This is a genomic window from Pseudomonas ulcerans, from assembly GCF_036324125.1.
Taxonomy (GTDB): domain Bacteria; phylum Pseudomonadota; class Gammaproteobacteria; order Pseudomonadales; family Pseudomonadaceae; genus Aquipseudomonas; species Aquipseudomonas ulcerans.
The window spans coordinates 114016-170376 of sequence record NZ_JAZDQN010000003.1 but is presented as its reverse complement, the minus strand read 5'-3'; the positions used below and the strand labels follow the sequence as shown (position 1 = coordinate 170376).

Genomic DNA, 56361 nt, shown 5'->3' with positions numbered 1-56361 from the left:
ACTCGCGCATCTGGTCGACCACCGCCTGGGTGCGCTCGGCACTGGAGCCGGCCGGGGTCTGCACCTGGGCGAACAGCACGCCCTGGTCTTCTTCCGGGAGGAACGCGGTCGGGATGCGGGTGAACAGCCAGACCATGCCCACCACGATCAGCAGGTAGGCCAGCAGGTACGGCGCCTTGTGCCGCACGATGTTGCCCACGCCGCGCTCGTAGCTGCGCACGCTGCGGTCGAAGTTGCGGTTGAACCAGCCGAAGAAGCCACCCTTGGCAGTGTGGTGTTCGCCTTTCTTCAGAGGCTTGAGCATGGTGGCGCACAAGGCCGGGGTGAAGATCAGGGCCACCAGGACCGACAGGGCCATGGCCGAGACGATGGTGATGGAGAACTGCTTGTAGATCACACCGGTGGAGCCGCCGAAGAACGCCATCGGCAGGAGTACCGCGGACAGCACCAGGGCAATACCCACCAGGGCGCCCTGGATCTGGCCCATGGATTTCTTGGTCGCTTCCTTCGGCGAGAGGCCCTCTTCGGACATCACCCGCTCGACGTTTTCCACCACGACGATGGCGTCGTCCACCAACAGGCCGATGGCCAGGACCATGCCGAACATGGTCAGGGTGTTGATGCTGAAACCGGCCGCCGCGAGGATGCCGAAGGTACCCAGCAGTACCACCGGCACCGTCATGGTGGTGATCACCGTGGCGCGGAAGTTCTGCAGGAACAGGTACATCACCAGGAACACCAGGACGATCGCCTCGATCAGGGTGTGGATCACACCGCTGATGGATTCGGTGACCACCGGGGTGGTGTCGTAGGGGAAGACCGCCTTCATGCCAGGCGGGAAGAACGGCTCCAGGTCGGAAATGGTCTTGCGCAGCGCCTTGGCGGTATCCAGGGCGTTGGCGCCGGTGGCCAGTTTCACCGCCAGGCCGGAGGCCGGCTTGCCGTTGAACTGGGCGCTGACCGCGTAGTTTTCACCACCCAGGCCGACCTTGGCGACATCGCCCAGGCGCACCTGCGAGCCGTCGCGGTTGACCTTGAGCAGGATCTTCTCGAACTGCTCGGCGGTCTGCAGGCGGGTTTTGCCGATGATGGTTGCGTTCAGTTGCTGGCCGGGCAGGGCAGGCAGGCCGCCAAGCTGGCCGGAGGACACCTGGACGTTCTGCGCCGCGACGGCGGTCTTCACGTCCACCGGGGTCAGCTGGTACTTGTTCAGCTTGGCCGGGTCGAGCCAGATGCGCATCGCGTACTGGGCACCGAAGACCTGGAAGTCACCCACGCCAGCGGTGCGCGAGATCGGGTCCTGCATGTTGGAGACGATGTAGTTGGCCAGGTCGTCCTTGGTCATGCTGCCGTCTTCGGACACCAGGCCGATCACCAGCAGGAAGTTCTTCACCGCCTTGGTCACGCGGATACCCTGTTGCTGCACTTCTTGCGGCAGCAGCGGGGTGGCCAGGTTCAGCTTGTTCTGCACCTGGACCTGCGCGGTATCGGGGTTGGTGCCCTGCTCGAAGGTGGCGGTAATGGTCATGCTGCCGTCGGAGTTACTTTCCGACGACACATAACGCAGGTTGTCGATACCGTTGAGCTGCTGCTCGATCACCTGGACCACGGTGTCCTGCACGGTCTGCGCCGAGGCGCCCGGGTAGGTCACGGCAATGGCGATCGCCGGCGGGGCGATGCTTGGGTACTGGTTGATCGGCAACTTGAGGATCGACAACGCCCCGACCAGCATGATCACCAGGGCGATCACCCAGGCGAAGATCGGGCGATCGATAAAGAATCTCGACATGGCTTATTCCCCTTTGGCCCCTGCGCTCGCGGCACTGGCCTGGGTTGGCTGGGCAGGCTTGACGTTGGTCGCTTCGCTGACCTTCACCTCGACGCCTGGCTTGACGTACTGCAGGCCTTCGGTGATCAGGCGATCACCGGCATTCAGGCCTTCCTCGATCAGCCAGTCGCTGCCAACGGTACGGCTGGCCTTCAACTGACGCAGCTCGACCTTGTTGTCCTTGTTGACCACCATGGCGGTGGCCTGGCCCTTGAGGTCGCGGGTCACGCCTTGCTGCGGGGCGAGGATCGCGGTCTCGTTGATGCCGTTGTTCAGGCGGGCGTGGACGAACATGCCTGGCAGAAGGTTGTGTTCCGGGTTGGGGAACACGGCGCGCAGGGTGACCGAGCCGGTGGTCTCGTCGACCGACACTTCGGAGAACTCCAGGCGACCTTTCTGGGCGTAGGTGCTGCCGTCTTCCAGCTTCAGGCTGACTTCGGCGGCGTTGTCGCCGACCTTCTTCAGCGCGCCGCTTTCCAGCTCGCGACGCAGCTTCAGCAGTTCTGCGGAAGACTGCGTGACGTCGACGTAGATCGGGTCCAGTTGCTGGATGGTCGCCATCGCGGTGGACTGGCCGTTGCTGACCAGCGCGCCTTCGGTGACGGCGGAGCGACCGACACGACCGCTGATCGGGGCGAGGACCTTGGTGTAGCGCAGGTCAATCTGCGCGCTCTTCAGCGTGGCTTCAGCCTGCAAACGTTTGGCCTGCGCGTCGTCGTATTGCTGGCGGCTGACGGCCTGTTCGCTCACCAGTTGCTTGTAGCGATCGGACAGCGACTTGGTCGACTGCAGGTTGGCCTGGGCGCTGGCCAGGGTCGCCTCGTACACCGACGGGTCGATCTGGTAGAGCTGCTGGCCTTCCTTCACTTCGCTGCCTTCCTTGAACAGGCGCTTGAGAATGATGCCGTTGACCTGCGGACGTACTTCCGCCACCCGGTACGCGATGGTGCGACCCGGCAGATCGGAGACGAGGGTATAGGGCTGGGCCTGGAGGGTGACGACGCCGACCTGAGGAGCCTGCGCCACGGGCGCCGCTTCTTCCTTTTTACAGCCGCTGAGCAGTGTTGCCAGGGCGACGGCGGAAACCAGAGCGGTAACAGCTGGCTTGAATTGCATGAAGATCCTCGGGTCAGAAAGAGCTGAAGACGCTCAAGAGTAATGGAAAACGGGTTGTAGGAAATATGCGCTAGATAAGTAGGATGCTAAGGAATATACTTACATTCATGCTTGTTTGTAAACACCCGCTACCTTGTCCTCCCGAATACAGCAAGGCGCGAAACCAGAACTCCCGGAACGCGGCCAGACCCCGCCGCACCGGCTCGGAAACCGGCCGCTGGATGCAGGCGCCCGGCCCTTTGATGAGGTTGTACTGCCATGGTCCGTCGAACCAAAGAGGAAGCACAGGAAACCCGTAACCAGATTCTCGAAGCTGCGGAAAAAGCCTTTTACAAACGCGGTATCGCCCGCACCACCCTGGCGGATATTGCCGAGCTGGCCGGCGTCACCCGCGGCGCCATCTACTGGCATTTCGACAATAAGGCCGAGCTGGTGCAGGCGCTGCTCGACACCCTGCAAGAGCCGCTGGACGCCCTGGCCCGGGCCAGCGAAAGCGAGGATGAACTCGACCCGCTGGGCTGCATGCGCAAGCTGCTGGTGCAGTTGATGCACCAGATGGCCAGCGACCCGAAGACGCGGCGTATCAATGAAATCCTTCATCACAAGTGTGAATTCACCGATGAGATGTGCGAAATCCGCGTCCAGCGCCAGAACGCGGTGATCGATTGCCATGAGCGCATCAGCGTTTCCCTGGGCAATGCCGTCAAGCGTGGGCAGTTGCCGGCGGATGTGAACCCGGAGCACGCCGCGCTGGCGCTGTTCGCCTATATCGACGGGTTGATTCGCCGCTGGCTGCTCCTGCCAGACAGCTTCGACCTGCTCGGGGACGCCGAGCGCTGGGTCGATACCGGGCTGGACATGCTGCGCTTGAGCCCCTCCCTGCGCAATTGAGGTTTTGTGAGCAATTGTGAAGGCATGTAATTGCCGTTTCGTTGAGTTGTGTCAGACGCCGGCCTGGGCAAGAATCAGACCGGCGTTTTCATTATGTAGGCTAAGTGCGCTTGAATACTTAGCTGGCTAATTAAATTTTCTTCATCGAGCCCGTCCATGACTGTGCAGACCGCGACAATGAAAGGCGCTGACCAACCGTTGCGGGGGATCGCCCTGATCTGTCTGGCGGTGCTGCTGTTCGCCAGCCACGACGCGCTGTCCAAATACCTTTCCGGGTTCTACGCCATCGTCATGGTGGTGTGGGCGCGCTACGTGGTGCACACCCTGCTGATGCTGGTGGTGTTCGTGCCGCGCACCGGGCTTTCGGCGGTGGTGCGCACCCGCAGGCCGCTGCTGCAACTGGCCCGGGCGCTCTGCCTGATCGGCACCAGCCTGCTGTTCACCACCGGCCTGCGCTATATCCCCCTGGCCGAGGCCACGGCGGTGAACTTCCTCGCGCCGCTGATGGTGACCGCGCTGTCGGTGCCGCTGCTGGGGGAGAAGGTCACCCGCGGACAGTGGATGGCCGTGTCGGCAGGGTTCATCGGCGTGCTGATCGTGATTCGCCCCGGCGGTGCGCTGTTCACCCCGGCGATCCTGCTGCCGCTGGGTTCGGCCTTCTGCTTCGGCTGCTACCAGTTGCTGACGCGCAAGCTCAGCGCCACCGACAGCCCGACCACCAGCAACTTCCTCACCGGCATCTTCAACAGCCTGATCATGACTGCGCTGGTGCCGTTCTTCTGGAGCGTGCCGAGCTTCACCCACGCCCTGTTCATGATTGGCCTGGGTACCTGCGGCATGCTCGGCCACATGCTCCTGACCTCGGCCTTCAAGCACGCCGCGCCGGCCATGCTGGCGCCGTTCAGCTACGGGCAGATCCTCTTCGCCGGGATGTTCGGCTACCTGGTCTTCGACCACAGCCCGGACGCCTATGGCGTGGTCGGCATCGCCATCATCTGCCTCAGCGGCCTGGCCGTGGCCTGGGTGCAGCGGCGCCGCTGATCAGTGCCCGCGCAGTTCGCGGTTGGGCAATGCCAGGGCGGCGGCGAGGCCCAGCAGCGAGATCGCGGCACTGCCCAGCAACAGGTTGCGGAAGGTCACCGACAGCTCGGCTTGCACCTGCAGGCTCGCTTCACCGGCGCGCAGGCTGCCGAGCAAGGCTTCTCCGGCCAGGGCGTAGCCGCCGTCCTGCAGCATCGCCAGCAACAGCGCCGACATCAGCGCCACGCCCACCGCTCCGCCCAGGGAGCGGAACAGGTTGGTGGTGCTGGTGGCCACGCCGATGTCCTTGGGCTGCACGGCGCTCTGTGCCGCCACCAGCGACGTGGGGAACTGCGCGCCGCCAGCGATTCCGGTCAGCAGCATGAACAGGCCGCTGAGCAAGGTGGAAGAGGGTGGGCTCAAAGCCATGCCGACGATGGCCAGGGGCATCAGCGTGCTGCCGAAGAGGATCTGCGGCTTGAAGCGCCCGGTCAGGTTGGTCAGGCGTCCGGCGCAATAGGCGCCGATCGGCAGGCCCATTGCCAGGGGCAGCAGGTGCAGCGCGGCGCTGTCCGCCCCGGCGCCGGTGATGCTCTGGTAGCGCAGGGGCATGAGCATGGTCAGGGAGATCGCCTGGAAGCTGGTGAAGAAGATCGCGCACCAGCACAGCACGGCGACGCGGTTGCCGAACAGCTGGAGTGGCAGCAGCGGCTCCGGCGCACGGCGTTCGTAGAAGACGAAAAGCGTCAGGCCAAGGATCGCGGCGCCCAGCAGGGCCAGCACCGCATCGCTGTGCCAGGCATGGCCCTGGCCGATCAGGGTGATGGCCAGGAGCAGGGCGGTCAGTCCGAGGATCAGCAGCAGGGCGCCGGGGTAGTCGACCTTCGCCTGGCGCTGCGGCGTGGCCAGGCCGCGCAGGCTGTTGCGGGTCACCCACCAGGCCGTCAGGCCCAGGGGCAGGTTGAGCCAGAATACCCAGCGCCACGACAGGTACTCGGTCATCAGGCCGCCCAGTACTGGCCCGACCACACTGGCGGCGGCGTACATGCTGCTGAAATAGCCCTGGTAGCGCCCGCGCTCCCGCGGTGGCACCAGGTCGCCGAGGATCGCCTGGCTGACCGAGACCATGCCACCGGCACCGATACCCTGGATCACCCGCGCCAGTACCAGTTGCTCCATGTTCTGGGCTAGGGCGCAGAACACCGAGGCGAGGGTGAAGATCGCCGTGCCGCTGAGGATCATCCGGCGCCGGCCGTAGAGGTCGCCGAGCTTCCCGTAGATCGGCGTGGCCACGGTCATTGCCACCATGTAGCCGGAAATCACCCAGGCCAGCAGGCCGACATCGTTGAATTGCGCGGAGATCGCCGGCATCGACACGGCGATGATGGTCTGGTCCAGGGCACCAAGGAAGATCGCCAGCATCAGCGCGACGAGCACCGTGCGAATGGCGGGTTGCGGCGGGGTGTTGGGTAGGGTCACGGCAAGGCTCGGAATGTTTTTTTGCCGAGTTTAACTGATAGCTTGCTAAGGATCAGGTGAAGATTGTCTGTGCCGGTGCGTGGCGATCAGTGGCGCTGCCTACCTCAAGGCGCTCAACGTCGCCGTATGCGGTACGCAATGCGCCAGCGAGCAACTGGCCGCCGACCAGGGCTGGTTGCGCGTCTGTTCCACGCGCCAGGCGGCGGTGGCATAGAGCCCCATGACAGCGGCGATGGCGAAGACGATGGCGCATTTCCTGGATTTGACACCCATGATGCCGACCTCCTGCAACCCACACGTTCTGTTACCAGCGTAGTCCAGCACCGGCGCGCCTGCTCAGGTCAGCCCGCGATCCCACTCCGGCGGATCGCTGAATCGCTCGGCGAGAAAGTCCAGCATGCTGCGCAAGGTCGCCGGCATGTGCTTGCGCGAGGTGTAGACCGCATTGAGGTTCAGCGTCCGCGGTTTCGCCTGGGGCAGCAGGCGCACCAGCTCGCCCGCGCGGATCGGCCCGTGGGCCAGGTAGGTCGGCAGCATGGCGATACCGACCCCGGCCAGCGTCGCCTGCTGCAGGGTCAGCGCTTCGTTGGCGCTGATATTGCCGTGGATCGGCACCGAGACGCTTTCGCCGTCCACCTCGAAGTGCCAGAGGCTGTGGCCGAAGTAGGAGTGGGTCAGGCAGTTGTGTCCGGAAAGGTCCTGTACCACCTGCGGCGCCGGATGCTCGCGCAGGTAGCCGGGCGACGCGCAGATCACCGAGTGACAGGTGCTCAGGCGCCGGGCGATCAGGTTCGGGTCGATGTCGTTGCTGGTGCGGATCGCCAGGTCGATGCGTTCGTCCACCAGGTTAACGGTGCGGTCGAGCATCTGCAGGTCGACCTTCACCTGCGGATAACGCCGTACGTACTCGGCGATGGCGTCCACCAGCTGTGCCTGGCCGAACGAGGTGCTCACGCTGATGCGCAACTCGCCGCGCGGCGCCTGGTCCGGGGCGCTGACCGCGGCTTGCAGGTCGCCGGCCAGCTCCAGCAGTTGCCGGCAGCGCGGCAGGGTTTCCTTGCCGGCGGCGGTCAGGCTCAGCTTGCGCGTGGTGCGCTGCATCAGGCGTGCGCCGACCCAGTTCTCCAGGTCAGCCAGGTAGCGGGAAATCACCGGGCGGGAAAGGTCGAGATGATCGGCGGCGGCAGACTGGCTGCCGAGGTCGACGACGGTGACGAAGACCCGCATGGCGGTAAGACGGTCCATGGATATGTCCGGTTTCAGAAACAAACTATGTCGAAGCATCGCATTTTTTGCTGTGAATCGTGCAACTAAGCTGTGGCCATCAACTTGCACAGGATTCCCCGATGCTTCGTCTCTTCTCCCCACGCCGTCTGCTCCTGGCCTTCGTCGCCTTGCTCTGGGTCGCCCGCGCCACGGCCGCCGAGGCGCCATTGCAACTGACCGTGTACAACCCCGGCACCGACGCGCTGTTCCCGGTCACCTCGGTGATCGTCAGCGGTGCACACGATGCCGTCCTGGTCGATGCCCAGTTCGGCAAGGCCCAGGCCGAGCAGGTGGTGGCCCGGCTCAAGGCCAGCGGCAAGACCCTGACCACGATCTACATCAGCCATGGCGACCCGGACTACTACTTCGCCCTCGACACCGTGCTGCGCGCCTTCCCTGGCGTGCGGGTGGTGGCGTCGAAGCCGACCGTCGAGCACATCAAGCAGACCATGGACGCCAAGCTTGCCTACTGGGGCCCGCAGATGGGCGCCGACAAGCCGCAGCGCCTGGTGCTGCCCGAGGTCCTGGAAGGCGATCGGCTGATGCTGGAAGGGCAGGTGTTGCAGGTGGTCGGTCTCGACGGACCGCAGCCGGATCGCAGCTTCGTGTGGATTCCGTCGATCAAGGCGGTGGTGGGCGGCATCCTGGTCGCGGAAAACCAGCACGTGTGGATGGCCGACACCCAGACCGCGCAATCCCATGCCGACTGGCTGGTTGGCCTTGAGCGGATCGAGCGCCTGGAGCCGAAGATCGTAGTCCCTGGGCACTACCTGGGGCAGAGCAGCCGTTCGCTGGAAGCCGTGCGCTTCACTGGCAACTACATCCGCGCCTTCGATGAGGAAACGGCCCGTGCGGCCAATGCCGACGCCCTCATCGCGGCGATGAAGAAACGTTACCCGGGCCTGGGCGAGGAAAGCTCGCTGGAGCTGAGCGCCAAGGTCGCCAAGGGCGAAATGCAGTGGTAAGTCATTCACATCCGTCTGGAGGTTTTATGAGCAAGATCGCAATCATCGGTGCCACCGGCCGTGCTGGCGGCCAGTTGCTGGAAGAGGCCCTGCGCCGTGGCCACAGCGTGACCGCCATCGCGCGCAATCCGGCGAAGCTGGAAGGTCGTGCCGGGGTGACCCCGGTGGCACTCGACATCAAGGATGCCGCCGCGCTGCAACAGGCGCTGGCCGGGCATGACGTGGTGCTGAGCGCCGCGCATTTTTCCGGGATTCCTGCCGAGACCCTGCTGGGCCCGGCGAAGAAAGCCGGGGTAAAGCGCGTGCTGGTGGTGGGCGGAGCGGGCAGCCTGCTGCTGCCGGATGACACGCGGGTGATCGACAGCCCGGATTTCCCCGAGGCCTACAAGGCCGAGGCCAGTGCTGGCGCGGTGTACCTGGAGACCCTGCGCCAGGAGAAGGAACTGGACTGGACCTTCCTCTCGCCGTCGGCGGAGTTCGTCGAAGGGCCGCGGACCGGCAGCTACAAGCTGGGCAAGGATCACCTGCTGATCGGTGCGGACGGCAAGAGCTGGATCACCTTCGCCGACTACGCCATTGCCTTGCTGGATGAAGTGGAGCAGCCGAAGCATTCGCGGCAGCGCTTCACGGTCGGCTACTGAGTTGAATTGAGGGCCTCATCGCGGGTGAACCCGCTCCTGCCTGTTCGGTGCAAATCCCAGGATATGCATTGAACCTGTGGGAGCGGGTTTACCCGCGATAGGGCTCACCGCCGACCGGCCTGCCCCTGCAACCACTCCAGCAACTCCACCAACCCAGGCGCCGTCACCTTCCCCGGCAGCACCAGGTAATACGCCTTCCCCGTCGCCACCCTCAAGCCGAACGGCATGACCAGCCGCCCACTGGCCAGGTCCTCGCCGATCAACGCCCAGTCCCCGATCGCCACCCCGGTTCCCTGCGACGCCATGGCCATCGCCATGTCCAGGGTCTCGAAATGCTGGCGCTTGCCCTGGATCTCCAGCCCGCTGCCGGCCGCTTCCAGCCAGGTCTGCCAATCCCGTTCGTCCCGCGCGGGATGCAGCAGCATCTGCCCGCGCAGATCCGCCACCTCGCGCAACGCCAGCTTGCCCGCCAGCAACTGCGGCGAGCACACCGGGGTCAATTCCTCATCGAACAGCTTCAGTACCTGCCCGGCCTCCGGTTCGGCCCCGTAGACCACTGCCGCGTCGAAGCCCTCGCGGCGAAAATCCACGCCATGCTGGATGGTGGTGGTCAGCTCTACCGGCACATCCGGGCGCAACGCCTGCCATTCCATCAAGCGCGGCAGCAGCCAGCGCATCACGCAGGTCGGCGCCTTGAGCTGCAAGGTGCCGTGAGGGGTGCCGATCTGCTGCACGCCGTCCTCGATCAGGGCGAACACCTGCTGTACCCGCGGCAGCCATTCCTGGCCTTCGCGGGTCAGGCTCAGGCCACGGGCCTGGCGGATGAACAAGGGGTAGCCGAGGTGTTCTTCCAGCCCGGCGATCTGCCGGCTGACCGCACCCTGGGTAAGGTGCAACTGCTGCGCGGCGCGGGTGAAGTTGCAGCACTGGGCGGTGACGAGAAAGGTGTGCAGGGCGGGCAGGGGCGGGAGTCGTTTCATTGTCGTAAGCCATGATCTGGGCGCATGGCTAGTATGAGGAAGTTTGCATTGTGCCGGTAGCCACCGGGCGGTCCAATGAAGCCCTTGTTCCAACTAAAGACAACAGGCGAACGAACATGGCGACTTGCGGCGAAGTGCTGGTAAAACTCCTCGAAGACTACGGTGTGGACCATGTCTTCGGCATCCCCGGCGTGCATACCGTGGAGCTTTATCGCGGCCTGGCGTCGTCGCGCATCCGCCACGTCACCCCGCGCCACGAGCAGGGCGCCGGCTTCATGGCCGACGGTTATGCGCGCACCCGTGGCAAGCCGGGGGTGTGCTTCATCATCACCGGCCCGGGCATGACCAACATCACCACGGCCATGGGCCAGGCCTACGCCGATTCGATCCCGATGCTGGTGATTTCCAGCGTGCAGTCGCGCAATGCCCTGGGCGGTGGTCGCGGCAAGCTGCACGAACTGCCGAACCAGAGCGAACTGGTGTCCGGCGTCGCCGCGTTCTCCCACACCCTGATGAGCGCCGACGACCTGCCGCAGGTGCTGGCCCGTGCCTTTGCCGTGTTCGAAGGAGCGCGCCCGCGCCCGGTGCATATCGAGATTCCGCTGGACGTGATCGTCGAGGACGCCGATCACCTGCTCAACGTCGAGCCCGTGCCTGTCGACCGTGCCGGTGCCGCCCCCGCGCCGGTGGCCAGAATGGCCGCAATGCTCGCCGGCGCGCGCCATCCGCTGATCCTCGCCGGCGGCGGTGCGATTGCCGCCAGTGCCTCGCTGACCCGCCTCGCCGAGTACCTGCAGGCGCCCGTCGCACTGACCATCAATGCCAAGGGCATGCTGCCATCCGACCATCCGCTGCTGATCGGCTCGACCCAATCGCTGGTCGCCACCCGAGAGCTGGTGCGCGAGGCCGACGTGGTCCTGGCCATCGGCACCGAGCTGGCCGAGACCGACTACGACGTGACCTTCAAGGGTGGTTTCGAGATCCCCGGCAGCTTGCTGCGCATCGATATCGACCCGGACCAGACCGTGCGCAACTACCCGCCGAAGCTGGCGCTGGTGGCCGATGCGGCGGCGGCCAGCGACGCGCTGCTGCATGCCCTGGCCGAGTTGCCGGCACCGGTGCGTGCCGGCGACTGGGGCCCGGCACGCGCCGCGCGCCTGCGAGAAACCCTGGCCGGGCTGTGGGATGACGCCGCCCAGGCGCAGACCCTGTTCCTCAAGAGCATCCTTGAAGCCCTGCCGCAGGCGGTACTGGTGGGCGACTCGACCCAGCCGGTGTACACCGGCAACCTGACCCTCGACCTCGATCACCCGCGTCGCTGGTTCAACGCCTCCACCGGCTACGGCACCCTCGGCTACGCCCTGCCGGCGGCCATGGGCGCCTGGCTGGGCAGCGCGGAAGAGCCGGCCCGGCGCCTGCCGGTGGTGTGCCTGATCGGCGACGGCGGAATCCAGTTCACCCTGCCGGAGCTGGCCAGCGCCGTGGAAGCGCAGGTACCGCTGATCGTCCTGCTGTGGAACAACCAGGGTTACGAAGAGATCAAGCGCTACATGGTCAACCGTGCCATCGAACCGGTGGGCGTGGATATCCACACCCCGGACTTCGTCACCATCGCCAGGGGCTTTGGCTGCGTGGCCGAGGCCGTGCATGAAGTGGACGCCTTGAAGGCGGCACTGGTAGAAGCCGCCGGTCGCCAGGGCCCGACGCTGATCGAGATCGACCAGCGCCGCTGGACCGAAACCGTGCTCGCCTAGATCGCGTTGCGCAGGCGCGCCATGTCCCGCAACGGGGGCGCGCCGTACAGCCGGCTGTATTCCCGGCTGAACTGCGAAGGGCTTTCATAACCCACCCGATACCCCGCCACCGCCGCCTCCAGGCCGTCGTTGAGCATCAACCGACGGGCTTCCTGGAGGCGCAGCTGTTTCTGGTACTGCAACGGACTCATCGAGGTCACCGATTTGAAGCGGTGATGCAGGGCCGAGACGCTGAGGTTCACTTCCCTGGCCAGTTCCTCGATGCGCAGCGGCTTGTCGTAGTGATCGTTGAGCCACTGGATGGCCTGGCAGACCCGATGGGTCTGGCTGTTGGCCATGGCGATTTCGTACAGGCGATGCCCTTGCTTGCCGCGCAGCAGCCGATAGAGGATTTCCCGGCGGATCAACGGCGCCAGGACCGGTATGTCCTTCGGCGTGTCCAGCAGGCGGATCAGGCGAATCAGGGCATCCAGCAGCGCCGGGTCGAGTCGCTCGACGAATAGCCCGCGTCCGGAGGCCGAGGGCACGCCCATGGGGCCGGCGTCGGCGATCAGGTTGTTGATTTCCGCCGGGTCGATGTCCAGGCGGATGCCAAGGCTCGGGTTCTCCGGGCTGGCGTCGAGGTAGACCCCGCTGATCGGCATCGCCACCGACACCACCATGTAGTGCAGCGGGTCATAGACATAACGCTCGTCGCCCAGGTGCACGGCCTTGCTGCCCTGGGCCAGGATGCACAGGGCGGGGTGGGCCAGGGTTGGCATCGAGCGGATGTTTTCTTCGTGGCGGACCAGGAACAGGTCGCGGATCGCCGAAGGATCGTTAGCCACTGGCGCGGCATGGCGGCGGACCAGGTCGGCCAGGGTTTCGCGCAGGGATTCGAGCGCGGGATCGAGCGGTTCGACGACTGACATGGAGAAGGTTCCTCGGCGGATTTTTGCAGCATAGGTTTGTGCAAGTCCTGGCGCTAGCCGAAAGCTGTCGGGTTCTTGCACGATCCTGCCGAACGGTACGGCTTGTCACCAAATTGAAGCGATTGCGCTTGCCCGAAGTGGGGCCGACGGATGCGAGGGTACTCCACGAACCCGGTGTGGGGTGCAAGGGAGACATGCAGGATCAGGCAATTCGCCGACAGCATCCGCCTAACGTCGGTGGCGGCGCGCTGGCTAATCTTGGCAGCCTGGCAAGTTTCCCCTGGCCGCTTTAAGGAGCACTGAACATGACGACATCTCGACCGGTCAGCCATCTTTCCTTCGTGCGCGCCAGCGCGGGCCGTTCCGCCGAACTGGGCGAGCGTCTGCAACAACTGCGCGAGCCCACCCGCACGACCCCGGGTTGCCTCGGCTTCAGCCTGCAATGCTCGACGTCCGACAGTCATCTCTGGTTGCTCAGCAGCCAGTGGCAGGACCAGTCGGCAATGAACGACTACTTCAACTCGCCCAGCCTGCAACTGTTCGGCGAATTGGTTCAGGCGCGGGTGCTGGACAGCCTCGACCTGCACACCTTCAGCTAGAATGGCGGCCTTTTTCGCAATCACCGGGTTTGACGACAATGGCGCGCAGGGTATTCGTAGGGTTTGAAGCGGTCTCGGCAATGGTGCCGACCGAGGGCGGTTACCACGCCGCGATCGCGGTAAAGGGCCTGGGAGCCGTGGGCGCACCCACCTTCCACAAGGTGCTGGACGGCCAGGTATTCAAGACCGCCATGGCCGCCGACGAGGCAGCCAGTGCCGAACTGGAACGCCTGCAAGGCGTCAGCGCCGACGCCGAACTGGTCTGGTAGGCGCCCGCCTCAGGCCTGCGGGCGGCTCATCTTGAACAGCTCGCCCAGCTCGAAGTAGTCCGCCGGTCCGCCGCCGCGCAGGATCGGCCGGGCAGCGGCGGTGTCGTAGATACCGTCCTTGAGCAGATGCTCGGCGATATGCACCGCCACTACCTCACCCAGGACCAGCCAGCTCGGCACCAACTGCTGGTCGGCGCGTTGCAGCTGGATGATCTGGCTCACCTTGCACTCGAACGACACCGGGCTTTCCTGCACCCGCGGCACCGCAATCACCCGTGACGGCGCCGGGGTCAGTTGGCTCAGGGCGAACTCGTCGACCTCCGGCGGCACCGCCGCGCAACTCTGGTTCATCGCTTCGGCCAGTGGCCGGGTCGCCAGGTTCCAGGTGAACTCGCCGGTCTGCTCGATGTTGTTCAGGCTGTCTTTGCGCCCGACGCTGCAGAAACCGACGATTGGCGGGATGTAGTTGAAGGCGTTGAAGAAACTATAGGGCGCCAGGTTCAGGCGGCCCTGGGCATCCTGGGACGAGATCCAGCCGATCGGGCGCGGGCCGACGATGGCGTTGAACGGATCGTGGGGCAGGCCGTGGCCTTTTGCGGGTTCGTAGTAGTACATCGAGCGGGCCTTGGGACGGGAATACGGAGCGTTCTAGTGTGCCAAGAGTGTCGGCCGCTGAAAATGACTAAGCCCGGCCGAAGCCGGGCTGTGGAAGGTGAAGCTTCAGGTCTTAGCTGAAGCGGTGTGCCTGGGTGCGGTCGAAACCATCGGCGGCGAATTTGGCGCCGTTGGTGCGATCGAAGCCGTCTTCGGCGAATTTGGCAGCGCCGGTACGGTCGTAGCCATCTTCAGCGACAGCGGCGGCGTGAGCTTGCGGGTGGCTGAAGTTGTGGCTGCCGGTGCGGTCGGAACCGTCGGCGGCGAAGGCGTTGGCGGTCAGTACAGAGAAGGCCAGGGTCAGGATCAGTTTGCTTTTCATGGTGGTTGCTCCGGGGTAGTGAGTTGAGTTGCTTGTTTCTATGGAGTTGATGCTACGCCGATTAATTTGATTAAAAAGCGCAAAAAATCGGCCATAAAAATCAAATAAATAGATCAATTGATCGGCATAAAACCCTGTGGGAGCGGGTTTACCCGCGATTACGTCCGTGGGCCCACTACCGCAATCGCGGGTGAACCCGCTCCCACAAGTGGCCTCTGGTGCTCACTGGAAAAATGAAAGATTGTTCACCCACGCTTTTTTCATTTCCCACTGACCCATTTTTCATTGGCCCATGAGCAGTCTTCGCGGCATCTGACCCCGGAGAGCGACACGCACAATGAATAAACTCCCGCAAATCACCCTGGCGTTCTGGATCATGAAGATCTGCGCCACCACCCTCGGCGAAACCGCCGGCGACCTGCTATCGATGACCCTGAACGTCGGCTATGCGCTGAGTTCGATCATCCTGATCAGCCTGTTCCTCGCCACGCTGCTGGCCCAGCTGGTGTCGCGCAAATACCATCCGGCGCTGTACTGGCTGGTGATCCTCTCCACCAGTACCGCCGGCACCACCATGTCCGACTTCATGGACCGCACCCTGGGCCTGGGCTATGCCACCGGCTCGGCGATCCTCATCGGTATCCTCGCCCTGACCTTCGCCCTGTGGCGGATGAGCGGCAACACCTTGAACGTCAATCACATCAGCAGCCGGCGCGGCGAGATCTTCTACTGGGTCGCGATCCTGTTCTCCAACACCTTGGGCACGGCGCTGGGCGATTATCTGGCGGACGACTCGGGGCTGGGCTTTGCCGGCGGTGCGCTGTTGATCGGCTCGGCGATCTGCCTGGTGGTGATCGCCCGTTATGTGACGAAGATTTCCCCGGTGGCGCTGTTCTGGATCGCCTTCGTCCTGACCCGGCCGTTCGGCGCCACCCTGGGGGACTTCCTGACCAAGCCGTATGAGAAGGGCGGGCTGGACTTCGGCACCGTGGGTTCGTCGGCGGTGCTCGGCGGGGTGCTGTTGCTGATGGTAGGGATGGCGTACTTCTACAACACCCGGCGCGTGCAGCGGGTAGCGCAAAACGCCTGACCCGGCATGCATGAAAAAGCCCCCGGCCTTGCGGCCGGGGGCTTGGTGTTTCAGCGAATCACTACATCAAGCAATCAGTCGGTGACGATCCGCGAATGCTTCTGGGTGTCCTTCATGAACACATACACCAGCAGCGAAATGGCGATACAGCCGGTGACGTACCAGTAGTAGCCGGTCTCCATGCCGTTGCTCTTGAACCACAGCGCCACGTACTCGGCGGTGCCGCCGAAGATCGATACGGTCAGGGCATACGGCAGGCCCACGCCCAGAGCGCGGATCTCGGTGGGGAACAGCTCGGCCTTCACCACGGCGTTGATCGAGGTGTAGCCGCTGACGATGATCAGCGCCGCCATGATCAGGAAGAACGCGCCCCACCAGGTCTGCACGGTATGCAGGGTGGACAGGATCGGTACGGTGAAGATCGTCCCCAGCACGCCGAAGGCGATCAGGATCGGACGCCGGCCGATCTTGTCGGACAGCCCGCCGATCACCGGCTGCAGGCACATGAACAGGAACAGGGTGGCCGCCGAGATCATGGTCGAGTCGGTGATGCTCATGCCCACCGTGTTGACCAGGTACTTCTGCATGTAGGTGGTGTAGGTGTAGAAGGCCAGGGTGCCGCCCATGGTCAGGCCGACCACGGTGGCGAGTTCCTTCGGATGGCGCAGCAGGGTGCGCATCAGGCTTTCCTTGGCTTTCGGCTTTTCCTTCCTGGTGAAGGACTCGGTCTCTTCCATGCCACGACGCAGGTACAGCGCGACCACCGCGCACAGCGCGCCGATCACGAAGGGTACGCGCCAGCCCCAGGCGTAGAGCTGTTCGGTGGTCAGGGTCTGCTGCAGGATGATCAGCACGGCCAGGGCGATGAGCTGGCCGGAAATCAGGGTGACGTACTGGAAGCTGGAGAAGAAGCCACGACGTTCCTTGGTCGCCATCTCGCTGAGGTAGGTGGCGGAGGTGCCGTATTCACCCCCCACCGACAGGCCCTGCATGAGGCGGGCGATGACCAGCAGGATCGGCGCGGCGACGCCGATGGTCTCGTAGCCCGGGGTCAGGGCGATGACCAGGGAGCCGAAGCACATCAGCAGCACCGAGGCCATCAGCGCGGCCTTGCGGCCCTTGCGGTCGGCGTAGAGGCCCATCAGCCAGCCGCCGATCGGGCGCATGAGGAAGCCCACGGCGAAGATCGCGGCAGTGTTGAGCAGTTGTGCGGTGGTGTCGCCGGCCGGGAAGAAGGCCTTGGCGAAGTACAGGGAAAACGCGGCGTAGACGTACCAGTCGTACCACTCGACCATGTTGCCGACCGATCCGCTGAAGATCGATTTGAGACGACTGCGAGTGGTTTTTTCCGGTGCGGACGTGGCGGCCGCCCCGGCAGGCAGGGTGGAAGAGTTATCCATTGGACGGGACCTTCATCGTTGTTTTTGTGGAGCGCGTTGGGAACGCAGCCTGCGGGGGCTATAGCAGGAGGTGTGCCAGGAAAAAAACCGCGGCCCCATCGCGGGTGAACCCGCTCCCACAGGACCTGGGAAAGCCGCGGAATACGGACTCGACACAGACTTTGTGGGAGCGGGTTCACCCGCGATGAGGCCGGTACAGTCAATAACGAAGAAGGGTCGAGTAAGCGGATTTCCGCTTATCGCTTGTGACTACTAAGCGGATTCCCGCTCATGTTCAGGAGCGTTCGAGAAAGTCTTCCCGCACCAGCCCATGCCGCTGCATCTTCTCGTTCAAGGTCCGCCGTGGCAGTTGCAGCTCTTCCATCACGGCCTTGATCTCGCCCTTGTGCCGACGCAACGAGGTGCGCAGGCAGTTGGCCTCGAAGGCTTCGGTCTGTGCCGCCAGCGAAGGATCGCTGGCCACCTGCGGCGCCGCCGGATCGCTCAGGCCCATGGCATGCCGCTCGGCGGCATTCGCCAGTTCGCGGACATTGCCCGGCCAGTCCTGCCCAAGCAGTTGACCCAGGTGGGCGATGCTCAGCGGCGGCGCCTGGCGGCCGACCCGTTCGGCGGCTCGTCGCGCGAAATGCTCGAACAGCAAGGGGATGTCCTCGCGCCGTTCGCGCAACGCCGGCAAACGCAGCTCGGCGATATTCAGCCGATACACCAGGTCTTCGCGGAAACGCCCGGCACGCGCCTCTTCCAGCAGGTCCGGCTTGGTCGCGGCGACGATGCGCAGGTCCACGGCGATGCTCTGGTTGGCGCCAAGGCGCTCCAGCTTCTGCTCCTGGATCACCCGCAACAGCTTGGCCTGCTGGGCCAGCGGCAGGCTTTCGATCTCGTCGAGGAACACCGTGCCGCCGTTGGCGTATTCCAGCTTGCCGATGCGCTTGCCCTGGGCCCCGGTGAAGGCGCCGCTCTCATGGCCGAACAGTTCGGCCTCGAACAGGTGCTCGGGAATCGCCGCGCAGTTGAGCGCCACGAAGGGCCTGGCCGCGCGGGGGCCGAAGTCATGCAGGCAACGGGCGACCTGCTCCTTGCCGCTGCCGGTCTCGCCACGGATCAGCACGTTGACCGGCAGCCCGGCCAGCTCCAGCACCTGGCGACGCAGTTGCTGCATGCCCTGGGTCATGCCCAGCAGGGTGGCTTCGAGACGGCTCTTCAGGTCGGCCTGCTCGTGCAGGCGGCGGTTTTCCAGGACCAGCCGGCGTTTCTCCAGGGCGCGACGCAGGCTGCCCATCAGGCTGTCCGGGCTGAAGGGCTTTTCCAGAAAGTCGTAGGCGCCGTTGCGCATGGCTTCCACCGCCATGGGCACGTCGCCGTGGCCGGTGAGCAGGATCACCGGCAGGTCGGCATCGCGGGCCTGCAACTCGCCGAGGAAGTGCAGGCCATCCATGCCGGGCATGCGCACATCGCTGAGGATGACGCCGGGGAAGTGCTCCGGCAGCGCGGCCAGGCAGTCCTCGGCGCGGCTGAACAGCTGCACCTGGAAGCCCGACAGGCCCAGCCACTGCTCGACCGCCGTGCGGATGCTGGCTTCATCGTCGACGACTATCACCGAGTTCAACATGCAGGCTCCGGGTCGCGGGAAAGGGTGAAGCTGAAGCGGGCGCCGCCAGGCTGGTTATCCACCTCCAGGCGGCTGCCGGCCTCGTGGATGATGCCATAGGAAATCGCCAGGCCCAGCCCCAGGCCTTCGCCCACCGGCTTGGTGGTGAAGAACGGGTCGAAGACATTGCCCAGATGCTCGGCCGCGATGCCGCCGCCGCTGTCCAGCACGCTCAGGCGCCAGCCGCCGTCTTCGCCGTCGATACGGATCTCCAGGCGGCGGAAACCCTTGTCGGCCATGGCGTCGAGGGCGTTGCGCAGGAGATTGATCAGCACCTGCTCCAGGCGAATCGCATCGCCGCGCACCCAAGCCGGGCGGGCCAGGTACAGCGCGGTGCTGACGTTCTCGGCGCGGATCCGCGCATCCAGCAATTGCAAGGCATGGTCGACCACGGTGGCCAGGTCAAGGCGCTCGCGCAGGCCGCTGGGGCTGTTGCGGGCGAAGGTCTTCAGGTGGCCGGTGAGCGAGGCCATGCGCGTCAGCATCTGCTCCAGCGGCACCAGGGACTGGCGGGCGTCGTCTATGCGGTCGTTGTCCAGCAGCAGGCGCAGGGTCGCCAGTTGCATGCGCTGGGTGGTCAGCGGCTGGTTGAGCTCGTGGGCGAGGGCCGCGGACATCTGCCCCAGTGCCGCCAGCTTGGTCGACTGCACCAGGCCCTCCTGGGCGGTGCGCAGGTCGCGGGTGCGTTCCTCGACCAGTTGCTTGAGCTCTTCGCGGCTGCGCTGGCGCAAACGCGCGAGGCGCATGCGCTGGCTGACGAACAGCGCGGCGAACACCAGGCTCAGCCAGATCGCCGCGGCCGCCAGGGCGGCATTGCGCCCGTCATTGCCGGTCTGTGGCTGGCGCAGCAGGTGCAGGGTCCAGCCCTCGCTTTCCAGCGGCAGGCTTTCCCAGAGGTAGTCGAGCGTGCCTTGCGGACCCTGCACGCGCACCAGGTTGCTGTTGTCGTCGAAGCGTTCCAGGACCTGGCGTTGCAGCGGCACCAGGGCCTGCTTGTCGTACTGGCGGGTCTGCTCCAGTTCGTTGAAGTCGTGGGCCGACAGGGTGTTCAGCTTGCGGTAGCGCCAGCCGTCCTGGTTGGCGATGAAGAGGATGCCGCGCCCGTCGCTGACCAGGACGATGTCGTTGCCCTGGCGCCATTCGCGCTCCAGCTCGGGAAACTCCAGCTTGACCACCATGGCGCCGAGAAAGCCCTGCTGCTCGTCGGTGACCGCGCTGGACAGGAAGTAGCCGGGAATGCCGCTGGTCACGCCGACCGCGTAGAAGCGCCCGGTGCCCTGGCTGCGGGTCTGCTTGAAGTAGGGGCGGAAACCATAGTTGTGGCCGACGTAGGTACTGGGCAGGCGCCAGTTGCTGGCGGCCACCGCCAGGCCGGTACGGTCGAGCAGTTCCAGGGTCGAGGAATTGGCCGCGCCGTTGATGCGCTCCAGCTTGCGGTTGAGCAGGTCCTGGGTTTCCTGATCGACCGTGCCGCGCAGGGCGCTGATCAGTTCCGGGTCGAGGGCGAGCACCGCCGGCAGGGCGCGGTAGCGTTCGATCAGGGTATGCAGCGAGTTGGCGTACAGGCCCAGTTGCTGGCTGGCCCGGGTGGCGTCCTCGACCATGGCCTGGCGCTGCGCGTGATGCATGGCCAGGGTCGCGGCGATCAGGGTGCCGGCGCTGATCGACAGCAGGATCAGGCCCAGGCGCAAGGTGCGAAAGGAAAGGGTCATGGGGAGCGATCCGGGCGATGGGGAAGGCCGGATGGCGCTTCCCCGTGGGGCTGGAGGCGCTTACAGCAGCTCGAAGCTCTGTTGCTGCACCGACTCGGAATCCAGGCCGACCTGCACGTTGAACTCGCCCGGTTCCGCGGCGAACTTCAGCTGGCTGTTGTAGAACTTCAGGTCGTCCTCGCCGATACGGAAGGTCAACACCCGTTCTTCACCCGCCTTGAGCATGATCTTCTGGAAGTTCTTCAACTCCTTGACCGGGCGGCTCATCGACGCGGCGACGTCCTGCACGTACAACTGCACCACGGTTTCGCCGTCGCGCTTGCCGGTGTTCTTCACGGTAACGCTGGCTTCCAGGCTGGCGCCTTGCTTCAGGGTCTTGCTCGACAGGGTCAGCGGCGACACCGAGAACTCGGTGTAGCTCAGGCCGTAGCCGAACGGATACAGCGGGCCGTTGGCTTCCTCGAAGTACTGCGAGGTGTAGTTGCCCGGCTTGCCCGGGGTGAACGGCCGGCCGATGCGCATGTGGTTGTAGTACATCGGGATCTGTCCCACCGAGCGCGGGAAGGTGATCGGCAGCTTGCCCGACGGGTTGTAGTCGCCGAACAGCACGTCGGCAATGGCATTGCCGCCCTCGGTCCCGGAGAACCAGGTTTCCAGCACGGCGTCGGCCTGCTCGCGCTCCCAGCCGATGGACAGCGGACGGCCGTTCATCAGCACCAGCACCAGCGGCTTGCCGGTGGCCTTCAGGGCCTTGATCAAATCGCGCTGCACTTCCGGGATTTCCAGGGTGGTGCGGCTGGAAGACTCGTGGGACATGCCACGGGACTCGCCGACCACGGCCACCACCACGTCGGACTGCCTGGCGGCCTTGACCGCTTCGTCGATCAGCACGGCGGCCGGGCGCGGGTCGTTGACGATTTCCGGGGCGTCGAAGTTGAGGAAGTTCAGGTAGTCGAACATCGCCTGGTTGCCGGTGATGTTGGAACCCTTGGCGTAGACCAGTTTCGCCTTGTCGCCGACGGCGCGGCGCAGGCCTTCGCGGACGGTCACCGAGTGCACCGGCTTACCGTCGGCGGCCCAGCTGCCCATCATGTCGATCGGCGCATCGGCCAGCGGGCCGACCAGGGCGATGGTCCCGGATTTCTTCAGCGGCAGGGTCTGCTGGCGGTTTTCCAGCAGGACCAGGCCACGCCGGGCCACGTCGCGGGCCGCGTCGCGGTGCAGGCGGGCGTCGGCGTAGTAGTCCGGCACGTCGTTCTCGGGCTTGCCGATGCGTACGTACGGATCCTTGAACAGGCCCATGTCGTACTTGGCGCCGAGCACTTCGCGGACCGCCTGGTCCAGCTCGGCCTGGCTCACTTCGCCGGACTTGAGCAGCCCCGGCAGCTCTTCGCCGTACAGGGTGTCGTTCATGCTCATGTCGATGCCGGCCTTGATCGCCAGCTTGGCCGCCTCGCGACCGTCGCGGGCGACGCCGTGGCGGATCAGCTCCTGGATCGCGCCGTGGTCGCTGATGGTCACGCCATTGAAGCCCCATTCCTTGCGCAGCAGGTCGTTCATCAGCCAGGTGTTGGAGGTGGCCGGCACGCCGTTGATCGAGTTCAGCGCCACCATCACCCCGCCGGCACCGGCGTCGATGGCCGCACGGTAGGGCGGCAGGTAGTCGTTGTACATCTTCGGCAGGCTCATATCGACCGTGTTGTAGTCGCGCCCGCCTTCCACCGCGCCGTACAGGGCGAAGTGCTTGACGATGGCCATGATGCTGTCGTGCTCGGCCGGGCTCTTGCCCTGGAACGACTCGACCATCACCTTGCCGATCTTCGAGGTCAGGTAGGTGTCTTCGCCAAAGCCCTCGCTGGTGCGGCCCCAACGTGGGTCACGGGCGATGTCGACCATCGGCGCGAAGGTCATGTCCAGGGAGTCGGCGGCGGCCTCGACGGCCGAGGTGCGGCCGACCGTGGCGATGGCCTTCATGTCCCAGGACGAGGCCATGCCCAGGCCGATCGGGAAGATGGTGCGGTTGCCGTGGATGGTGTCGTAGGCGAAGAACATCGGGATCTTCAGGCGGCTGCGCATGGCGGCGTCCTGCATCGGCCGGTTCTCGGGCGCGGTGCGCGAGTTGAAGGTGCCGCCGATGCGGCCGGCGGCGATTTCCTCGCGGATCTTCTCCCGCGGCATTTCCGGGCCGATGGAGATCAGGCGCAACTGGCCGATCTTCTCGTCCTGGGTCATCTGGCCCAGCAGGTGGTCGACGAAGGCTTTCTTTTCCTTCAGGTGCGCGGCAGCGGCGGAGGTGTCGGCCAGGGCCGTCTGACTGGCCAGGCTGACGAGCAGGCCCAGCAAACACAGCTTCTTCATGAATTCTGTTCTCGTGGCTCGCGCCGGTATTCACGGGAGATACCGACCAGCCGAAATTGGGGGAGCGGCTATTGTTGTAGTTTGCTGGGGCACGTTTGTAGCCGATTGGGCCCGCACTATCCAGCGGCGGTCACGGATTATGCCTCAAGTCAGGTAGTTGAACAGTCATCCAAGGAGCGTTACCCGATGCTTGCGATCTCCCGTGGCAAACCCTGGTTGCTGATCCTCCTCGCCAGCCTGCTGGCCGGCTGCGGGATCAACAACATTCCCAGCTACGACGAGCAGGTCAAGGCCGCCTGGGGCCAGGTGCAGAACCAGTACCAGCGCCGCGCCGACCTGATTCCCAACCTGGTGGCGACGGTCAAGGGCTACGCCGCCCACGAGCAGGCCACCCTCACGGCGGTGATCGAGGCGCGGGCCAAGGCCACCTCGATCCAGGTCGATGCCAGTACCCTGAACGATCCGGAAAAGATCAAGCAATTCCAGGCGGCCCAGGCACAACTGACCGGGGCCCTGAGCCGGCTGATGGTGGTTGCCGAGCAGTACCCCAACCTCAAGGCCGACCAGAACTTCCTGGCCCTGCAGTCCCAGCTCGAAGGCACGGAAAACCGCATTGCCGTGGCGCGCAAGGACTTCATCGCCGCGGTGCAGAAGTACAACACCGAGATCCGCACCTTCCCCGGGCGCATCTGGCACAGCCTGATGTACAGCGACTTGCCGCTGCGCGAGAGCTTCGAGGCCACCAGCGCCGATGCCGACAAAGCGCCTGAAGTGAAGTTCTGATGCGTCCGTTGAAGGTCGTGGTCCTGCTGGCGCTGCTCTGTGCGGCGCTGGTGGTGCGCGCCGAGGTGGTGTTCCCGACGTTGAGCGGGCGGGTGGTGGACGACGCCAACCTGCTCGACGCTCACACCCGCGCCCAACTCGGGCAGATGCTCGAAGCCCATGAGCAGGCCACCGGCGAGCAGGTGGTGGTGGCCACGGTGCCCGACTTGCAGGGCCTGGAGATCGAGGACTACGGCTATCGACTGGGCCGGCACTGGGGCATCGGCCAGAAGGGCAAGGACAACGGCGCGCTGCTGATCGTCGCGCCGCAGCAGCGCAAGGTGCGTATCGAAGTGGGGTATGGGCTGGAGGAGCGGCTGACCGATGCGCAGTCGTCGGTGATCATCAATCGCATCATCCTGCCGGCGTTCAAGCGCGGAGAAATGAGCCAGGGCATCGTCCAGGGCAGCGCGGCGATTCTCCAGGTGCTCGGCGGCAACCCGCTGGCGCAGCCGTCCCGCGTCAGTTCGGCGGACGGCGAGGGCGAGCCGCCGTCGCTGTGGGCGATTGGTCTGTTCATCGTGCTGGTGGTGGTCGTGCTTTATCTTCAGGGGCTCGGCGGCGGTGGCCGGCGCGGTGGCCCTGGGGGCGGTTTTGGTGGCGGCTTCGGCGGGCTGGGTGGTGGCGGTCGCGGCGGGGGTGGTTTTGGTGGTGGCGGTGGCAGCTTCGGCGGCGGTGGTTCGTCCGGTAGCTGGTAGTTCCACCCTTTGTAGATCAAGCGCGGACCCTGTGGGAGCGGGTTTACCCGCGATTGCGATAGTGAATGCACCGCCGTCATCGCGGGTAAACCCGCTCCCACAGGATCCGCATCGTGCTTTTGAAATTGTCTTTGAAGGAAGCCCATGGCACTACTCAACGAATTCCAGCAACGCCAGGTCGCCGAAGCCATTGCCGAGGTCGAGCGGCACACCGACGCCGAGCTGGTCACCGTCCTCGCCCGCAGCGCCGACGACTACGCCTACGTCCCGCTGGTCTGGGCCAGCCTGCTGGCGCTGCTGGTACCGGGATTGCTGTATTACCTGACCGGCTGGTTCAGCGCCCACGGCCTGCTGCTCACCCAATGGCTGACCTTCATCGTGCTCGTGCTGGTCCTGCGCCTGCCGCTGTTCACCAGCCGCCTGGTACCGCGGCGGGTGCGCCACTGGCGGGCGTCCAACCTGGCGCGGCGGCAGTTTCTCGAACAGAACCTGCACCACACCGCCGGGCGCACCGGGGTGCTGATCTTCGTCTGCGAGGCGGAGCGCTACGTGGAAATCCTGGTGGACGACGGCATCGCCGCGCGGCTCGATGACCAGGTGTGGGACGCCCTGGTCGCCGGCTTCACCGCCCAGGTCCGCGCCGGGCAGACCCTCGAAGGCTTCCTCACCTGCATCCAGGCCTGCGGCGAACTGCTCAAGGCGCATGTCCCGGCCACCAGCGATCGCAACGAGCTGCCCAACCGCCTGGTGATCCTCGACTGAGCGCCGGCCCTCCACGTAAAATGCCCGGCATCTACCCCGAGGCACCCAATCCCCATGTCCGCTACCCCCAACGCCCAGGCCGCGCCGGATGCCCGTGCGCAGTTTCTCGCCGTGCTCGCCGAGAGCCTGCAACAGCAAGCCTTCGTCAAACTGGTGCTGGCCCGCCATGTCGGTGCCGAGGCCGACCTGCAGCGCATCACCGCCAAGCCGCTGACGGTCAAGGGCACGCCGAGCCTGCAGTTCGTCCATCGCTACAAGACCCGCGACATCACCCGCAACCTGCCGCTGGACGAAGCCCTGGCGCAGATCGCCGAATGGCTGCCGGGCGCCTTCCGCAATGCCCACCTGCTGACCCTGGCCGACGAAGTGCAGCTGGAGTTCACCAAGAAGGGCAAGCCGATGCTGCACCGCAACGCTGCCCAGCAGGTGCGCCAGGCCGCAGGCGGCGAGCACGACCGGGAGAAGAAGCGTTACCTGGAACTGAGCCGGCCCTTCCTCCACGACCTCGGCGTCACCGACAAGCAGCAGGCGCTGATCCCGGCGATGTCGCGCAAGTGGAAGCAGATCAACAAGTTCATCGAAGTGTTTTCCCACGCCTTCAGCAGTGTGGCGCTGCCGCCAGAGCAGGCGGTGCGGGTGGCGGACTTCGGCTCGGGCAAGGGCTACCTGACCTTCGCCATCCATGACTACCTGTGCAACACCCAGCAGCGTGCGGCCCAGGTCACGGGCGTGGAGCTGCGCCCGGACATGGTCGAACTGTGCAACGCCGCCGCCGGCCGCCTGGAGCACCCGGGCCTGGTGTTCGAACAGGGCGACGTGCGCAGCGTGGTGCCGGCCGAGATCGACGTGATGATCGCCCTGCACGCTTGCGATATCGCCACCGACTACGCGATCCACACCGGCATCCGTTGCGGCGCGGCGATCATCATGTGCTCGCCGTGCTGCCACAAGCAGATCCGCCCGCAGTTGAGCAGCCCGGGGTTGCTCAAGCCGATGCTGCAATACGGCCTGCACCTGGGCCAGCAGGCCGAGATGCTCACCGACAGCCTGCGCGCCCTGTACCTGGAAGCCTGCGGCTATGACGTCAAGGTGTTCGAGTTCATCTCGCTGGAGCACACCAGCAAGAACAAGATGATCCTCGCGACCAAGCGCAAGGAGGCGGGAGACCCGTCGGCGCTGCTGGAGAGGATTGCCGAGTTGAAGGCGTTCTATGGCGTGTCGGAGCACTGCCTAGAGACGTTGCTCAAGGCTGATGGGCTGATCGCAGAGTGAGCGATGCCGGGGACATCGCGTCCCCGACATACGCGAGTCTCAGCCGTGTTGGGTGTTTTGCAGCAGTGTCGCCTCGAATCCTCCATAACCGTAGAAAAACTGCGGGTTCGGTTCCGGGGCCAGTTTCACCGAGGCGGAGGCCTGAAAGATGACTCGCTCGAAGCGTGTGTCGTCAAGGCCGGTGTAATACTCCTGCGGGACTCGAAAGTAATAGTCTTCTCCGGGCTTGCCAGGCGACGAAAATACGATGTTTGCCAGGGTGTACTGCATTCCTTCACGGATCCCCAGTGCCGACCACAGGAACGACACTCTCTGGTAATCGCGAATGTTGTCGATCGGGGTGTAATGGACGCGGATGCCGTCGGGATAGTCCTTGGGATCGAGCACGCTACCCTCCCGCAATCCATCGACGGTCATCTTGCCGAATACGAGTTCATTGGCCACCTGAACAGTGACCGGTTCGCCAATCGTGACGCTGCCGTCAGGCTGCACGATTTCATGCTCGATCAGTACCCTCTGACCCTCTGCCTCCCACAGCCACGGGCTTTTCAGGCGAAGGCGGACATTCGCGGGTTCATCTCCGGTCATGTGGTAGGTCTCCAGGTGTGTATCGTTTCCGCTTTCCGGTGTCCAGCGCATCCCCAGCACCGTGCCTGCAGGCAGGCCCAAGGATGCGATCTCCAGAGAAAAACTGACGAGACCCTCCCCGATAACGTCCAGTGGCAGGATGATGCCCCAAGGGGCAACATCGAGCATGTAGAACTCCGACAACCAATACACGCAGTGAATGCGTGACTGGGTGGCGGCCGCTGTTCCTTGTGAGTGTGGTTGTTGAAGCCCTTCGAAGGACGTGACGATTTGCATGTCTGGCTCCCTGGAGGCGCGTAGGAGTGCCCCCGCAAAGAGAGGTGCCACGGGTGCCGTACCCGTGTAGCAAAGGTGGGGATGCACTGTCGGCCCCGTTGTTATCAGCGCGATAGCGACGGCGAACGACTCTGCTAGGGAGCGGATGGAGAGACCCGGCGAGTGCCGGGTGGTTTGCTGAGTATAGCTAGGGGAGTTGGTGGTGGCTCAGCCTGGATGAGTGTGGCGATCTACACATTGGGCACTCATCGGCATGTAGCTGTCAGTTTTGAGCTGCGGGTAAGACGATTCAAAAGAGGTATGCCCATCGCTGGCGAGCTCCCACAGGGTTCTGTTCCAGCCGCGGAATTCGTGGACGGCGCGAACCCTGCGGGAGCAGGGCTTCACTCGATCGGCACCATCATTGGCGTCTTCGACTGGGCCAGGGTCAGCATGGCTTTGCTGATCTTCAGGTTGAGGATGGCGTCTTCCAGTCGGTGCTGGTGTTCGAGGTGCGCCTGCTCGGGCAGGAGCTTCACCAGGCGCAAGGCGTTTTCGAGGTTTTTCTCGGCGTGCTGGATGGCGTCGTTGTGGGAGAGGTTGGGGCCTACGCAGAGTTCGTAGGGTGGATCGGGGACGATTTTCTTCATGGGTGCCTCGGTTATGTCGTTCTCCAGAGGTCACCACTTTCCGCCGCTAAACGAATGGGTGGCGACCGTGCGTGGGTTAGCAGACCGAGGACATAACAACCCGGCGCACCCGAAGGTGCCCACACGCACGGCCACCATGAAGGTGTCCTGACGAAGGTCGTTATGTCTTGCGGACTGCTAATCCGGTCATCGTTTTGCGACGACCGGCGAAGACTAGGCAGCGTTTCCACAGGACGCAACCACCAGGCGGGGGCGGGGAGTATGCTTGGGAAATTGCCTACAAGAAAGTCGGAGATAGGTGAATTTTCGTAGCGAGATACGACGGTGTTGTGCTCTCGGGCCTCATCGCTGGCAAGCCAGCTCCCACAGGTTTCTCCGCCGTCCTTGAGTGCGGCGCGGCACCTGTGAAAACCGGCTTGAAGCAGGCATCGGATCCTGATCAGAAGAACCGCGTCACACTGATCTTCGCGTTGCGTCCCACGCTGTACACGTTGTCGTCGCTGAGCATCGGCGCGTAGTCGCGGTTGAACATGTTATCCAGGGTGAAATTGACCTCGGTGCCCTTCAGGTAAGGCTGCTGCGGCTTCCAGCTGGCGAACAGGCCCTGGACGTTGTAGGCCTCGTTGGCGCGGTGGTCCCAGGAGGAGTCGCCCAGGGCGCTGCCGACCGAGCCTGCCGGGTACTTGTCGCTCGGCAGACGATCGGTCTGGCGTACCCACAGGCCTTTCCAGCCCACCACGGCATCCCACTCGGGAATCTTCACGCCCAGTCGTGCCACCCATTTCGGCGCGGGCACATCACGTGCCCAGACATCCGGACCCCAGGGGTTGGTGTAGGCACCTTCGTGCTTGCCGGTCATCCAGGTGTAGGACAGGGTGCCGAACAGGTAGGTCGAGTCGTAGAAGCTCTCCACCTCGAAGCCCTTGTAGGTCACGCCGTCCAGGTTGCGGTAGTTGCCGATCAGGTAGTTGCCGCAGTTGCTGCTGATATTGCCACCGGTGACGGTCTGCTTCTGGCACTCGATCCCCAGGTTCTTGAAGATCTCGTCCTTGATCTTGTTGTGGAACAGGGTGGTGCGCACTTGCAGGTTGTCGTCGCTTGTGAACAGGCCGGAGAAGTCGGTGACGTTACCCAGGCGCAGGGCGGTGATGCGTTCCGGATCGAGGTCGCGGCTGGTGGAACTGCGGGTACTGGCCGCGCTCTGCACTTCGTACTGCTCGTCGATCACCGGGGCGCGCCAGGTCTTGGAGTAGTCGGCGAAGAAGGCGACATCGTCGGTGGCGTGCCAGAACAGCGACAGGCGCGGCGACCAGCCGGTGTAGGTCTTGGCGCTGTAGTCATGCCCGGCGGAGGCGACGTTGTAGTACGGCGCATCGTTCTTCTCGCCACGGTTGCGCACGTGGTCGTAGCGCAGCGACGGGGTGATGGTCACCTGGCCTATGGTGATGGCGTCCTGCACGTAGGCGCTGTTGGTGTCCACCTTGCCGTGAGGCATGAAGTTCGGCTGGAAGTGGCCGTAGTTGTAGGCGGCGGTGTTGTAGGTGTTGCCCGGCATCCACATCTCGGTTTCACGGGCATGGCGATGCAGCTCGACACCGGTGGTCAGCGCGTGCTCCAGCACGCCAGTGCTGAACTGCGCGGTGTTGCGCACTTCGAAGTTGCGGTCCTTGTACTCGGTGTCCATCTTCCGGCCGCCGGTGGCGAGCTGGAAGAACGCGTTGGCGCCGCGCTCGTCGGTCTGGTCGACGTCGGACTCGGAGTAGCTCACCTCCAGGTTGACCAGCGGGTTGTCCACCGGCTGGTAGCGGTACTTGGCCGACCAGGTGGTGTCGATGGTCTCGCGCTGGGCCAGGTAGCGGCGGATGGCGTCCTTGTAGCCGTAGCGGTCGATGTTGGCCTGGGTCGGCGGCGTCGAATAGTTGGTCGACGAGTAGCGGGTCATGCGCTCGTTCTTCGAGCGCGAGTACGACAGGCCCAGGGACTGTTCTTCATCGAGCTGGAAGTTCAGCTTGAACAGGCCGCCTTCCAGGTCCTGGGCGCTGTCGGGCAGGCGCTTGGGATTGATCGGGTACTGGTTGCGCGGGTCGGGCAGGGACGAGGCCAGCTTGAAGTCGTCGCCATCGCGCTTGGTCAGGTAGGCCAGGGCGTCGATGCGGCGGTCTTCGGTGCGACCGAACAGTGCGGTGCTGTAGACCTGCTGGTGGTCGTTGCTGGAGTAGCCGTACTTGACCATGGCGCCGCTGTCGCGACCTTCCTGCAGCAGGTCGGGGGCGTCCTTGGTGGTCATGTGCACGCTGCCGGCGAGGCCGCCGTTGCCGACGAAGGGCGAGTGCGGGCCTTTCTCCACCTCGATGCTCTTGATCAGCTCGGGCTCGATGAACATCGTGCCTTGCTGGTAGCGCTCGAAGCCGGTCTTGGTGGCGCCGTCGACGGTCAGTTGCACATCCTCGGCTTCACCCATGCCCCAGATATTGATCTTCTGCCCGCCGGGCATCATGGAGCCGGTCATTTCCACGCCGGGCAGGGTGCTCAGCAGCGAGGGGACGTTGTTCGCCTGTTCGCGGTCGATGTCGCGCTGGGTCAGGGTCGAGCGGCCGACGGTGGCCGGAGTGACCTGCTGGCCGTCGCCGACGATGCTCATGGCGCCGAGCTGGATGCCGCTGTTGGCGTTGCCGGGAGGGGTGGTCCGGGTTTCCCTGGGACGCACCACGTAGGTGTTGCCGACCTTGACCAGGGTGAACTGGCTGCTGGCCAGGAGGCGGGTGATCGCCTCCTCGGCGCTGAACTGGCCGTTGAGGGCCGGGGCGGCGACGTTGCGCAGCAGCGCCTCGTCGAACAGCAGTTGCACCTTGGCCTGCTGCGCCACCTGGCTCAGCGAGGCGGCCAGCGGCTGCGCCGGCAAGTGCAGGGCTACCTCTGCGGCCTGGGCCTGCAGGCTCAAGGCCAGGCAGGCGGCCAGCAACGTTGGCTTGGACGCTCGAAACGCACGAAACATGAAAATCCCCCAAACGGCCAAAGGCCAAAAAAAGACGGTGTCGACGGCGCAGTCGGGGAGGAAGACGCAGGGGGCGGGAAAACCCTCACATGCGAATGAAAAATATTCTCAGGGTTATCGAGCAGTGCCCTGCAGCAAGGTCTTACTTGCTGCGTTCGATGCGCATCCGCCCGTCCGCCAGGGCCACGGTCTTCACCGGCAGCAACGCGGGCAGGGCATTGAGCAGGGCATCGGGATAGTGCACATCGAGGTTGCCGGAAACCTTGTAGTTCGCCAGCGCCGGATCAGCCAGCAACACCGCAGCCGGGCGGTACAGCGAAAGCTCGTCCACCAGGCTGGCCAGCTCGCGGTTGCGGAACGACACGTGGCCGCTGCGCCAGTCCGCCACTTCCGCATCGCTCAGGCTCTGCCGGGTCAGGTCGCCGCGGGCGAGGTTGTACACCGCGCGTTCACTTGCTCCCAGCAGCATCGGTTCACGCCGCTCTCCCGGCGTTTCGAACGCCACCAGGCCATGGGCGACGCTGAGCACCAGCTCGCGCTGGCCACGGCGCAGGTCGAAACCGGTGCCCACCACCCGCACCCGCGCCGTGCCGGCATCGACGAACAGCGGGCGTTCCTTGTCCGGGGCGACGTCGAGGTACACCTGGCCTTGCTCCAGGTAGACCATGCGCCGCTCGGCATTGAAATCGATGCGCAGGCGGGTGTTGGCGTTGAGTTCGAGGCGGCTGCCATCAGGCAGGGTGACGCGGCTCGGTTGGCCGTCCTGGCTCGCCAGTTGCCGTTGCAGTGGCGCCGACGTGGAGCCCAGGTTGCCCGCCAGCAGAGCGCACACCAGCGCCGCCGCGGTGGCCAGCGCCGGGCGCCAGTGCGCCGTCTTGCGCGGTTGCAGGACCACCGGCTTGTTCAGTTCCTTGAGCGCGGCGAGGTCGTCCCAGAGTTGTTCGAACTGCTGGTAGGCCTGGGCATGCCCGGGCTGGTCGAGCCACTGGACGAAGGCCTTGCGCGTGGCCCGGGAACGGTCGTTGCGGTTGCGCGTGAACCAGCTCGCCGCCTGGGCGTCGAGCGCACGGCTGTCCATGTCAGGTTGGGTCATTCCGGTTGCTCCGCAACGTTGTCACTGTCCAGGCGCTGCTTGCAGTACAGGAGTGCGGCGGCGATATGTTTCTCCACCATGCTGACGGAGATGCCCATGCGTTCACTGATCTGCGCCTGACTCAAGCCTTCGAAGCGGTGCAGCATAAGGGCTTCGCGGCGTCGCGGCGAGAGTTCGGCGAGGACAATTTTCAGATGCTCCAGCCGTTGCAGGCGCTGCGCACCGGCCAACGGGTCGGATCCGGGGGCCTCGCTGGGGCGTTCGTCCTCCCGGGCCTCGACCTGTTCATCGAGCACGTCGTTGCGCACTTTCTGCCGCCGCCAGTGATCGCGCAGCAGGTTGCGCGCCATCTGGAACAGGAACGCCCGCGGCTGCTCTACCCTGGCCTTGTCGCGGTAGCCGAGCCATTGGGTGAAGACGTCCTGGGTCATGTCCGCGGCATCGCTGGCGTTGTCCGTGCGCTTGCGCAGGAAATGCAGGATATCGGCGTAGAAGCCGTGGCAGGTGTCCTGCGCGAAGCGGTCGGGTTTGGGGCGCTGCATGCGAACTTTCCAGGGAGGGTGCCGGAGAGAAAGGTCGCAAATGTTATCGAGAATTATTGTTATTTGCTATGGGGTTTCACTGTCTCTTTGCTATCAACGCCGGCGCCGGGCGATGGCGGCGGGGGCCGGAACGTTGAGTTCGGCGCGACCCAGCGGGTGGGTCGAGGCATCGAAGAAATGCAGCTTGATCCCCGGTGTTTCTTCGAAGATCCGCACGTAATGCTGCTTCTGGCTGACGATGGCGGCGTCACCCAGCGGCATGATCGACAGCGCCACGTGGGCCGGATTTGCCTGCTGGATGGCGCGCAGCAGATGGCGGTCGGCGCGGTCCAGATGGTGGCCGAAGATGCACAGGCCTTCGCCGTAGCTAGCCAGGGCGGCATGGCTCCAGGTCAGGTAGTCGGAGCTGCGGATGGCGCGCAGCTTGTGGTCGCTGGTGCATTCGTTGACGAACAGCGGCACATCGCCCGGGGTGTTGATGGCGAAGCCGTCGAGCAACTGGCTACCGCTGGCGGCGCGCAGGCGCGTGCCGCCGTCCTCGGTACGCAGCAGGTGCAGGCCGCCGTGCAGGTAGTGCAGGCGGGTACCGGCGCCGTGAGTGCGGCTGACATCGAAGTGGCCTTCCTCGTCGAACAGCTGCTGGAAGCCTTCCGGCGCCTGGCTCACCGCCCAATGGCAGAGCAGGTCGTAATTGCCGGAAAACACGCTGCGGTAGTTGCGCAGCTCGGCGTTGATCGCCGCCAGGGTCTCCGTCGGCAGCAGCTTCCAGGGGATATGCACGCTGCGCACGGCGTGGATCAGCGCTTCCTTGATCGCGTAGTAACGGTTCAACGGCGCCGACGAGCCGATGGCCAGCGCGGCATTGACCCGCACCGTGGTGTTGAGGGCGCTGAGCACCGGTTCGAACAGCTCGCTGCCCAGCGACTTGAACAGCGCCTGGTCGCTCACCCCCAGCGGCTTGTTGCGCACCCGCTGGGCCAGTTCGAACAGCGAGAAATAGCTGAACGGCCGCCAGATCGCCCGGCTGGCGCCGTTGCCCAGCAGCAGGCCAGTGCAGGGATGGCGCGCGGCGAGGTCCGTCCAGGAGGCGAGGGAGGCGTCTAGTTCGGCGGGCATGGCGGGTCTCGTAGGAATCTGTTGCAAATCGGCAGGGCGGGACTTTAGCACGTCACGGGTTGTCATCCGTCTCGGCGACTATGCTCTGGGCCGGTTTTCCAAGGAGACAGTTGCAATGCGATTGAAGGACCTCTGCCTGGGCCTCGCCCTGATCACGCTGGGCGCCCAGGCCCATGCCGCCGAGGGTGCCGCGCTGGCGAAAGCGCAAGGCATCCCGTACCCGGCGGTGATCGCCCATCGTGGCGCTTCACACGACGCTCCCGAATCCACCGCCCCCGCCTACCAGCTGGCCCGAGACCTCGGTGCCGATTACCTGGAGCTGGACCTGCAACGCAGCCGCGACGGCGTGCTGGTGGTGGTGCATGACGACGACCTGCGTCGCACCAGCGATGTCGCCGAGCGTTTTCCCGAGCGCCAGGCCAGCCCGGTCAGCGCCTTTACCCTGGCCGAGCTGAAGTCCCTGGATGCCGGCAGCTGGTTCAACCGCGCCTACCCGGAGCGGGCACGGGCGGCGTTCGCCGGGCTCAGGATACTGACCCTCGACGAGGTGCTGGATATCGCCGAGGCCAACCCGGCGCGTACGCCGGGGCTGTATATCGAGACCAAGGTGCCGGCGCAGTTCCCCGGTATCGAGCAGGACCTGCACAAGGCCCTGGACCAGCGCGGCTGGCTCGACCGGCCGGGGCGCGTGGTGCTGCAGAGCTTCGACCGCGACAGCCTGGCCCTGCTGCACAAGGCCATGCCGCAGGTGCCGAAGGTGTTGCTGTTGTGGTTGGGCAAGGATCATGTGGAACCGGCGCCGGGGCCGTCCTTTGCCGATTCCGGTGCGGCGGACAAGGCTGCGTTCTATGCCCGCCAGCAGCCGAAGGACCGTGCCGAGTTCGAGCGCTGGCTTGACCATGCCAGGGCTGCCGGGGCCATCGGCACCGGACCGTCTGCCGCCCTCGCCGGCGGGGGCGAGCAGAGCTACGCCGACCTGGTGCAGCCCTGGATGAACCGCATGAGCCATGACAAGGGGCTGCTGGTGCATGTGTACACCGTCGATGAGCCGGTGGATTTCAAGCGGGTGAGCGAGGCGGGGGTGGATGGGATCTTTACCAATCGCACGGGCGCGCTGCTGCGCTTCCATGGCCGGCCGGTGGTCAAGGATGAGGCCACGCTGCTCGGCGAGAATGGCTGGTAGAACCGAAATCGTCTGTGGGGCTGATGGCCTCATCGCGGGTGTTGTCCGCGATCGGCGGCGAAGCCGTCGTAAATCCTGAGTCCCGGTTTTGTCTGATTCACCGAGGAGGCAGGTTTTATGGCCGCTTCGCGCCCAATCGCGGATAAATCCGCTCCCACCGGGGCCGTGTTGCGTCTGATTGAGGTGTGTAGATACCCACGCCGCGATGAGGCCATCAAGCACTAAGGAAGGCTCGGTACCGGCGCCACCTTGCCGGCATCTGCCTCTTCCCGCCGCACCTTGTTGCGCCACAGCCGATACGCCCGGATCCCCGCCCGCACCGAGCCATACAGCAGGTGATTGTCCATCTCCCGCGCCAGCCCCGAGCGCACCAGCATGCGCAGGAACGCCCCGCGCGCCCGGGCGATGCCCAGCTCGATGCCCTGGGCCTTCAGGGTGTCGCGCACCTCGCGCAGCGCCGCGATGCCGCTGACATCGATGCTGCTCACCGCTTCCGCGTCGAACAGCACTGCCTTGGGATCCGCCTCGCGCTGCACCGCGTCGAGCAGGCGCATCTTGAAGTAGTCGGCGTTGAAGAACAGGATCGCGTCGTCGAAGCGGTACACCACCAGCCCCGGCACGGTACGCGCGTCCTTGTGCCGGCTGATGTCGACCTGGCCCTCGATCCCCGGCGCCCAGCCGAGCACCGCGTCGGTGGGCTGGTAGATGCTGTAGAGCAGACGCAGGATCGCCAGGGTCACGGCGATGATGATCCCCGGCAGCACGCCCACCCCCAGCACGCCGAAGGTAGTGAACACGCAGAGGAAGAACTCGAAGCGGCTCAGCGCCCAGATCTTCTTCAGCGACTGCACGTCGATCAGGCCCCAGCCGGCCATCAACAGTACCGCGCCCAGCGCCGCCTGGGGAATCCAGGCCATGGGCGCGGTGAAGAACATCAGGATCACGGCGATCACCAGGGCGGCGACGATGCCCACCAACTGGCTCTTGCCGCCGACCATGTCGTTGACCGCAGTGCGCGAGTCGGCGCCGCTGATGGCGAAGCCCTGGGACACCCCGGCCGCCAGGTTGGACACGCCGAGGGCGACGAACTCATGGTTGGCGTTGATCGCGTAGCCGTGCCGCGCGGCGAAGCTGCGGGCGGTGAGCATGGCGCTGCAGAAACTCACCGTGGCGATGCCGAGGGCGTCGCGCAGCAGGCTTTTCATTTCTTCCAGGGAGGTCTGCGGCCAGGCCAGTTCCGGCATGCCGCCAGGCACATGGCCGAGCACCGCGACGCCGTGGTTGTCGAGACCGAACACCCCGGCGATCAGGGTGAACACCGCCACCGTCACCAGTGCCGAGGGCAGTTTCGGGTAGCGTCGCGGCAGCCAGATCAGCATGGCCAGCCCGGCCAGGCCGATGGCCAGGGTCAGCCAGTGGATTTCGCCGAGCCGCTCGAAGAAGTTGATCATGCTGAGGATGAAGCCGTTGCCCTCGATCTTGAAGCCGACCACCTTGCCCAGTTGCCCGGCCAGCAGGCTCAGGCCGATGCCGTTGAGGTAGCCGATGAGGATCGGTCGCGAGAAGAAGCTGGCGATGAAGCCGGCGCGGGCCACCCCGGCGCAGATCAGCATCAGGCCGACCAGCACGGTGACCACCACCGAAAGTTGCAGCAGGCGGTCCGGGTCGCCCATGGCCAGTGGCGCGATGGCACCGGCGACCATGGCGCAGGTAGCGGCGTCGGGGCCGACCATCAGTTGCCGCGAACTGCCCACCAGGGCGTAGACGATCATCGGCAGGATGCACGCGTACAGGCCCACCTGTGGCGGCAGGCCGGCGATCTGCGCATAGGCGATGGCGATCGGGATCTGGATGGCGGCCACCGACAGGCCGGCCTGCACGTCCGGGCGGAACCACTCGCGACGGTAATGCAGCAGGTTGGCCAGGCCCGGAAGCCAGCGGGAAAGAAACATGTTCAGGTCCTTTTGATGTATCTGACAGACGCTAGCGCAAAAGGCCAGCATCGTACCCGCTGTGGCGCCGGGAGGCCAATCCCGTACAGGAAGCGTGGTTTATTCAGCCCACTCCGGATCCCCGGTGAACACCACGGTCAACCAACGATCCGGTCCCTCGCCGCCGATCGCTTCGCCGATCTCGTCGCGCCAGGCATCCCACTCGGCGATGTTCCGCGCCGCCATGGTCCGGGGCACGATGAAGTACAGCTCGATCTCCCGCGAACGCCCGACCTTGGCCACATAGGCCCGGTACGACAGCATGCTGTGGCGCTCGACGAACGCCTGCGCCACCTCGTCCACATGCTGTTTCAGGTCCCCCGGGGTCACCAGGAACATGTCCGCCAGGGCCTGGCGAATCACCGACAACGGCAGCGGGATGATCACCAGGCACACCAGCCCCAGCACCGCCGGGTCGATGTACGGCGAGATCCATTCCCAGGTCGTGCCCTGCACCGCGATCCCCACGCAGAACGCGATCAACAGTGCCGCGGTGATGCTCGCGGACATGACCCAGCCCTTGACGTCCATGCGCACGAAGTCGGAATTGATCTTCTTGTTGGCCCGCGCCTCGAACACCGCGATGGCCAGGCAGGCACAGACGGTCAGCACCGCGTACACCAGGGCCACGCCGAACTCCAGCTCGCGCCCGCCTTCGAGCAGGCTGAGCACGGCGTTGATCAGCGCGTAGATCGCCACCCCGGTGAGCAGGATGCCGTTCAGCGCCAGGACCATCGGTTCCAGGTGCCAGAAGCCCATGGTGAAACGCTCGCGCAGCTTGCGCGACATATGGGTGCGGGTGTGGGCGGTGATCAGCCGCACCACCACCAGCGACAGGCCGCTCATGCTGGCGTCGACCATGGAGTAGACGCCGTCGAAGACGATCGAGAACGACCCCGAGGCGATGCCGAAACCGATACCGATCGCGGCGATGAACAGGGTGACGGCAATGGAGGTACGCAGTACCCCTTGCTCGTCGGACAGATCGAATAACCTCGTTGCCACGCAGGGCCTCCTCAAAAACTCGGGCCATCAGACCCGGAATTGCTCCATCAGCGCCTGCTGCTGGTTGGCCAGGCGGTTGAGCGCCTGGCTGATGCGCGCCGACTCGTCGGCCTGGCCGGACAAGGATTCGGTAACGTCGCGGATGCCGGCGACATTGCGGTTGACCTCCTCGGCCACGGCGCTCTGTTCCTCGGCGGCGGAGGCGATCTGCAGGTTCATGTCGCTGATCACCGTGACCGCCTCGCCGACCCGTTGCAGGGCCGGCACCGCCTGTTGCATGCGCTCGACGCTGTCCTTGGCCTGACGCTGGCCATCCTGCATGGCCTCGACCACGCCTTGGGTGCCGCCCTGCAAAGCTTCGATCACCTGGCGGATTTCTTCCACCGACACCTGTGTCCGTTGCGCCAGGTTGCGCACCTCGTCGGCGACCACGGCGAAACCGCGTCCCGCCTCGCCGGCGCGGGCGGCCTCGATGGCGGCATTGAGGGCCAGCAGGTTGGTCTGCTCGGCGATGGCGCGGATCACCTCCAGTACCGAACCGATCTGCTCGCTGCGTCCGGCCAGGGCTTGCACCCGTTCCATGGCCAGGTCCATGTCGGCGGCCAACTGGTCGATGGCCCGGCGGGTGATGCCGACCAGTTCCAGGCCTTCGCGGCTGGCCTGGTCGGCGCCGCGGGCGGCATGGGCGGCCTGCGCTGCGTTGTTGGCCACGTCGTGGGCAGTGGCGCTCATCTCGTTTGCGGCGGTGGCTACCTGCTCGATCTCGCGTTGCTGTTGCTGCATGCCGCCGCTGGTCTGGCTGGCGATGGCGGCGGACTGGTCGGCAGTGCCGCGGGCTTCCTGCAGCGAGCCTTTGACCTGGACGATCACCGGTTGCAGCTTGTCGAGGAAGCGGTTGAACCAGCCGCTGAGCTGGCCCAGTTCGTCATCGCGGGAATAGTCCAGGCGCTGGGTCAGGTCGCCGTCGCCGCTGGCGATCTCGCGCAGGCGCTCGGCCACGGCGAGGATCGGCCGGGTCACGCCGCGGGCGGTGAGCCAGATCAGCACCAGGCCGGCCATGGCGGTGACCAGGGCGACCAGCAGGTTGAACAGGTTGGCGCTCTGGTTGCTGGCGTCGAGGCGCTGGTTGAGCTGGATGGCCGGGGCCTGCAGCACCGCCTGGGGGACTTCCAGCAGGACCTGCCAAGGGGCCGCATCGGGAATCGGCGCGAACGGCCGGCTGATGCGCATCACTCCTTCTTCCGCAGCAGCGGGCAGGCGCTTGCTCAATTGCGCGGCATCGGCGCTGTGCCCGGCCAGCAGGCCGACGGGGCTGACAATGCTGACCTGGCCCTGGCCGTCGAACAGTTCCTGGCGACCGGCCAGTGCCAGTTGCTGCAGGTTGTCGAGGCCGATGTCGAGGCCGACCACGCCGACCACCTTGCCGTTGTCGAGCAACGGCAGGGCGATGCTGGTCATCAGCACCTGCTTGCCGTTGACCTCGTCGAAGTACGGATCGAGGACGCAGGCCCTGGCCGTTTCCAGCGGGCAGGTCAGCCAGCGGTTATAGGGCGAGCCGTTGGCGCCGACGCTGGTGTCGGCGAGCATGGATTCGGGCATGGCCTCGGACTCCAGCTCGCCGGCGGCATTGCGCGACCAGTACAGGGAGAAGCGCCCGCTGTCGTTGCTGCCCAGCTCGGCCTGGCCGCTGAAGCGGGCATCCTGCTGGTCGAGTCCGTTGGGCTGGAACACCAGGTACAGGCCGATCAGGTCGCGGTTGCCGGCCAGTGCCGCGCGGGCCTGGGTCACCAGGGCCTGGCGCAGGTCGCCGTCGCCGCGCTGGCGCAGCACCGAGGCCAGGCGGGCGAAGCCGTTGCCGTACTGGTAGGCGTCCATGAAATAGCGCTGGATGCGCAGCGCCTGGGTCTCGCCATGGGCCTGCAGGCGCAGGCGGGCGTTGTGGTCGAGCAGTTCGGTGTTGGCGGCGAAGACTTCGGCCGCGCTGCGGCGCGACTGGGTCAGCGAAGTGACGGCAAGGACAACGACGATCGCCAGCAGGCACAAGCCGGCAAGCAGGATGATCTTCCACTGGATGGACAGGCGGCGCGGGAGCATGAGGTTTTTCCTTCTCGGTCATGAACCACGCCCGCGATCCTCGCGGGCGTCGTCGACAGGCGGTCTCACTCGGCGAGGTAACTCGGTGGCGCGACCCGGAAGGCCTTGGTCAGGCGTGCCAGGTAGAGCACGCCGAACAGGGCCCAGAGGCCGCCGAACACCAGCGAGTGCTCGCTCAGGTCGAGCCACAGCACGGCGATGATGCAGAAGCCGATCGTCGGCAACACCAGGTGCTTGAGCTTGTTCGCCCAGCCCTGGTTGAGCCCTTGGCGAACGTAGCAATGGTTGATGACCGACAGGTTGACGAAGCTGAAGGCCACCAGTGCGCCGAAGTTGATGATCGAGGTGGCGGTGACCAGGTCGAAGAAGATCGCCGACAGCGAAATCAGGCCAACGATGATGAGGTTCACTACCGGGGTCTTGTAGCGCGAGTGCAGGCGGGCGAACAGGAAGTGCGGGATCACCTTGTCGCGGCCCATCACGTAGAGCAGGCGCGACACGCTGGTCTGCGAGGCGAGGCCCGAGGCGATGGTGTTGACCACGGTGCAGGCGATGAAGATCGACTGGAACAGCTTGCCACCGACGTACAGGGCGATTTCCGGCAGGGCGGCTTCGTGGTCCTGGAAGCGGTCCATGGTCGGGAAGTAGGCCTGGATGAAGAACGAGGTGAGGATGAACACCGCACCGCCGATCAGCGCGGTGAGGAAGATCGCCCGCGGGATGACCTTTTCCGGCTGATGGGTTTCTTCCGACAGGGTGGTCACCGCGTCGAAGCCGAGGAAGGAGAAGCAGAGGATGGTCGCCCCGGCCATCAGCGCGCCGAACTGCGCCTTGTCGTCGACGAACGGGGTGAGGCTCCACGGCGTGCCCAGGCCTTCACCCTGGTGCAGGCCGCGCAGGCACAGATAGATGAACACCGACATGATCGCGATCTGCACGCCGACGAACAGCACGTTGAAGCTGGCCACCAGGTTGATGCTGCGGATGTTGATCAGGGTGATGAGGCTGACGAAGCCGACCACCCAGGCCCATTCCGGAACCTCGGGGAACATGGCCGACAGGTACATCTTGGCCAGCAGGGCGTTGACCATCGGCAGCAGCAGGTAGTCGAGCAGCGACGACCAGCCCACGAGGAAGCCGACATGGGGATTGATCGCTTTCTGGGTATAGGTGTACGCCGAACCGGATTGCGGGAAGTGCCGCACCAGCACGCCGTAGCTCACGGCGGTGAACAGGATGCCCAGCAGAGCCAGGATGTAGGCGCTGGGCACGTGGCCGGAGGTGAGGCCGGAAACGATGCCGAAGGTGTCGAACACGGTCATTGGCGTGAGGTAGGCCAGGCCGATGATCACCACCTGCCACAGGCGCAGGGACTTGCGAAGCTGATGATTGCCGTGGGTGCTGTGCTCAGGCTGCATGCGCGCGATGCTCCTGGGATGGGACCACGGACGGGGGTTGCAGCGGGCACGGCAAGGTCGAGCGGGTGGGCTCCATGTTGTTCACCTTTTATGTTGGAGCTGGGGTTGGCGCGGGCGAGGCACCGGTGTCACTGGCAGGACCGAAAGGGAAAACACGACCCGCAGGCGCGCGGACGCCGAGGCATCAGGCAGCGGCGCTGTTGTTTTTCCTTATCGGGCGCTGGGCAAGGTGGGAAAAATAAGAAACGAAATGCAGGGTGTGCGTCAAGTAAATCGTTACATTATTTTTCCTTCATGATCATTTAGCGACATTTTCTGTGGTTTTTATCGCCGGGGCGACATTTTTGCTTGGTGGCTGATTTCGTCTGTCCGTAAAAATTTACATTGTCCTCAGCGGGCGTGGATCAGCTTGCCGGCGAACCAGGTCTGCTCCACCTGCGTGTCCCGCAGCGCTTCGTCACTGACGCTGAACACGTCGCGGTCGAGGACGATCATGTCGGCCTGCTTGCCGGGCTTGAGCGAGCCGATCAGTGACTCCAGGCGCATGGCCCGGGCGGCATTCAGGGTGTAGGCCTGGAGCATGGTTTCCCGGTCGATGGCTTCGTTGGCATTGAGCACGCCCTTGGGGCCACGACGGGTGGTGGCCTGGTAGATGGCCTTCCAGGGTTGCGGGGTGCTGATCGGCCAGTCGCTGGCGCCGGCGATGGTCGCGCCGTGCTTGAGCAGGGAACGGGCCGGGAAGGTGTGCAGGAAGGCCATGGCACTGACATAGGGCTTGACCAGGTCGAGGTTGGCCTCGTCGGCTGCGGCCCAGTACAGCTGCATCGAGGCGATCACGTCGAGTTGCTTGAAGCGCGGGTATTCCCGGGGGCTGACCATCTGCAGGTGGGTGATGGAGTGGGGAATGCCACTCTGGCGGTCGCGTCGCGCTTGCTCGATGCCGTCCAGGGCGGTGCGCACGGCGCGGTCGCCGATGGCATGCACATGCACCAGCCAGCCGCGGGCATCGGCGGCACTGACCAGTTCGCCGAAGTGCGCCGGGTCCAGCAGCAGTTCGCCGCGCTGGCCGGAGTTGCGGTAGGGCTCCAGCATCGCGGCGCTTTGCGCCGGGATCTCGGCGACGCCGTCGGCGAACACCTTGATCCCCGGCAGGGTCAGGTTGGGCACGCCGAGGAACTGCTGGCGCACCTTGTCCAGTTCGGCCAGGTCGGCGGGGCCGGCCTTGGAATCGGCCATCAGTAGCGCGGCGACATGGGCGGTCAGCTCGCCGCGTTGGGCCAGTTCCTTGTACACCGGGAGCACGCCCAGCGAGTCGTTCTTCACGTCGGCGCCGGGCAGTTCGTTGGCCAGCGGGTCCATCCAGCCAGTGATGCCCAGTTCCCGGGCGTAGGCCAGGGCCAGGCGTCCGGCGTTGAGCAGGGTGTCGTGGGAAAGCGGAGGCAGCAGGTCGGTGACAGGGTACAGCGCGGCGTCGACGAGGAAGCCGTTGGGCGTGCCGTCGGGGTGCTGGCCGAGGGTGTTGCGGGCTTCGGCGGGCAGGGCGGCGATGGTCGCGGCGTCGATGCCTGCGCGCTGCAGCATGGCCCCGTTGGCCCAGCCGGTGTGCATGTCGTTGGCGGCGAAGAGGATCGGCTGGTTGCTCCATTCTCCCTGGTTGAAGCGTTGTTCGAGGGCGTCGATGGCGTCCCAGTAGCTCACCGGCAGGCCGGCGACGCTGAGGAATTCGCCGCGGCGCGCCTTGCCGTCGTCGCGCCACTGGCGCAGGCGCCGCTCCAGTTCGTCGAGGGGCAGTTGTTCGCCGGCGAGGTCGGCCAGCTCGCGTTGCAGGCCGCCCTTGATCGAATGGGAGTGGGAATCGAGCATGCCCGGCATCAGGACCTTGCCGCCCAGGTCGATGAGGCGCGTGGCGTCATTCTTCAGGGCCAGGACCGTCTGTTCCGAACCCACCGCGACGATGGTATCGCCATCCACGGCTACCGCCTGTTGCAGCGGCTGGCCCGGTTCGGCGGTGTAGACCTTGGCGTTGTGCAGGATCAGGTCCACCGCGGCGCTGCCGGGGAGCGCGGTACAGGCCAGGCTGGCGCCCAGCGCGATGCTCAGGAACTGCTTCATGGGAGGCCCTCGTTGTTGTTGTGATGGGCCCAGCCTAGCCAAGGCGCCAGTGCGGTTAAACGCGAGGGCAGGCACAACTTTCTTCGCCATCTGGAAAAAATCAAGTGCGCCGACGCAAGGGCCCGGCGCACGAATGCCATTTGCCGGTTGGGTTGCCACGGCCAATACTCGGCGTTCTTCATTCGTTCTTTTGTGCCCATCGGGAAGCAACCATGGACAAGATGACTGCCCTGACCATCTTCGTCGCCGCCGCCGAACACGGCAGTTTCAGCCGTGCCGCGGAGCAACTGGGCAAGACCCCGTCGGCGGTGACCAAGGCCGTTGCCCACCTGGAAAGCGAGCTGGGCGTGCGCCTGTTCGAGCGCACCACTCGGCGCATGGCCCTGACCGAGGCGGGCACCTTGTACCTGGAGGGGGCGCGACAGGCCTTGATGCATCTGCAGCGGGTGACCGAGGAAGTCGAGCAGTTGCAGCATGCGTTGCGCGGTACCTTGCGTATCACCGCGCCGCCGTCGTTCGGGCCGGCGTTCCTCAACCAGGTATGCTGCCGCTTCCTGCGCGAGCATCCGCAGGTGCGCCTGGACGTGAACCTGAACGACGCCAACGAGGACCTGATCGATGGCGGCTACGACCTGTCGCTGCGCGACGGCCCCACCGACCAGCCGGAACTGATCGCCCAGCCGCTGATCGAGAACCGAGTGGTGCTGTGTGCCAGCCCCGCCTACCTGGCGCGCCACGGCGAGGCGATCACCCTGGACAACTACGCCCGGCATGACTGGCTGTTGCTGCGCCATCCGCTGGTCAACCGCAGCTACTGGTGGATCGAGCAGGGCGGCCAGACGCTCCGGGTACGCCAGCCGACCCCGCGGCTGGTCAGCGACAACTTCGACTTTCTCCTGGCCTGCCTGCTGGACGGGCAGGGCTTGCAGTTCGTGCCGACCTGGGCGGCGGCGCCGTACCTGGCGTCGGGGGCGCTGGTGGAAGTGTTGCCCGATTACTGGCGCTCGGTTAGTGCGTTCGGGCCGTGGGTGCATGTGCTGTACCTGCCGCATCGGCGCAATACGCGCAAGGTACAGGCGTTCATTGCCTTGCTGCATGAGCAGTTGCGGGGGCAGGGGCTGGAGTGAGAACGGTGTTTCCGCCGATATTTTCCAGTTCGGAACAAAAGTTGTGCGCCCCCTGGCGATGATCCCTTCTGCCTCGCTGGATAGTCTGCGGGTGCACGTCCGGTCGTAATTCTTTCCCGGACGGCACAGATTGCGCTTTCCACAGGAGTTACCCGCAGTGAAGATCCACACCCTCGTCAGCGAGATTCGCGACCCCCTCGAACGTGGCCGCGAGATCGGCGAACGTTTCGCCGAGCAGATCCGCCATACCAACGGCCTCTACCTGGATTTCTTTCCCCAGGTCGGCGTGTCCCTGGGTGACGCCCGGCGCATCGGCGACAACAGCCTGGCCGCACTGGAAGCCTGGAGCCCGGAGCTGGCAGCGGAAATCATGGGCATGGCCGAGGGCGCGGCGGTCCCGCTCTGGCAGTTGGCAAGCCTGAATGCGCGCACCGAAGTCCTTGCTGCGCGCACCCGCCATAGCGAATGTTCCACCACGGTGTTCGCCCCGCCCGGCGCCCAGGCACCGCGCACCCTGCAGACCTGGGACTGGCACGACTGCCTGTGTCCCCACGGTTTGATGCTTGCGTTGCAAACCGCGCGTGGCATGCGGGTCAAGCTGTTCTGCGAGTTCGGCATGCTGGCCAAGCTGGGGGTGAACAGCGCCGGCCTGGGCCTGCATTTCAATATCCTGCATCACGCCAGCGACCATGACGGCGGCGGCGTGCCGGTGCATGCCATCGCCCGGCGGGTGCTGGAAGAGGCCGGCAGCGTCGACGAGGCCATCGAACTGGTGCGGTCGGCGCGGGTCAGCGCCTCCACGGTACTGACGGTGTTTTCCCGCGAGGACTGCAGCCCGCGGGCCGTGAGCATCGAGATGAGTCCGCAGCGTACTGCGCTGGTCCTGCCCCGCGAGGACGGCTGGCTGCTGCACACCAATCACTTCCTCGATCCGCAGCTCAGCCTCGGCGAGCAGGTGGCGGACCGCGCCGATACCCAATGCCGTCTCGCCCACCTGCAGCAGGTGATCGAGGGGATGAACAGCGCGGACCTGCGTGCCCGCGCCGAAGCCATGTGCGGTGCAGCCGGTGATGACGCGCCGATCTGCTTCCACCCGGACCTGTCCCTGCCCGGCACCGAGCGTTGGGAAACGCTGCTGAGCGTGGGCATCGATACCCAGCGCTGCCTGCTGGAATACGTGGCGGGCACGCCGCTGCACCTGGCCAAGGCCGGCTTCGAAACTTTCTGAGCCAACCCGGTGCCGCCGCCAAGGGCGGCACCCGTCAACGAGAACAACAACAATGACTGAGCAAGCTTCCCGCTCTGCGGTACGGACGTTCTGTGTTTCCGGCCTGGGCACCGCGCTGGAATTCTACGACTTCATCATCTATGGCACTGCGGCCGCCCTGGTGTTTCCCCAGGTGTTCTTCCCGGACCTGGATCACCTCACCGCGACCCTGGTGGCCTTCAGCGCCTTCGGCGCCGGCTTTTTCGCCCGGCCGCTGGGCGGCATGGTGTTCGGGCACTACGGTGACCGCATCGGCCGGCAGAAGGTGCTGGTCGCCACCTTGCTGCTCATGGGCCTGAGCACCTTCCTTATCGGGTGCTTGCCGAGCCACGCCAGCATCGGCGTGGCGGCGCCGATCCTGCTGGTGCTGCTGCGCCTGATCCAGGGCTTCGCTGCCGGCGGCGAGTGGGGCGGGGCGGCGTTGTTCGGCATCGAGTCGGCACCGCCGGGACGCCGTGGGCTGTGGGGCAGTTTCACCAGCATGGGCATTGGTGTCGGCGGGATTCTCGGGGCGGCGGTATTTGCCATCGTCAGCGCGGCGGCGAACGACAATCTGGTGGATTTCGCCTGGCGCATCCCGTTCTGGCTGGGCGGCACGCTGGTGCTGATCGGCCTTTACGCCCGCTTGCGCACCCCGGTGGCGGCACCGCTGGCCAAACCGGTTCGCGCACCGCTGGCCGAGGCCCTGCGCCAGCGGCCGCGGCAGTTGCTGCTGTGCACCGGCATCGCCTTCGGTTACTGCACCATCGCCTATATCGGCAGCACCTTCTTCCTGACCTACGCGACCCAGGTCGGCTACGGCAGCACCGAGGCGCTGATGTTCGATTTCACCCTGTCGGTGGCCATCGTGCTGTCGGCGCCGTTGTTCGGACATCTGTCCGACCGCTTCGGTCGCCGCAGGGTGATGGTATTCGGTGCGCTGGTCATGGCCTTGGGGCTGTTCGCCTTCTTCAGCCTGGTCAGCCTGAAGAGCTTTGCCGTCGCCCTGTTCGCCTACAGCCTGGCGGGCGCGTTGATGGGGGCGACCCAAGGGCCGATCCCGGCGTTCCTCGGCGAGCAGTTCCCGCGCAGCATGCGCTACTCGGGGATTTCCGCGAGCTATCAGGTGGGTGCCGCGCTGGGTGGGGGCACGGCGTCGAGCATCGCTACGGCGATCCTGATCCTCACCGATCATGATCCGCTGGGGGTGGCGTTGTACGGGACGGGGGCACTGCTGCTGGTGGCGGTGTGTTCGTTGCTGCTGCGCGAGACGTCGGGATTGAGCATGGCGCAGATCGATGAGGAGGGAGTCTGGGCCGGGGCCGGTCGCAAACAGATAGCCCCGCAACTGCGGGGCCAGTGACTCAGTAGAGCAGATACCTGATCGCCAGGGCGGTGATTGTCGCCACCGAGCCAACCAGCGCCGTGGCGATGCCCAGGGGGTACCAGAAAATTTCGCGAGTCAATTTACGTGCTTCGATCTTCAGCTTGTCGCTCTCCACAGCAAGCTTTACACCCTCGGCGTCAAGCTTGTTGCTCTCGGCAGAAAGCTTCGTACCCTCGGCGTCAAGCTTGCTGCTCTCGGCGGAAAGCTTCGCACCCTCAGCACCCAGCTTGGCTCTCTCCGCGCTGAGCTTGGCGTTCTCGGCGCTCAACTTGAGATTCTCCGTAAGCAGTTTGGAAGTCTCGGCATGGAGCTTTATCGATTCCGAAATCAGCTTGGAGATCTCGGCATGAATCTTTTCGGCTTCGAGGGTCAGGTCAGGGGCGGTCATCGGTTCGTCCTTGCGAGATAACGGGGCGCAATTCACGCGCAACCCGGAAAGACGCATTTAGTACCGGTCAGACTAAAGGACACAAAGGGTAGTTTGTACCTTGAAGATACCGGGACCGCAGTGAGTCCGACGATTGGCATCTTGGGGAGAGGTGAAGCAGAAAGGAGAAACTGGAGCGGGTGAAGGGAATCGAACCCTCGTTATCAGCTTGGGAAGCTGGAGTAATGCCATTATACGACACCCGCTTGCAGGGCCACTTTGTACCAGAATCGCGAAACGATTTGAAGCCTTTATCGATCTTGCATGCGTGCGACCCGTAGCGCCGGGGCAGTGGTCTTCCATTGGCCGTGTCGGCCGTTGACCCCGCTGGCCGGGCTACAGGTGCCCGTTTCCTTCAGATGGCCAATGCATGCTGGCCCTGCACGTACTGGTAGCGCGCGCGCTGGTCACGCTGCACCGGCTTCAGGAAGTTCACCAGTACATCGCGGGTGTCGCGGCAGGCGGACTTGTTTTCCATGTCCAGGAAGTGCCCGGCGCCACGGATCTCGCTGAAGTGCGAATTGCGTACATGCCGGCCGAACTGCCGCGCATCGGCGGTGGTGGTGTACTCGTCCAGGTCGCCGTTGACGAACAGCACCGGAATGTCGATGGCCTTGGCCGCGTTCAGCGCATTCTCCAGGTCGTGGTCGAGCACCTGGTGGATGTGGAAGTGCATCTGCGCGTACTCGTGGACGTCCAGGCTGCTGACGTGCCGGTAGTTGAAGCGCTTGAACAGCGGCGGCAGGTACTTGCCGATGGTGTCGTTGACCAGGTTGCCGACCTGGTAGCGATCGCACTCGCTGAGGTACTTCGAGCCACGTTCGAGGTAATCGCGCATCGGCTCGTTGATCACCGGCGAGAACGAACTCACCACCGCCCGCTCGATGCGCCGTGGCCTGTGGGCCAGGGCCATGAGGGTGCAGGCACCGCCCCAGGAGAATGACATGACCTGGTCGGCCGCGAAGTGATCGATCAGCTCCAGGAGGATCTGCCCCTCGGTTTCCTTGGTCAGCAGACGCTCGTGGCGGTTGTGCGGCTTCGACTTGCCGGCGTACGGCTGGTCGTAGAGCACCACGTTGAATTGCGGATGAAGATTGCGCACCGCCTGGGCGAACGACGCCGTGGTGGCGAGCGAGCCGTTGATCAGGATGATCGTCTTCTCGGCTTCTTGCGAACGGTAGAACTCCGTGTAAACCCGGTACTGCCCCTGTATATCCAGCACAGCGATTTCTGGCCTCATGTCATCGACTCCTGGCGCAAAAAAGGGTATCCGTCCAAGCAAGCTTGCACGTTCTATGTGACAGGTAGGCATACGCCTTGAAGTGAATCGAGGGGCCCTTGTCGATCCGTTACAGGCCTTGGTCGACGGGTGTTGTTCTAGGTGGGCGATTCCACTGGACGCCCGCGCATCGAGGTGCGGGTCGCCAGCGAAAAGGTGTCTTGGACTACGAGAGTGACTGATGAGTCACATGAAGACCGACGATTCGATTCAAGCAGTCGTTCGCCGATGCCGCAAGTGCCGTTCGGGTAATTACCGGATTTTTTTCCATCGACCGGATCGTCGGTTCAGATCGGCAGGATCTCGTCCTGGCGCAGCGCGCGGTACTGGCCGGGGGCGAGCAGCGGGTCCAGCACCAAGGGGCCCATGCTTTCGCGATGCAGGCGCACCACCTTGTTGTCGTAGTGTCCGAACATGCGTTTTACCTGGTGATAGCGCCCCTCGACGATGCTCAGCCGGGCACTGTGGCTGCCCAGCGGAATCAGTTCAGCCGGCTGCGTGGTGAGGTCTTCGAAGGCGAAGTAGAAGCCTTCGCGGAAACGCTCGACGTAACCGGGTTCGATCGGCTGCTCGGTCTCTACGTAGTAGACCTTGGGCAGCTTGGTCTGCGGCTGGGTCAGTCGCCGTGACCACTGGCCATCGTTGGTCAGGATCAGCAGGCCGGTGGTGTTGAAGTCGAGACGCCCGGCGATATGCAGGTCGTCCTTGTCCGGTTCGTCGATCAGGTCGAGCACCGTCGGGTGCTCGGGATCACGAGTGGCGCTGACGCAACCGGCGGGCTTGTGCAGCATGAAGTAGCGCGCCGGACGCCCGGCCTGCAGCACCTGGTCGTCGACCTCGACACGACTGAACACCCGCACTTCGTGCCGTGGGTCATTGACCGCCACGCCATCCACCCGCACCCGTCGTTCCACCAGCAGCAGGCGCACTTGCTGGCGATTGAAGCAGGGCAGGTTGGCGAGGAAACGGTCGAGGCGCATGGCGGCGGGCAGGGCAGGGAAAAGGGCCGGCAGTCTAGCGCTTCGGCGCGGCGTCGGCAGCTTTCAGTTGCGCATCGACCCGTGCGCAGGACGGGCACAGGCAGGCGGCGTTGCGCAGTTCCTCGGGCAGTGCCTGGAGCACCGCCGGATCGATGCTCACGCTGTAGCACCAGCAGGCGCGGTCCGCGGTGCGCGGGTCGGCCAGGGTGCATTGGTTGCTGGCGCCACAGGCGGGGCAGCGGCTGGTGTCAGGCATGGGAATGACTCGTGGGCTCGCGGCAGACACGGTTGCGCCCGCTTTGCTTGGCGCGGTACAGCGCCTGGTCGGCGCGAGCGATCAAGGGCTGCAGGGTATCGCCGGGGTCGAACGCGCTCAAGCCGATGCTGGCGGTCAGGGAGATGACCTTGCCCTCGTAGGTGAACTGGCGCTCCTCGGTGCGCTGGCGAATCTTCTCGGCGATGCTCAGGCCACGCGCCGCGTCGGTGTCCTTGAGCAGCACGATGAACTCCTCGCCACCCCAGCGACAGACGATATCCGCCTGGCGCAGGCTGCTTTCGAGCAGGCGGGCGAACTGGCGCAGCACCTCGTCGCCGGCGAGGTGGCCGTGGGTGTCGTTGAGTTCCTTGAAATGATCGAGGTCGATCAGCAGCGCGGTCAGCGGTTGCGGGGCGCGCTCGGCTTCGAGCAGCGCCTGGGCGGCGAGCAGGTCGAAGGCGCGGCGGTTGTGCAGGCGGGTCAGGCTGTCGAGGGTCGCCAGTTCCTGGATGCCGTCCTGGTGGCGGCGGATCATGCCGTTGATCAGCGTCAGCACCACCGCCGAGATGATCGCGCAGATCGCCAGGTTCAGGTACAGCGAGTGGCGCAGTTCATCGAGGCTGTCGCCGGCGGGCTTCTCGACGAACAGGTAAAGGTCCAGTTCGGGAATGAAGCGCACGTTGAGGAAGTGGCTCTGGCCGTCGCGCTGGTATTCGCGGCTGCCGGTGCTCGGGGTCGGCATGCGCGCCAGCAGGCCGGCCATTGTCGGCACGTCTTGCAGCAGGGTGCCGGCGCGGGCGCCGTCGGGGCCACCGGAGGCGCCGGTGAGGACGATGCGTCCGCGCGGATCGACGAAGTACACCGAGCGCTGGTAGCGCAACTGGTAGGTGTCGATCAGCCTGACCACGGCATCCACGGTCAGGCCCACGCCGGCGGCGCCGATGAAGCGCTCGTCGTAGTCGAACACCTTGTAGTTGATGAAGACGGTGAGGCGGTCCTGGTTGGCCATGTCCAGGTCGACGTTGATCTCGTAGGGCTCCTGCATCTTGCGCACCCGGGCGTACCAGCGGTCGCGCTCGCTGTCGAGGTCGATGTGCTTGAGGATGCCCTTGGCCTGGTAGTAGATGCCGCTCTTCTCCGAGACGAAGAACGCGGTGTAGGCCCGTTGCTGGCGCGCCACTTCGCTGAGGTAGCGGGTGATCTGCTCCGGGTCGCGTTCGCCGGCGAGCGCCCAGTCGCGCAGGAAGGTGTTCTGCGCCAGCATCGCCGACACGGTGATGGGCCGGATCAGGTCCTTCTGGATCTCCGAATAGACGGTGTCCGAGGTCAGCGGCAGCTCGGTGTTGACGATGCTGTCGCGGATCGAGCCGAGCGAGGCGTAGTAGCTGATCAGCGTGGTCGAAAGGAAGCCGCAGCCGAGTAACACCAGCAATGTCAGCAGCAAGGACCGTTGCGAAAACAGGGCGGAACGAAGGGGCATGGCAATCCCGGTGGCGGCAGACCAATGGCACCTATTCTAGAGGCGGCGCGGAAAAATAACTGGACGATTTTTGCGGATAAGCGACCTATTACAAATTGTTGCCAAATCGCACTGCACGTCCTTTTTATTGTCTGATTCTGTGTCGATCAACGCTTGCCGATCGACGCCGACCAGCGCCGCTGGGAATGGCAGTTCCGCGGTCCAGGAGGCCGCCATGTATCGTCAACTTGCTCTGCTTGCCGTATTGGGTTCGCTGATCACCGCCTGTGTGCCGTATGGAGGCTCCAGCTACTACCGAACCGACGTCTATTCCGTGGATCGTTATTCCTACCCCGGGTATTACGGCCGCCCGGCCTATCCCTACAACCGGGGTTACTACGTAGTGCCTCAGCAACCACGCTACTACGCGCCAGCGCCGCGCTATTACCAGCCGGCACCGTCCTATCACAGGCCTTATCCGGTTCCGGGCCCGCGTTACTACGATGGCCGCGGCCGGCATGACGGTCCCGGACGCCCGGGCAATCCCGGTTGGGACCGGGGGCGTGACCGGGGCGACCGCGATGACGGGCGCGGGCATCAGCGCCAGTGGGGTGACCGGGACGGGGGAGACCGGGGTCGCAATCACTGATCCAGCTTTTTCGGGGCCGCAATGTGGCCCCGAATCATGTCAGGTCCGCCAACGGATGCCTGCCTTCCCACACCTTGCTGAAATGCGCCTCCACCACTGCCGCCGGCACCTGGGCCACATCCGGCCAGTGCCAGCGCGGGTTGTTGTCCTTGTCCAGCAGGCGGGCGCGCACGCCTTCGCTGAATTCCGGATGACGGCAGCAGTTCAGGCTCATCGCGTATTCCATCTGCAGTACCTGGCCCAGGGACAGGTAGCGCGCCCGGGCCAGCTGTTGCCAGACCAGATGGGCGGTCAGCGGGCAGCCCTTGAGCAGGGTTCGTGCAGCGCTGGCGAGGACGGTGTCGTCCTGCTGCGCCATTTGGCCGATGGCACGCCAGGCACAGGCCGGGTCGCTGACGTCCAGGGCCCGGTCGATGGTCTCGCGCCGCGGCAGCCACTGTGCCGCCGGCAGGCTGTCGCGGGCCTCCAGTTCCAGGGCCTTGAGCAGGCTGCCCAGTTGCATGGCGGTCTGCTCCTGCCAGTTCAACTGCAGCAGGCGATCGATCAGTTCGTCCTGCTGCTCTTCCTTCATGAAGCGGTCCGCCAGGCCGAGCTCGAGGGCGTCGCGGGCGTTGATCGGCGCACCGGTAAGCCCCAGGAACAGGCCGAGGCGGCCGGGCAGGCGGGAAAGGAACCAGCTGCCACCGACATCCGGGTACAGGCCGATGCTGATCTCCGGCATTGCCAGCCGGCTCGACGGCGTGACGATACGCACGCCGGCGCCCTGCAGCAGGCCCATGCCGCCACCGAGCACATGGCCATGGCCCCAGCACAACAGGGGTTTTGAATAATGGTGCAACAGATAATCGAGACGGTATTCGGCGGCGAAGAAGGTCGCCGCCAGCGGCGGCACTTCGCCAGGATGGGCGCGGCAGGCTTCCACCAGGGCGCGCACCTCGCTCCCGGCGCAGAAGGCCTTGCTGCCGCTGCCGCGCAGCAGCACGCAGACGATCGCCGGGTCCAGCGCCCAGGCCCGCAGGTGCGTGCCCAGTTGCTCGATCATCGGCAGCGACAGGGCGTTCAGGCTGGCGGGCGCATCCAGGGTGGCGATGGCCAGGCGCGCGCCATCGACGCCGGTAAGTACTTCGAACTGCACGGACATGGCCGACCTCGCTGATGAAGACCCGACAAGTATGGTCGCTGGGGCGGATCGTGCAGGTTGCCGGTCGGATCGATTGACAAGCGTGGAGAGCTTTCCTAGTGTCCGCCCCATTGTTCAACGGATGGCCCCATGACCGACGACGACCGCATCAAGCTCGAACCCAGCTGGAAGGAGGCCCTGCGTGCCGAATTCGATCAGCCCTACATGCACGAACTGCGCGAATTCCTGCGCCAGGAGAAGGCCGCCGGCAAGGAGATCTACCCGCCGGGACCGCTGATCTTCAATGCACTCAACTCCACGCCGCTGGACCAGGTAAAGGTGGTGATCCTCGGCCAGGACCCGTACCACGGCCCGGGCCAGGCCCATGGCCTGTGCTTCTCGGTGCAGCCGGGAGTGCCGACGCCACCGTCGCTGGTGAACATCTATAAGGAACTGCAGCGCGACCTGAACATCGACATCCCGCGCCACGGCTACCTGCAATCCTGGGCCGAGCAGGGCGTGCTGCTGCTCAACACCACCATGACCGTGGAGCGCGCCAATGCTGCGTCCCACGCGAACAAGGGCTGGCAGTACTTCACCGACCGGATTATCCAGGTGGTCAGCGAGCACCAGCCCAACACCGTGTTCCTGCTCTGGGGCGCCCATGCGCAGGGCAAGCGCAAGCTGATCGACGCCAGCAAGCACCTGGTGCTGACCTCGGTGCATCCGTCGCCGCTGTCGGCGTACCGCGGATTCCTGGGGTGCGGGCATTTCAGCCGGACCAACAAGTTCCTGGAGCAGCACGGGCTGGCGCCCATCGACTGGCGCGTGCCCGAGCTTTAGGGCCTGGCTGCCACAGGGGCCGCGACACATGCGGTCCCTGTGGGAGCTGCCAGACGTTCACCCAAAGGCTGGAACGTCAGCGTTCATCCCCGTTCGCCAGGGGTTCCGAGGCCATCCAGTGCCGGAACAACGGCTCCGCCAGAAACAGCACGAACAGCAACCGCATCATCTGCAACGCGGTCACCAATGGCACCGACAGTTGCAGCGTCTCCGCCGTCAGGCTCATCTCCGCGATACCGCCGGGCATCATGCCCAGGGTCAATGAGCGCAGGTCCAGGTTGGTTGCCGCGCTCAGCGCCAGGGCAGCGACGGCGGCGATGCCCATGGTCAGCAGCGTGGCCGCCAGGGTCCGCGCCAGGAACGAGGGCGCCCGGCGGAAAAACGCACGGTTGAAGTGACAACCCAGGCCGCTGCCGATCAACCACTGGCCAATCTGGCTGGCGCCGTCCGGCAGGCCCAGGTGCAGGTTCCAGCCAATACTGGCGATACCCGCCACCAGCAAGGGGCCGAACAGCCAGGGGTTGGGCTGCTTCAGGCGCTGCCAGCCCCAGGCCACCAGCGCGCCAAGGGGAAACAACAGCGCCAGCCAGCCCCAGTTCACCGCTCCGGCATGGCTCAGGGGCACACCCTCGCCAAGCAGGTACTTGAAGGCCGCCGGTACGCACAGCACCACCACCAGCACCCGCAAGCTCTGGCCCGCCGCCACGCGGCCGAGATTTGCGCCATTGCGCGCGCCGAGGTTGACCATCTCTCCGGAGCCGCCCGGCATGCTAGAGAAGAACGCGGTGGCGCGGTCCTCGCCGGTGCGCCGCAGCAGCCAGACCCCGACCACGCTGGACAGGCTGGTGATCAGCGCACCGAAGAAGATCAGGCCGAAATGACTGGCGACCTGTTCCGCCACATGCGGGGTGAAATGCAGGCCGATGCCGATCCCGACGACCCACTGTCCGCATTTGCGGCCACCCGGGATCTCGGCGAGCTGCCACGGGGTGAGGCAGCGCACCAGGATGATCGCCAGCAGCGAACCGACCATGAACGGCAACGGCCAGCCGATGGCGCTGGCCGCGAACCCGCCGGCCAGGCCGACCAGCGGGGTTGCCCACCATTGCCTGAAGGATGACTCAGACATCGGCCAGGGCGCGGCGCTGCTGGGCGCGACGACGCCAGATGCGGAGCAGCGGCAGGCTCAGCATCAGCGCGGTCAGGACCCAGACACCCAGGCTGATCGGGCTCGACCAGAGGATGTGCAGGTCACCGTTGGAGATCGACAGCGCGCGGCGCAGGTTCTGTTCCATCAGGCCACCGAGGATGAAGCCCAGCAGGATCGGCGACAGCGGGAAGTCCAGCTTGCGCAGGATGTAGCCCATGATGCCGATGCCGACCATCAGGAACAGGTCGAAGGTGGTGGCGTGCACAGCGTAGACGCCGATCGCGGTGATGATGGCGATCACCGGCACCAGCGCCCAGTTCGGCACGGCAAGGATGCGGGTGAAGATGCGGATCATCGGGATGTTCAGGATCACCAGCATGATGTTGGCGATGAACAGCGAGGCGATCAGGCCCCAGACGATGTCCGGTTGCTGTTCGAACAGCAGCGGGCCCGGGGTGATGTTGTACAGGGTCAGGGCGCCGATCATCACCGCGGTGGTGCCCGAGCCGGGCACGCCGAGGGTCAGCATCGGTACCAGGGCGCCGCAGCAGGAGGCGCCGATCGCGGTTTCCGGTGCGGCCAGGCCGCGAGCATCGCCCTTGCCGAACTTGCCGCTGGCACCGGCGATGCGCTTCTCGGTCATGTAGGCCACGGCACTGGCCAGGGTCGCGCCGGCACCGGGCAGTACGCCCATGATGAAGCCAAGCAGGCCGCAGCGGATGTTCACCACGAACACCGAGGCCGCTTCCTTCAGGTTGAACAGCATGCGCCCCGTGGCTTTCACCGCTTCGTGGCCGTGGTGGGTCTTCTCCAGCAGCAGGAGGATCTCGCTGATGGAGAACAGGCCCAGCACCAGTACGACGAACTGGATGCCGTCGGCCATGTGCACGCTGTCACCGGTGAAGCGGTACACGCCGCTGTTGGCGTCGATGCCGACGC

Annotated in this window: 48 protein-coding genes, 1 tRNA gene and 2 pseudogenes (2 of these 51 cut by a window edge); 17 read left to right on the top strand and 34 right to left on the bottom strand. The window is 65.1% G+C overall.

The annotated features are described in order from the left end of the window. On the bottom strand, window positions 1-1789 hold the 5' portion of the coding sequence (gene ttgB / locus V0R59_RS04315; RefSeq protein WP_330073384.1) for a multidrug efflux RND transporter permease subunit TtgB. The gene continues 1364 nt to the left of window position 1, outside the view; only the first 1789 of its 3153 coding nucleotides appear in the window; its start codon is at window positions 1787-1789; its stop codon lies beyond the left edge, outside the window. Between the two features lie 3 nt (window positions 1790-1792). Then, entirely contained in the window at window positions 1793-2944 is a 1152-nt protein-coding gene (locus V0R59_RS04310; RefSeq protein ID WP_330073385.1) for an efflux RND transporter periplasmic adaptor subunit, read from the bottom strand. Between the two features lie 258 nt (window positions 2945-3202). Between V0R59_RS04310 and V0R59_RS04305 the strand changes: the two genes are divergently transcribed. Both V0R59_RS04305 and V0R59_RS04300 read left to right on the top strand, forming a co-directional pair. Next, on the top strand, window positions 3203-3835 hold the full coding sequence (locus V0R59_RS04305; RefSeq protein WP_330073386.1) for a TetR family transcriptional regulator: 633 nt from the start codon (window positions 3203-3205) through the stop codon (window positions 3833-3835). A gap of 156 nt (window positions 3836-3991) precedes the next feature. Next, the gene (locus V0R59_RS04300) at window positions 3992-4876 is read left to right on the top strand and encodes a DMT family transporter (protein WP_330073387.1); all 885 of its coding nucleotides are present in this window, start codon (window positions 3992-3994) and stop codon (window positions 4874-4876) included. Here the strand turns inward: V0R59_RS04300 and V0R59_RS04295 are convergent, their stop codons facing one another. The 3 genes from V0R59_RS04295 to V0R59_RS04285 all read right to left on the bottom strand — a co-directional run bounded on the left by V0R59_RS04295 (window position 4877) and on the right by V0R59_RS04285 (window position 7579). Continuing rightward, complete coding sequence (locus tag V0R59_RS04295) at window positions 4877-6277, bottom strand: MDR family MFS transporter (RefSeq protein ID WP_330073562.1); 1401 nt, start codon at window positions 6275-6277, stop codon at window positions 4877-4879. 156 nt (window positions 6278-6433) lie between these two features. Further along, the gene (locus V0R59_RS04290) at window positions 6434-6607 is read right to left on the bottom strand and encodes a hypothetical protein (RefSeq protein WP_330073388.1); all 174 of its coding nucleotides are present in this window, start codon (window positions 6605-6607) and stop codon (window positions 6434-6436) included. A 63-nt stretch (window positions 6608-6670) separates the two neighbouring features. After that, entirely contained in the window at window positions 6671-7579 is a 909-nt protein-coding gene (locus tag V0R59_RS04285) for a LysR family transcriptional regulator (RefSeq protein WP_330073389.1), read from the bottom strand. A 101-nt stretch (window positions 7580-7680) separates the two neighbouring features. Here V0R59_RS04285 and V0R59_RS04280 point away from each other — a divergent pair, with 101 nt between their 5' ends. Both V0R59_RS04280 and V0R59_RS04275 read left to right on the top strand, forming a co-directional pair. Then, window positions 7681-8565 carry an MBL fold metallo-hydrolase gene (locus V0R59_RS04280; protein WP_330073390.1) on the top strand — a complete coding sequence of 295 codons (885 nt, stop codon included), beginning with the start codon at window positions 7681-7683 and terminating at the stop codon, window positions 8563-8565. Between the two features lie 26 nt (window positions 8566-8591). Next, the gene (locus tag V0R59_RS04275; protein ID WP_330073391.1) at window positions 8592-9206 is read left to right on the top strand and encodes an NAD(P)-dependent oxidoreductase; all 615 of its coding nucleotides are present in this window, start codon (window positions 8592-8594) and stop codon (window positions 9204-9206) included. Window positions 9207-9310: 104 nt separating this feature from the next. Here the strand turns inward: V0R59_RS04275 and V0R59_RS04270 are convergent, their stop codons facing one another. Further along, on the bottom strand, window positions 9311-10186 hold the full coding sequence (locus V0R59_RS04270) for a LysR substrate-binding domain-containing protein (RefSeq protein ID WP_330073392.1): 876 nt from the start codon (window positions 10184-10186) through the stop codon (window positions 9311-9313). Between the two features lie 116 nt (window positions 10187-10302). On the opposite strand from V0R59_RS04270, the gene V0R59_RS04265 reads away from it, so the two are divergent. After that, window positions 10303-11940: a 5-guanidino-2-oxopentanoate decarboxylase gene (locus V0R59_RS04265; protein WP_330073393.1), complete on the top strand. Its 1638-nt coding sequence runs from the start codon at window positions 10303-10305 to the stop codon at window positions 11938-11940. On the opposite strand, the gene V0R59_RS04260 is transcribed toward V0R59_RS04265, so the two are convergent. After that, window positions 11937-12851 (bottom strand): AraC family transcriptional regulator, encoded by a 915-nt coding sequence (locus V0R59_RS04260; RefSeq protein ID WP_330073394.1) that lies wholly within the window; start codon window positions 12849-12851, stop codon window positions 11937-11939. The two genes, V0R59_RS04265 and V0R59_RS04260, sit on opposite strands and share 4 nt — an antisense overlap. A 305-nt stretch (window positions 12852-13156) precedes the next feature. On the opposite strand from V0R59_RS04260, the gene V0R59_RS04255 reads away from it, so the two are divergent. Together V0R59_RS04255 and V0R59_RS04250 are read left to right on the top strand one after the other, a co-directional pair. Continuing rightward, entirely contained in the window at window positions 13157-13450 is a 294-nt protein-coding gene (locus V0R59_RS04255; RefSeq protein WP_330073395.1) for an antibiotic biosynthesis monooxygenase family protein, read from the top strand. 38 nt (window positions 13451-13488) lie between these two features. Continuing rightward, entirely contained in the window at window positions 13489-13719 is a 231-nt protein-coding gene (locus tag V0R59_RS04250) for a hypothetical protein (protein WP_330073396.1), read from the top strand. A gap of 9 nt (window positions 13720-13728) precedes the next feature. Here the strand turns inward: V0R59_RS04250 and V0R59_RS04245 are convergent, their stop codons facing one another. Both V0R59_RS04245 and V0R59_RS04240 read right to left on the bottom strand, forming a co-directional pair. After that, the gene (locus tag V0R59_RS04245; protein WP_330073397.1) at window positions 13729-14334 is read right to left on the bottom strand and encodes a flavin reductase family protein; all 606 of its coding nucleotides are present in this window, start codon (window positions 14332-14334) and stop codon (window positions 13729-13731) included. A gap of 115 nt (window positions 14335-14449) precedes the next feature. Continuing rightward, a pseudogene (locus tag V0R59_RS04240) lies at window positions 14450-14695 on the bottom strand (hypothetical protein); the annotation flags it as partial. Window positions 14696-15032: 337 nt separating this feature from the next. On the opposite strand from V0R59_RS04240, the gene V0R59_RS04235 reads away from it, so the two are divergent. Beyond that, window positions 15033-15785, top strand: coding sequence for a COG4705 family protein (locus V0R59_RS04235; RefSeq protein ID WP_330073398.1), 753 nt, complete (start codon window positions 15033-15035; stop codon window positions 15783-15785). A gap of 74 nt (window positions 15786-15859) precedes the next feature. Here the strand turns inward: V0R59_RS04235 and V0R59_RS04230 are convergent, their stop codons facing one another. From V0R59_RS04230 to bglX, 4 genes are all read right to left on the bottom strand, one after another. Continuing rightward, on the bottom strand, window positions 15860-17185 hold the full coding sequence (locus V0R59_RS04230; RefSeq protein ID WP_330073399.1) for an MFS transporter: 1326 nt from the start codon (window positions 17183-17185) through the stop codon (window positions 15860-15862). A 274-nt stretch (window positions 17186-17459) separates the two neighbouring features. Continuing rightward, a complete protein-coding gene (locus tag V0R59_RS04225; protein WP_330073400.1) occupies window positions 17460-18794 on the bottom strand; it encodes a sigma-54-dependent transcriptional regulator in 1335 nt (444 codons plus the stop codon). Beyond that, on the bottom strand, window positions 18788-20545 hold the full coding sequence (locus V0R59_RS04220) for an ATP-binding protein (protein ID WP_330073401.1): 1758 nt from the start codon (window positions 20543-20545) through the stop codon (window positions 18788-18790). The genes V0R59_RS04225 and V0R59_RS04220 overlap by 7 nt, the downstream gene beginning before the upstream one ends. A 60-nt stretch (window positions 20546-20605) precedes the next feature. Further along, window positions 20606-22903: a beta-glucosidase BglX gene (bglX, locus tag V0R59_RS04215; protein ID WP_330073402.1), complete on the bottom strand. Its 2298-nt coding sequence runs from the start codon at window positions 22901-22903 to the stop codon at window positions 20606-20608. A 186-nt stretch (window positions 22904-23089) separates the two neighbouring features. Between bglX and V0R59_RS04210 the strand changes: the two genes are divergently transcribed. The 4 genes from V0R59_RS04210 to V0R59_RS04195 all read left to right on the top strand — a co-directional run bounded on the left by V0R59_RS04210 (window position 23090) and on the right by V0R59_RS04195 (window position 26457). Beyond that, on the top strand, window positions 23090-23686 hold the full coding sequence (locus V0R59_RS04210; protein WP_330073403.1) for a LemA family protein: 597 nt from the start codon (window positions 23090-23092) through the stop codon (window positions 23684-23686). Further along, entirely contained in the window at window positions 23686-24423 is a 738-nt protein-coding gene (locus tag V0R59_RS04205) for a TPM domain-containing protein (protein ID WP_330073404.1), read from the top strand. The genes V0R59_RS04210 and V0R59_RS04205 overlap by 1 nt, the downstream gene beginning before the upstream one ends. Before the next feature lie 144 nt (window positions 24424-24567). Beyond that, a complete protein-coding gene (locus tag V0R59_RS04200) occupies window positions 24568-25185 on the top strand; it encodes a TPM domain-containing protein (RefSeq protein WP_330073405.1) in 618 nt (205 codons plus the stop codon). 54 nt (window positions 25186-25239) lie between these two features. Then, the gene (locus tag V0R59_RS04195) at window positions 25240-26457 is read left to right on the top strand and encodes a class I SAM-dependent methyltransferase (RefSeq protein WP_330073406.1); all 1218 of its coding nucleotides are present in this window, start codon (window positions 25240-25242) and stop codon (window positions 26455-26457) included. Window positions 26458-26496: 39 nt separating this feature from the next. Here the strand turns inward: V0R59_RS04195 and V0R59_RS04190 are convergent, their stop codons facing one another. The 6 genes from V0R59_RS04190 to V0R59_RS04165 all read right to left on the bottom strand — a co-directional run bounded on the left by V0R59_RS04190 (window position 26497) and on the right by V0R59_RS04165 (window position 33696). Next, window positions 26497-27321 (bottom strand): hypothetical protein, encoded by an 825-nt coding sequence (locus V0R59_RS04190; RefSeq protein WP_330073407.1) that lies wholly within the window; start codon window positions 27319-27321, stop codon window positions 26497-26499. Window positions 27322-27704: 383 nt separating this feature from the next. Continuing rightward, window positions 27705-27950 carry a hypothetical protein gene (locus V0R59_RS04185; RefSeq protein ID WP_330073408.1) on the bottom strand — a complete coding sequence of 82 codons (246 nt, stop codon included), beginning with the start codon at window positions 27948-27950 and terminating at the stop codon, window positions 27705-27707. A gap of 439 nt (window positions 27951-28389) precedes the next feature. Further along, the gene (locus V0R59_RS04180; protein ID WP_330073409.1) at window positions 28390-30945 is read right to left on the bottom strand and encodes a TonB-dependent receptor; all 2556 of its coding nucleotides are present in this window, start codon (window positions 30943-30945) and stop codon (window positions 28390-28392) included. Window positions 30946-31087: 142 nt separating this feature from the next. Next, window positions 31088-32038 carry a FecR family protein gene (locus V0R59_RS04175; RefSeq protein WP_330073410.1) on the bottom strand — a complete coding sequence of 317 codons (951 nt, stop codon included), beginning with the start codon at window positions 32036-32038 and terminating at the stop codon, window positions 31088-31090. Beyond that, window positions 32035-32580 (bottom strand): RNA polymerase sigma factor, encoded by a 546-nt coding sequence (locus V0R59_RS04170; protein WP_330073411.1) that lies wholly within the window; start codon window positions 32578-32580, stop codon window positions 32035-32037. The genes V0R59_RS04175 and V0R59_RS04170 overlap by 4 nt, the downstream gene beginning before the upstream one ends. Before the next feature lie 93 nt (window positions 32581-32673). Then, window positions 32674-33696 carry a DUF4917 family protein gene (locus V0R59_RS04165; RefSeq protein WP_330073412.1) on the bottom strand — a complete coding sequence of 341 codons (1023 nt, stop codon included), beginning with the start codon at window positions 33694-33696 and terminating at the stop codon, window positions 32674-32676. A 115-nt stretch (window positions 33697-33811) separates the two neighbouring features. Here V0R59_RS04165 and V0R59_RS04160 point away from each other — a divergent pair, with 115 nt between their 5' ends. Continuing rightward, on the top strand, window positions 33812-34879 hold the full coding sequence (locus tag V0R59_RS04160) for a glycerophosphodiester phosphodiesterase (protein WP_330073413.1): 1068 nt from the start codon (window positions 33812-33814) through the stop codon (window positions 34877-34879). Between the two features lie 221 nt (window positions 34880-35100). On the opposite strand, the gene V0R59_RS04155 is transcribed toward V0R59_RS04160, so the two are convergent. The 6 genes and pseudogenes from V0R59_RS04155 to V0R59_RS04135 form a co-directional block, all read right to left on the bottom strand. Then, a complete protein-coding gene (locus tag V0R59_RS04155; RefSeq protein ID WP_330073414.1) occupies window positions 35101-36831 on the bottom strand; it encodes a SulP family inorganic anion transporter in 1731 nt (576 codons plus the stop codon). A gap of 99 nt (window positions 36832-36930) precedes the next feature. Continuing rightward, window positions 36931-37875: a cation diffusion facilitator family transporter gene (locus tag V0R59_RS04150; protein WP_330073415.1), complete on the bottom strand. Its 945-nt coding sequence runs from the start codon at window positions 37873-37875 to the stop codon at window positions 36931-36933. 27 nt (window positions 37876-37902) lie between these two features. Then, a complete protein-coding gene (locus V0R59_RS31830) occupies window positions 37903-38658 on the bottom strand; it encodes a methyl-accepting chemotaxis protein (protein ID WP_375547340.1) in 756 nt (251 codons plus the stop codon). Window positions 38659-38760: 102 nt separating this feature from the next. After that, window positions 38761-39750 (bottom strand): annotated as a pseudogene (locus tag V0R59_RS31825) (PDC sensor domain-containing protein); the annotation flags it as partial. Between the two features lie 284 nt (window positions 39751-40034). Continuing rightward, the gene (locus tag V0R59_RS04140) at window positions 40035-41387 is read right to left on the bottom strand and encodes an APC family permease (protein ID WP_330073417.1); all 1353 of its coding nucleotides are present in this window, start codon (window positions 41385-41387) and stop codon (window positions 40035-40037) included. A 390-nt stretch (window positions 41388-41777) separates the two neighbouring features. Continuing rightward, complete coding sequence (locus V0R59_RS04135; RefSeq protein WP_330073418.1) at window positions 41778-43499, bottom strand: amidohydrolase; 1722 nt, start codon at window positions 43497-43499, stop codon at window positions 41778-41780. Between the two features lie 212 nt (window positions 43500-43711). On the opposite strand from V0R59_RS04135, the gene V0R59_RS04130 reads away from it, so the two are divergent. The 3 genes from V0R59_RS04130 (at window position 43712) to V0R59_RS04120 (ending at window position 47235) form a co-directional block, all read left to right on the top strand. Further along, entirely contained in the window at window positions 43712-44626 is a 915-nt protein-coding gene (locus tag V0R59_RS04130; RefSeq protein WP_330073419.1) for a LysR family transcriptional regulator, read from the top strand. Between the two features lie 157 nt (window positions 44627-44783). Next, window positions 44784-45854, top strand: coding sequence for a C45 family peptidase (locus V0R59_RS04125; RefSeq protein WP_330073420.1), 1071 nt, complete (start codon window positions 44784-44786; stop codon window positions 45852-45854). 52 nt (window positions 45855-45906) lie between these two features. Next, complete coding sequence (locus V0R59_RS04120; protein ID WP_330073421.1) at window positions 45907-47235, top strand: MFS transporter; 1329 nt, start codon at window positions 45907-45909, stop codon at window positions 47233-47235. A 1-nt stretch (window position 47236) separates the two neighbouring features. On the opposite strand, the gene V0R59_RS04115 is transcribed toward V0R59_RS04120, so the two are convergent. The 7 genes from V0R59_RS04115 to V0R59_RS04085 form a co-directional block, all read right to left on the bottom strand. After that, entirely contained in the window at window positions 47237-47647 is a 411-nt protein-coding gene (locus V0R59_RS04115) for a hypothetical protein (RefSeq protein ID WP_330073422.1), read from the bottom strand. A gap of 171 nt (window positions 47648-47818) precedes the next feature. Continuing rightward, window positions 47819-47892, bottom strand: a tRNA-Gly gene (locus V0R59_RS04110). A gap of 149 nt (window positions 47893-48041) precedes the next feature. Next, window positions 48042-48926, bottom strand: coding sequence for an alpha/beta fold hydrolase (locus tag V0R59_RS04105; RefSeq protein WP_330073423.1), 885 nt, complete (start codon window positions 48924-48926; stop codon window positions 48042-48044). Between the two features lie 326 nt (window positions 48927-49252). Continuing rightward, on the bottom strand, window positions 49253-49945 hold the full coding sequence (locus tag V0R59_RS04100) for a pseudouridine synthase (RefSeq protein WP_330073424.1): 693 nt from the start codon (window positions 49943-49945) through the stop codon (window positions 49253-49255). A 34-nt stretch (window positions 49946-49979) separates the two neighbouring features. Further along, window positions 49980-50201: a cysteine-rich CWC family protein gene (locus tag V0R59_RS04095; RefSeq protein ID WP_330073425.1), complete on the bottom strand. Its 222-nt coding sequence runs from the start codon at window positions 50199-50201 to the stop codon at window positions 49980-49982. Further along, the gene (locus V0R59_RS04090; RefSeq protein ID WP_330073426.1) at window positions 50194-51681 is read right to left on the bottom strand and encodes a sensor domain-containing diguanylate cyclase; all 1488 of its coding nucleotides are present in this window, start codon (window positions 51679-51681) and stop codon (window positions 50194-50196) included. Before V0R59_RS04090 ends, V0R59_RS04095 begins: the two co-directional genes overlap by 8 nt. 662 nt (window positions 51682-52343) lie before the next feature. Then, a complete protein-coding gene (locus tag V0R59_RS04085) occupies window positions 52344-53450 on the bottom strand; it encodes an enoyl-CoA hydratase/isomerase family protein (RefSeq protein ID WP_330073427.1) in 1107 nt (368 codons plus the stop codon). Window positions 53451-53579: 129 nt separating this feature from the next. On the opposite strand from V0R59_RS04085, the gene ung reads away from it, so the two are divergent. Continuing rightward, window positions 53580-54272 (top strand): uracil-DNA glycosylase, encoded by a 693-nt coding sequence (gene ung / locus V0R59_RS04080; RefSeq protein WP_330073428.1) that lies wholly within the window; start codon window positions 53580-53582, stop codon window positions 54270-54272. Between the two features lie 76 nt (window positions 54273-54348). Here the strand turns inward: ung and V0R59_RS04075 are convergent, their stop codons facing one another. Together V0R59_RS04075 and V0R59_RS04070 are read right to left on the bottom strand one after the other, a co-directional pair. After that, window positions 54349-55401 (bottom strand): AbrB family transcriptional regulator, encoded by a 1053-nt coding sequence (locus V0R59_RS04075; RefSeq protein WP_330073429.1) that lies wholly within the window; start codon window positions 55399-55401, stop codon window positions 54349-54351. Next, window positions 55394-56361, bottom strand: the 3' portion of a protein-coding gene (locus V0R59_RS04070) for a tripartite tricarboxylate transporter permease (protein ID WP_330073430.1). The gene runs 547 nt beyond the window's last position; only the last 968 of its 1515 coding nucleotides appear in the window; its start codon lies beyond the right edge, outside the window; the stop codon is at window positions 55394-55396. Before V0R59_RS04070 ends, V0R59_RS04075 begins: the two co-directional genes overlap by 8 nt.

What these genes read in the sequence shown, in the direction of transcription:
- V0R59_RS04115 (WP_330073422.1), bottom strand. Translation starts at nt 47,647, where the DNA reads ATGACCGCCCCTGACCTGACCCTCGAAGCCGAAAAGATTCATGCCGAG.
- ung (WP_330073428.1), top strand. Translation starts at nt 53,580, where the DNA reads ATGACCGACGACGACCGCATCAAGCTCGAACCCAGCTGGAAGGAGGCC.
- V0R59_RS04160 (WP_330073413.1), top strand. Translation starts at nt 33,812, where the DNA reads ATGCGATTGAAGGACCTCTGCCTGGGCCTCGCCCTGATCACGCTGGGC.
- V0R59_RS04300 (WP_330073387.1), top strand. Translation starts at nt 3,992, where the DNA reads ATGACTGTGCAGACCGCGACAATGAAAGGCGCTGACCAACCGTTGCGG.
- V0R59_RS04285 (WP_330073389.1), bottom strand. Translation starts at nt 7,579, where the DNA reads ATGGACCGTCTTACCGCCATGCGGGTCTTCGTCACCGTCGTCGACCTC.
- V0R59_RS04105 (WP_330073423.1), bottom strand. Translation starts at nt 48,926, where the DNA reads ATGAGGCCAGAAATCGCTGTGCTGGATATACAGGGGCAGTACCGGGTT.
- bglX (WP_330073402.1), bottom strand. Translation starts at nt 22,903, where the DNA reads ATGAAGAAGCTGTGTTTGCTGGGCCTGCTCGTCAGCCTGGCCAGTCAG.
- V0R59_RS04140 (WP_330073417.1), bottom strand. Translation starts at nt 41,387, where the DNA reads ATGCAGCCTGAGCACAGCACCCACGGCAATCATCAGCTTCGCAAGTCC.
- V0R59_RS04095 (WP_330073425.1), bottom strand. Translation starts at nt 50,201, where the DNA reads ATGCCTGACACCAGCCGCTGCCCCGCCTGTGGCGCCAGCAACCAATGC.
- V0R59_RS04260 (WP_330073394.1), bottom strand. Translation starts at nt 12,851, where the DNA reads ATGTCAGTCGTCGAACCGCTCGATCCCGCGCTCGAATCCCTGCGCGAA.
- V0R59_RS04265 (WP_330073393.1), top strand. Translation starts at nt 10,303, where the DNA reads ATGGCGACTTGCGGCGAAGTGCTGGTAAAACTCCTCGAAGACTACGGT.
- V0R59_RS04210 (WP_330073403.1), top strand. Translation starts at nt 23,090, where the DNA reads ATGCTTGCGATCTCCCGTGGCAAACCCTGGTTGCTGATCCTCCTCGCC.
- V0R59_RS04075 (WP_330073429.1), bottom strand. Translation starts at nt 55,401, where the DNA reads ATGTCTGAGTCATCCTTCAGGCAATGGTGGGCAACCCCGCTGGTCGGC.
- V0R59_RS04235 (WP_330073398.1), top strand. Translation starts at nt 15,033, where the DNA reads ATGAATAAACTCCCGCAAATCACCCTGGCGTTCTGGATCATGAAGATC.
- V0R59_RS04120 (WP_330073421.1), top strand. Translation starts at nt 45,907, where the DNA reads ATGACTGAGCAAGCTTCCCGCTCTGCGGTACGGACGTTCTGTGTTTCC.
- V0R59_RS04220 (WP_330073401.1), bottom strand. Translation starts at nt 20,545, where the DNA reads ATGACCCTTTCCTTTCGCACCTTGCGCCTGGGCCTGATCCTGCTGTCG.
- V0R59_RS04155 (WP_330073414.1), bottom strand. Translation starts at nt 36,831, where the DNA reads ATGTTTCTTTCCCGCTGGCTTCCGGGCCTGGCCAACCTGCTGCATTAC.
- V0R59_RS04255 (WP_330073395.1), top strand. Translation starts at nt 13,157, where the DNA reads ATGACGACATCTCGACCGGTCAGCCATCTTTCCTTCGTGCGCGCCAGC.
- V0R59_RS04305 (WP_330073386.1), top strand. Translation starts at nt 3,203, where the DNA reads ATGGTCCGTCGAACCAAAGAGGAAGCACAGGAAACCCGTAACCAGATT.
- V0R59_RS04100 (WP_330073424.1), bottom strand. Translation starts at nt 49,945, where the DNA reads ATGCGCCTCGACCGTTTCCTCGCCAACCTGCCCTGCTTCAATCGCCAG.
- V0R59_RS04130 (WP_330073419.1), top strand. Translation starts at nt 43,712, where the DNA reads ATGGACAAGATGACTGCCCTGACCATCTTCGTCGCCGCCGCCGAACAC.
- V0R59_RS04165 (WP_330073412.1), bottom strand. Translation starts at nt 33,696, where the DNA reads ATGCCCGCCGAACTAGACGCCTCCCTCGCCTCCTGGACGGACCTCGCC.
- V0R59_RS04295 (WP_330073562.1), bottom strand. Translation starts at nt 6,277, where the DNA reads ATGCTGGCGATCTTCCTTGGTGCCCTGGACCAGACCATCATCGCCGTG.
- V0R59_RS04250 (WP_330073396.1), top strand. Translation starts at nt 13,489, where the DNA reads ATGGCGCGCAGGGTATTCGTAGGGTTTGAAGCGGTCTCGGCAATGGTG.
- V0R59_RS04280 (WP_330073390.1), top strand. Translation starts at nt 7,681, where the DNA reads ATGCTTCGTCTCTTCTCCCCACGCCGTCTGCTCCTGGCCTTCGTCGCC.
- V0R59_RS04135 (WP_330073418.1), bottom strand. Translation starts at nt 43,499, where the DNA reads ATGAAGCAGTTCCTGAGCATCGCGCTGGGCGCCAGCCTGGCCTGTACC.
- V0R59_RS04190 (WP_330073407.1), bottom strand. Translation starts at nt 27,321, where the DNA reads ATGCAAATCGTCACGTCCTTCGAAGGGCTTCAACAACCACACTCACAA.
- V0R59_RS04180 (WP_330073409.1), bottom strand. Translation starts at nt 30,945, where the DNA reads ATGTTTCGTGCGTTTCGAGCGTCCAAGCCAACGTTGCTGGCCGCCTGC.
- V0R59_RS04310 (WP_330073385.1), bottom strand. Translation starts at nt 2,944, where the DNA reads ATGCAATTCAAGCCAGCTGTTACCGCTCTGGTTTCCGCCGTCGCCCTG.
- V0R59_RS04085 (WP_330073427.1), bottom strand. Translation starts at nt 53,450, where the DNA reads ATGTCCGTGCAGTTCGAAGTACTTACCGGCGTCGATGGCGCGCGCCTG.
- V0R59_RS04230 (WP_330073399.1), bottom strand. Translation starts at nt 17,185, where the DNA reads ATGGATAACTCTTCCACCCTGCCTGCCGGGGCGGCCGCCACGTCCGCA.
- V0R59_RS04175 (WP_330073410.1), bottom strand. Translation starts at nt 32,038, where the DNA reads ATGACCCAACCTGACATGGACAGCCGTGCGCTCGACGCCCAGGCGGCG.
- V0R59_RS04205 (WP_330073404.1), top strand. Translation starts at nt 23,686, where the DNA reads ATGCGTCCGTTGAAGGTCGTGGTCCTGCTGGCGCTGCTCTGTGCGGCG.
- V0R59_RS04200 (WP_330073405.1), top strand. Translation starts at nt 24,568, where the DNA reads ATGGCACTACTCAACGAATTCCAGCAACGCCAGGTCGCCGAAGCCATT.
- V0R59_RS04170 (WP_330073411.1), bottom strand. Translation starts at nt 32,580, where the DNA reads ATGCAGCGCCCCAAACCCGACCGCTTCGCGCAGGACACCTGCCACGGC.
- V0R59_RS04275 (WP_330073391.1), top strand. Translation starts at nt 8,592, where the DNA reads ATGAGCAAGATCGCAATCATCGGTGCCACCGGCCGTGCTGGCGGCCAG.
- V0R59_RS04195 (WP_330073406.1), top strand. Translation starts at nt 25,240, where the DNA reads ATGTCCGCTACCCCCAACGCCCAGGCCGCGCCGGATGCCCGTGCGCAG.
- V0R59_RS04245 (WP_330073397.1), bottom strand. Translation starts at nt 14,334, where the DNA reads ATGTACTACTACGAACCCGCAAAAGGCCACGGCCTGCCCCACGATCCG.
- V0R59_RS04225 (WP_330073400.1), bottom strand. Translation starts at nt 18,794, where the DNA reads ATGTTGAACTCGGTGATAGTCGTCGACGATGAAGCCAGCATCCGCACG.
- V0R59_RS04185 (WP_330073408.1), bottom strand. Translation starts at nt 27,950, where the DNA reads ATGAAGAAAATCGTCCCCGATCCACCCTACGAACTCTGCGTAGGCCCC.
- V0R59_RS04270 (WP_330073392.1), bottom strand. Translation starts at nt 10,186, where the DNA reads ATGAAACGACTCCCGCCCCTGCCCGCCCTGCACACCTTTCTCGTCACC.
- V0R59_RS04290 (WP_330073388.1), bottom strand. Translation starts at nt 6,607, where the DNA reads ATGGGTGTCAAATCCAGGAAATGCGCCATCGTCTTCGCCATCGCCGCT.
- V0R59_RS04090 (WP_330073426.1), bottom strand. Translation starts at nt 51,681, where the DNA reads ATGCCCCTTCGTTCCGCCCTGTTTTCGCAACGGTCCTTGCTGCTGACA.
- V0R59_RS31830 (WP_375547340.1), bottom strand. Translation starts at nt 38,658, where the DNA reads ATGCAGCAACAGCAACGCGAGATCGAGCAGGTAGCCACCGCCGCAAAC.